General features: G+C 58.9%; 54 protein-coding genes and 5 tRNA genes (1 of these 59 cut by a window edge). 19 read left to right on the top strand and 40 right to left on the bottom strand.

Annotation, left to right across the window (positions count from 1 at the left end):
• Both I2G40_RS03245 and I2G40_RS03240 read right to left on the bottom strand, forming a co-directional pair.
• Positions 1-101, bottom strand: the beginning of a protein-coding gene (locus I2G40_RS03245; protein ID WP_195544156.1) for a pyridoxal phosphate-dependent aminotransferase. It extends 1,063 nt beyond the left edge of the window; only the first 101 of its 1,164 coding nucleotides appear in the window; it begins with the start codon at positions 99-101; its stop codon lies beyond the left edge, outside the window.
• 118 nt (positions 102-219) lie between these two features.
• On the bottom strand, positions 220-2,226 hold the full coding sequence (locus I2G40_RS03240) for an NAD(+) synthase (RefSeq protein ID WP_195544155.1): 2,007 nt from the start codon (positions 2,224-2,226) through the stop codon (positions 220-222).
• 176 nt (positions 2,227-2,402) lie between these two features.
• On the opposite strand from I2G40_RS03240, the gene I2G40_RS03235 reads away from it, so the two are divergent.
• The gene (locus I2G40_RS03235) at positions 2,403-3,347 is read left to right on the top strand and encodes a hypothetical protein (protein ID WP_195544154.1); all 945 of its coding nucleotides are present in this window, start codon (positions 2,403-2,405) and stop codon (positions 3,345-3,347) included.
• Between the two features lie 138 nt (positions 3,348-3,485).
• Positions 3,486-4,751, top strand: a complete 1,266-nt coding sequence (locus I2G40_RS03230; protein WP_195544153.1) for a hypothetical protein — start codon at positions 3,486-3,488, stop codon at positions 4,749-4,751.
• Between the two features lie 214 nt (positions 4,752-4,965).
• On the opposite strand, the gene ettA is transcribed toward I2G40_RS03230, so the two are convergent.
• The 3 genes from ettA to I2G40_RS03215 form a co-directional block, all read right to left on the bottom strand.
• On the bottom strand, positions 4,966-6,645 hold the full coding sequence (gene ettA, locus I2G40_RS03225; RefSeq protein ID WP_055251458.1) for an energy-dependent translational throttle protein EttA: 1,680 nt from the start codon (positions 6,643-6,645) through the stop codon (positions 4,966-4,968).
• Between the two features lie 184 nt (positions 6,646-6,829).
• Positions 6,830-7,534 carry an SdpI family protein gene (locus I2G40_RS03220; RefSeq protein WP_195544152.1) on the bottom strand — a complete coding sequence of 235 codons (705 nt, stop codon included), beginning with the start codon at positions 7,532-7,534 and terminating at the stop codon, positions 6,830-6,832.
• On the bottom strand, positions 7,527-7,805 hold the full coding sequence (locus I2G40_RS03215) for an autorepressor SdpR family transcription factor (RefSeq protein ID WP_195544151.1): 279 nt from the start codon (positions 7,803-7,805) through the stop codon (positions 7,527-7,529). Before I2G40_RS03215 ends, I2G40_RS03220 begins: the two co-directional genes overlap by 8 nt.
• A gap of 179 nt (positions 7,806-7,984) precedes the next feature.
• Between I2G40_RS03215 and I2G40_RS03210 the strand changes: the two genes are divergently transcribed.
• Both I2G40_RS03210 and I2G40_RS03205 read left to right on the top strand, forming a co-directional pair.
• Entirely contained in the window at positions 7,985-8,782 is a 798-nt protein-coding gene (locus I2G40_RS03210) for a tRNA threonylcarbamoyladenosine dehydratase (protein ID WP_195544150.1), read from the top strand.
• Between the two features lie 14 nt (positions 8,783-8,796).
• Positions 8,797-9,579, top strand: coding sequence for a TatD family hydrolase (locus I2G40_RS03205; protein WP_035138846.1), 783 nt, complete (start codon positions 8,797-8,799; stop codon positions 9,577-9,579).
• A 278-nt stretch (positions 9,580-9,857) separates the two neighbouring features.
• Here the strand turns inward: I2G40_RS03205 and I2G40_RS03200 are convergent, their stop codons facing one another.
• From I2G40_RS03200 to I2G40_RS03165, 8 genes are all read right to left on the bottom strand, one after another.
• Positions 9,858-10,721 carry a PfkB family carbohydrate kinase gene (locus tag I2G40_RS03200; RefSeq protein ID WP_035138847.1) on the bottom strand — a complete coding sequence of 288 codons (864 nt, stop codon included), beginning with the start codon at positions 10,719-10,721 and terminating at the stop codon, positions 9,858-9,860.
• 14 nt (positions 10,722-10,735) lie between these two features.
• Positions 10,736-11,704, bottom strand: a complete 969-nt coding sequence (locus tag I2G40_RS03195) for an SIS domain-containing protein (protein ID WP_195544149.1) — start codon at positions 11,702-11,704, stop codon at positions 10,736-10,738.
• A 62-nt stretch (positions 11,705-11,766) separates the two neighbouring features.
• Positions 11,767-12,618 (bottom strand): sugar phosphate isomerase/epimerase family protein, encoded by an 852-nt coding sequence (locus I2G40_RS03190; RefSeq protein WP_117840177.1) that lies wholly within the window; start codon positions 12,616-12,618, stop codon positions 11,767-11,769.
• 1 nt (position 12,619) lies between these two features.
• Complete coding sequence (locus tag I2G40_RS03185) at positions 12,620-14,203, bottom strand: amidohydrolase (protein ID WP_195544148.1); 1,584 nt, start codon at positions 14,201-14,203, stop codon at positions 12,620-12,622.
• Between the two features lie 9 nt (positions 14,204-14,212).
• The gene (locus I2G40_RS03180; protein WP_195544147.1) at positions 14,213-15,676 is read right to left on the bottom strand and encodes a YfcC family protein; all 1,464 of its coding nucleotides are present in this window, start codon (positions 15,674-15,676) and stop codon (positions 14,213-14,215) included.
• A gap of 218 nt (positions 15,677-15,894) precedes the next feature.
• Positions 15,895-16,638, bottom strand: a complete 744-nt coding sequence (locus tag I2G40_RS03175) for a GntR family transcriptional regulator (protein WP_117629749.1) — start codon at positions 16,636-16,638, stop codon at positions 15,895-15,897.
• A 150-nt stretch (positions 16,639-16,788) separates the two neighbouring features.
• The gene (locus I2G40_RS03170; RefSeq protein ID WP_324252562.1) at positions 16,789-17,448 is read right to left on the bottom strand and encodes an HAD family hydrolase; all 660 of its coding nucleotides are present in this window, start codon (positions 17,446-17,448) and stop codon (positions 16,789-16,791) included.
• Positions 17,449-17,511: 63 nt separating this feature from the next.
• Positions 17,512-18,354 (bottom strand): Cof-type HAD-IIB family hydrolase, encoded by an 843-nt coding sequence (locus I2G40_RS03165; RefSeq protein ID WP_195544145.1) that lies wholly within the window; start codon positions 18,352-18,354, stop codon positions 17,512-17,514.
• A gap of 489 nt (positions 18,355-18,843) precedes the next feature.
• Here I2G40_RS03165 and I2G40_RS03160 point away from each other — a divergent pair, with 489 nt between their 5' ends.
• The 3 genes from I2G40_RS03160 (at position 18,844) to I2G40_RS03150 (ending at position 21,712) form a co-directional block, all read left to right on the top strand.
• Positions 18,844-19,734 carry a hypothetical protein gene (locus I2G40_RS03160; RefSeq protein ID WP_195544144.1) on the top strand — a complete coding sequence of 297 codons (891 nt, stop codon included), beginning with the start codon at positions 18,844-18,846 and terminating at the stop codon, positions 19,732-19,734.
• Positions 19,735-19,797: 63 nt separating this feature from the next.
• Entirely contained in the window at positions 19,798-20,415 is a 618-nt protein-coding gene (locus I2G40_RS03155; RefSeq protein WP_022094432.1) for an ATP-dependent Clp protease proteolytic subunit, read from the top strand.
• Positions 20,408-21,712: a VirD4-like conjugal transfer protein, CD1115 family gene (locus I2G40_RS03150; protein WP_117745869.1), complete on the top strand. Its 1,305-nt coding sequence runs from the start codon at positions 20,408-20,410 to the stop codon at positions 21,710-21,712. Before I2G40_RS03155 ends, I2G40_RS03150 begins: the two co-directional genes overlap by 8 nt.
• Positions 21,713-21,853: 141 nt before the next feature.
• Here I2G40_RS03150 and pgi read toward each other — a convergent pair whose 3' ends face one another.
• A complete protein-coding gene (gene pgi / locus I2G40_RS03145; protein ID WP_117770147.1) occupies positions 21,854-23,548 on the bottom strand; it encodes a glucose-6-phosphate isomerase in 1,695 nt (564 codons plus the stop codon).
• Between the two features lie 199 nt (positions 23,549-23,747).
• A complete protein-coding gene (locus I2G40_RS03140) occupies positions 23,748-24,272 on the bottom strand; it encodes an iron-containing alcohol dehydrogenase (protein ID WP_195544143.1) in 525 nt (174 codons plus the stop codon).
• 223 nt (positions 24,273-24,495) lie between these two features.
• Here I2G40_RS03140 and I2G40_RS03135 point away from each other — a divergent pair, with 223 nt between their 5' ends.
• Together I2G40_RS03135 and I2G40_RS03130 are read left to right on the top strand one after the other, a co-directional pair.
• Entirely contained in the window at positions 24,496-26,001 is a 1,506-nt protein-coding gene (locus I2G40_RS03135; RefSeq protein WP_148345626.1) for a Y-family DNA polymerase, read from the top strand.
• A complete protein-coding gene (locus I2G40_RS03130; RefSeq protein WP_227790077.1) occupies positions 25,994-26,419 on the top strand; it encodes a hypothetical protein in 426 nt (141 codons plus the stop codon). The genes I2G40_RS03135 and I2G40_RS03130 overlap by 8 nt, the downstream gene beginning before the upstream one ends.
• Here I2G40_RS03130 and I2G40_RS03125 read toward each other — a convergent pair.
• Together I2G40_RS03125 and I2G40_RS03120 are read right to left on the bottom strand one after the other, a co-directional pair.
• Positions 26,416-28,968: a hypothetical protein gene (locus tag I2G40_RS03125; RefSeq protein WP_195362247.1), complete on the bottom strand. Its 2,553-nt coding sequence runs from the start codon at positions 28,966-28,968 to the stop codon at positions 26,416-26,418. The genes I2G40_RS03130 and I2G40_RS03125 overlap by 4 nt on opposite strands.
• A gap of 272 nt (positions 28,969-29,240) precedes the next feature.
• A complete protein-coding gene (locus tag I2G40_RS03120; RefSeq protein ID WP_006234377.1) occupies positions 29,241-29,624 on the bottom strand; it encodes a heavy-metal-associated domain-containing protein in 384 nt (127 codons plus the stop codon).
• Positions 29,625-29,838: 214 nt separating this feature from the next.
• Between I2G40_RS03120 and I2G40_RS03115 the strand changes: the two genes are divergently transcribed.
• Positions 29,839-30,501: a DUF3793 family protein gene (locus I2G40_RS03115; protein WP_195544142.1), complete on the top strand. Its 663-nt coding sequence runs from the start codon at positions 29,839-29,841 to the stop codon at positions 30,499-30,501.
• 46 nt (positions 30,502-30,547) lie between these two features.
• Positions 30,548-30,967 carry a flavodoxin gene (locus tag I2G40_RS03110; protein WP_195544141.1) on the top strand — a complete coding sequence of 140 codons (420 nt, stop codon included), beginning with the start codon at positions 30,548-30,550 and terminating at the stop codon, positions 30,965-30,967.
• 117 nt (positions 30,968-31,084) lie between these two features.
• Here the strand turns inward: I2G40_RS03110 and I2G40_RS03105 are convergent, their stop codons facing one another.
• From I2G40_RS03105 to I2G40_RS03080, 6 genes are all read right to left on the bottom strand, one after another.
• Positions 31,085-31,837, bottom strand: coding sequence for an amino acid ABC transporter ATP-binding protein (locus I2G40_RS03105; protein WP_006234381.1), 753 nt, complete (start codon positions 31,835-31,837; stop codon positions 31,085-31,087).
• Between the two features lie 12 nt (positions 31,838-31,849).
• Complete coding sequence (locus tag I2G40_RS03100) at positions 31,850-33,211, bottom strand: amino acid ABC transporter permease (RefSeq protein ID WP_229055681.1); 1,362 nt, start codon at positions 33,209-33,211, stop codon at positions 31,850-31,852.
• Between the two features lie 118 nt (positions 33,212-33,329).
• Positions 33,330-34,190, bottom strand: coding sequence for an ABC transporter substrate-binding protein (locus I2G40_RS03095; RefSeq protein WP_148345627.1), 861 nt, complete (start codon positions 34,188-34,190; stop codon positions 33,330-33,332).
• Between the two features lie 147 nt (positions 34,191-34,337).
• Positions 34,338-35,204 (bottom strand): deoxyribonuclease IV, encoded by an 867-nt coding sequence (locus I2G40_RS03090; RefSeq protein WP_195544140.1) that lies wholly within the window; start codon positions 35,202-35,204, stop codon positions 34,338-34,340.
• A gap of 153 nt (positions 35,205-35,357) precedes the next feature.
• Positions 35,358-36,377: a Gfo/Idh/MocA family protein gene (locus tag I2G40_RS03085; RefSeq protein ID WP_324252561.1), complete on the bottom strand. Its 1,020-nt coding sequence runs from the start codon at positions 36,375-36,377 to the stop codon at positions 35,358-35,360.
• A gap of 93 nt (positions 36,378-36,470) precedes the next feature.
• Entirely contained in the window at positions 36,471-37,658 is a 1,188-nt protein-coding gene (locus I2G40_RS03080; protein WP_195544139.1) for an aldo/keto reductase, read from the bottom strand.
• A gap of 325 nt (positions 37,659-37,983) precedes the next feature.
• Between I2G40_RS03080 and I2G40_RS03075 the strand changes: the two genes are divergently transcribed.
• A complete protein-coding gene (locus tag I2G40_RS03075; protein ID WP_229090622.1) occupies positions 37,984-38,898 on the top strand; it encodes a ketopantoate reductase family protein in 915 nt (304 codons plus the stop codon).
• Positions 38,899-39,007: 109 nt separating this feature from the next.
• Here I2G40_RS03075 and I2G40_RS03070 read toward each other — a convergent pair whose 3' ends face one another.
• The 3 genes from I2G40_RS03070 to I2G40_RS03060 form a co-directional block, all read right to left on the bottom strand.
• Positions 39,008-39,214, bottom strand: coding sequence for a hypothetical protein (locus I2G40_RS03070; RefSeq protein WP_161115759.1), 207 nt, complete (start codon positions 39,212-39,214; stop codon positions 39,008-39,010).
• Between the two features lie 189 nt (positions 39,215-39,403).
• Positions 39,404-40,177, bottom strand: coding sequence for a hypothetical protein (locus I2G40_RS03065; RefSeq protein ID WP_195544138.1), 774 nt, complete (start codon positions 40,175-40,177; stop codon positions 39,404-39,406).
• 312 nt (positions 40,178-40,489) lie between these two features.
• Positions 40,490-41,800: an O-acetylhomoserine aminocarboxypropyltransferase/cysteine synthase family protein gene (locus I2G40_RS03060; RefSeq protein ID WP_161115757.1), complete on the bottom strand. Its 1,311-nt coding sequence runs from the start codon at positions 41,798-41,800 to the stop codon at positions 40,490-40,492.
• 273 nt (positions 41,801-42,073) lie between these two features.
• Here I2G40_RS03060 and I2G40_RS03055 point away from each other — a divergent pair, with 273 nt between their 5' ends.
• The 5 genes from I2G40_RS03055 (at position 42,074) to I2G40_RS03035 (ending at position 45,598) form a co-directional block, all read left to right on the top strand.
• Positions 42,074-43,012 (top strand): LysR family transcriptional regulator, encoded by a 939-nt coding sequence (locus I2G40_RS03055; RefSeq protein ID WP_161115756.1) that lies wholly within the window; start codon positions 42,074-42,076, stop codon positions 43,010-43,012.
• A 12-nt stretch (positions 43,013-43,024) separates the two neighbouring features.
• Entirely contained in the window at positions 43,025-43,561 is a 537-nt protein-coding gene (gene rnhA, locus I2G40_RS03050) for a ribonuclease HI (RefSeq protein ID WP_117848769.1), read from the top strand.
• Positions 43,562-43,636: 75 nt separating this feature from the next.
• Positions 43,637-44,743: a Gfo/Idh/MocA family protein gene (locus I2G40_RS03045; RefSeq protein WP_195544137.1), complete on the top strand. Its 1,107-nt coding sequence runs from the start codon at positions 43,637-43,639 to the stop codon at positions 44,741-44,743.
• A 2-nt stretch (positions 44,744-44,745) separates the two neighbouring features.
• Entirely contained in the window at positions 44,746-45,156 is a 411-nt protein-coding gene (locus I2G40_RS03040; RefSeq protein WP_195544136.1) for an acylphosphatase, read from the top strand.
• A 61-nt stretch (positions 45,157-45,217) separates the two neighbouring features.
• Positions 45,218-45,598 carry a Fur family transcriptional regulator gene (locus I2G40_RS03035; RefSeq protein WP_195544135.1) on the top strand — a complete coding sequence of 127 codons (381 nt, stop codon included), beginning with the start codon at positions 45,218-45,220 and terminating at the stop codon, positions 45,596-45,598.
• Between the two features lie 76 nt (positions 45,599-45,674).
• Here I2G40_RS03035 and I2G40_RS03030 read toward each other — a convergent pair whose 3' ends face one another.
• From I2G40_RS03030 to I2G40_RS03020, 3 genes are all read right to left on the bottom strand, one after another.
• Entirely contained in the window at positions 45,675-46,472 is a 798-nt protein-coding gene (locus I2G40_RS03030) for an HAD-IIB family hydrolase (protein ID WP_195544134.1), read from the bottom strand.
• 85 nt (positions 46,473-46,557) lie between these two features.
• Positions 46,558-47,136, bottom strand: coding sequence for an urease accessory protein UreE (locus tag I2G40_RS03025; protein ID WP_195544133.1), 579 nt, complete (start codon positions 47,134-47,136; stop codon positions 46,558-46,560).
• Positions 47,137-47,139: 3 nt separating this feature from the next.
• Positions 47,140-47,568 (bottom strand): FKBP-type peptidyl-prolyl cis-trans isomerase, encoded by a 429-nt coding sequence (locus I2G40_RS03020; protein ID WP_035138874.1) that lies wholly within the window; start codon positions 47,566-47,568, stop codon positions 47,140-47,142.
• 120 nt (positions 47,569-47,688) lie between these two features.
• On the opposite strand from I2G40_RS03020, the gene I2G40_RS03015 reads away from it, so the two are divergent.
• Together I2G40_RS03015 and I2G40_RS03010 are read left to right on the top strand one after the other, a co-directional pair.
• Positions 47,689-48,702, top strand: coding sequence for a dipeptidase (locus tag I2G40_RS03015; RefSeq protein WP_195544132.1), 1,014 nt, complete (start codon positions 47,689-47,691; stop codon positions 48,700-48,702).
• Between the two features lie 74 nt (positions 48,703-48,776).
• A complete protein-coding gene (locus tag I2G40_RS03010) occupies positions 48,777-49,553 on the top strand; it encodes a M48 family metallopeptidase (RefSeq protein WP_195544131.1) in 777 nt (258 codons plus the stop codon).
• 6 nt (positions 49,554-49,559) lie between these two features.
• Here the strand turns inward: I2G40_RS03010 and folB are convergent, their stop codons facing one another.
• From folB to I2G40_RS02955, 11 genes are all read right to left on the bottom strand, one after another.
• Entirely contained in the window at positions 49,560-50,045 is a 486-nt protein-coding gene (gene folB, locus I2G40_RS03005; protein ID WP_118226560.1) for a dihydroneopterin aldolase, read from the bottom strand.
• A 43-nt stretch (positions 50,046-50,088) separates the two neighbouring features.
• The gene (locus tag I2G40_RS03000) at positions 50,089-50,670 is read right to left on the bottom strand and encodes an HD domain-containing protein (protein WP_195544130.1); all 582 of its coding nucleotides are present in this window, start codon (positions 50,668-50,670) and stop codon (positions 50,089-50,091) included.
• A gap of 1 nt (position 50,671) precedes the next feature.
• On the bottom strand, positions 50,672-51,229 hold the full coding sequence (gene folE, locus I2G40_RS02995; protein WP_195544129.1) for a GTP cyclohydrolase I FolE: 558 nt from the start codon (positions 51,227-51,229) through the stop codon (positions 50,672-50,674).
• Between the two features lie 66 nt (positions 51,230-51,295).
• Positions 51,296-51,877, bottom strand: a complete 582-nt coding sequence (gene nrdG / locus I2G40_RS02990; protein WP_035138878.1) for an anaerobic ribonucleoside-triphosphate reductase activating protein — start codon at positions 51,875-51,877, stop codon at positions 51,296-51,298.
• Between the two features lie 426 nt (positions 51,878-52,303).
• Positions 52,304-54,526 carry an anaerobic ribonucleoside-triphosphate reductase gene (gene nrdD / locus I2G40_RS02985; protein WP_195544128.1) on the bottom strand — a complete coding sequence of 741 codons (2,223 nt, stop codon included), beginning with the start codon at positions 54,524-54,526 and terminating at the stop codon, positions 52,304-52,306.
• 633 nt (positions 54,527-55,159) lie between these two features.
• A tRNA-Val gene (locus I2G40_RS02980) sits at positions 55,160-55,234 on the bottom strand.
• A 3-nt stretch (positions 55,235-55,237) separates the two neighbouring features.
• Positions 55,238-55,313: transfer RNA gene (locus I2G40_RS02975), tRNA-Gly, on the bottom strand.
• A gap of 141 nt (positions 55,314-55,454) precedes the next feature.
• Positions 55,455-57,188 carry a glycoside hydrolase family 13 protein gene (locus I2G40_RS02970; RefSeq protein WP_195544127.1) on the bottom strand — a complete coding sequence of 578 codons (1,734 nt, stop codon included), beginning with the start codon at positions 57,186-57,188 and terminating at the stop codon, positions 55,455-55,457.
• A 178-nt stretch (positions 57,189-57,366) separates the two neighbouring features.
• Positions 57,367-57,442, bottom strand: a tRNA-Gly gene (locus I2G40_RS02965).
• A gap of 42 nt (positions 57,443-57,484) precedes the next feature.
• A tRNA-Cys gene (locus tag I2G40_RS02960) sits at positions 57,485-57,558 on the bottom strand.
• A gap of 34 nt (positions 57,559-57,592) precedes the next feature.
• Positions 57,593-57,668 (bottom strand) — tRNA-Gly (locus tag I2G40_RS02955).
• Between the last annotated feature and the right edge of the window lie 3 nt (positions 57,669-57,671).

Raw genomic sequence — 57,671 nt, 5'->3', positions numbered from 1 at the left:
TTGTAAATGGTCTTGCCCTGAGCCTTCAGCGCGAGCAGTTTGTTGTTGAGCGAGGCGAAGACCTCCGCGCCAAAGCGGTCGAGACGCTGCGATGCCTGCATGGTGCCACCTTTCGATATGAAAAACGCGGCGCTCCGACAAGAGCGCCGCGCGATACGGGCCATCAGATTGCAAAAGTGTAACGCTTGCAACCCTCGTATTGGTTCAATTTAGCCAACCTTAGTCAATTGCATTGAGCGCATCGATCTGCGCAAGCCACAGACGCGAGCTGGCGTCACTCGGCATACGCCAATCGCCGCGCGGGCTGAGCGTCACCGAGCCCACCTTGGGACCATCGGGCAGGCAGCTGCGCTTAAACTGCTGAGCAAAGAAGCGACGGTAGAACGTACGCAACCACGTGTGGACGGTCTTGGCGTCGTAGACGCCCTCGAAGCTCTTGAGCGCCATGCGGTAGATCTTGCCCGGCTCAAAGCCAAAACGCAGCAGGTAGTAGAGGAAGTAGTCGTGCAGCTCGTACGGGCCCACCAAATCCTCAGTCTTCTGCGCAATCTCGCCGTCGCCCGTGGGCGGCAGAAGCTCGGGGGACACCGGTGTATCGAGGATGTCGAGCAGCGTCTCGGCAATACGCCCGCCAAAGACATCGGCAGCATAACGCACCAGATGGCGCACAAGCGTCTTGGGCACGCTCGCGTTGACGGCATACATGCTCATGTGGTCGCCGTTATAGGTAGCCCAACCGAGTGCCAGCTCCGACAAGTCGCCCGTGCCGATGACAAAACCGCCAGCCTGGTTGGCCAGATCCATCAGAATCTGCGTACGCTCGCGGGCCTGGCTGTTCTCGTAGGTCACGTCCTGCACGGTCGGATCGTGCTCTATGTCCTTGAAGTGCTGTTCCACAGCCGCGTGGATCGAAACCTCGCGGAAGCTCACACCCAGGTCGTGAGCGAGCGACTCGGCGTTGGACTTAGTGCGATGCGTCGTGCCAAAGCCGGGCATGGACACGGCTGTGATACCGGTGCGCGGCAGCCCCAGTGCATCGAAGGCGCGAACTGTCACGAGCAGTGCCAGCGTGGAGTCCAGGCCGCCCGAAAGACCGATGACTGCAGCCTTGGTACCCGTATGGGCAAGGCGGGTCTTGAGGCCGGCGGTCTGCAGGTCGAGGATGGTCTCGCAACGCTCGGCCAGGTCGCCATGGTCGGCCGGCACAAAGGGCGCACGGGGGAAGACACGGTCGATATCGCAGGCATCGCGCAGGACAGGTTCGTCTGCCAGCACGCCCTCAAACGAAAATTCAACGGTCGTGGCCTCCGGCGCATCGTCCGCGCGCGTCCACGTCGTCGAGCGACGGCGCTCGGCAACCAGACGGTCAAGATCGACATCGGCGACGGCCATATCGCAGGTAAGCAGTTTGGTGGCGGCGAGCTTGGAGCCGTTTTCGTAGGTAAGGTTCTCGCCTGCAAAGACCATATCGGTCGTGGACTCGCCCTCGCTCGCATCCGCATAGGCATAGGCGCAGTACAGGCGCGCACTCTGATTGGAGATGAGACTGCGGCGATAGTCTGCCTTACCGATAATCTCATCCGAGGCCGACGGGTTGAGAATCACCGTCGCACCGGCAAGCGCCATCTCGGTCGAAGGCGGCGCCGGCACCCACAGGTCCTCACAGACCTCAACGCCCAGCACCAGGTCCTCGGCGCCCTCATCACAGCAGCGGTAGACAAGCCCCGAACCCAGCGGAACCGGACCCTGACCGGCAAATTCAACCCACACGGGATCCGCAGGCGCCGGAGCAAACCAGCGGCGCTCGTAGAACTCGCCATAGTTGGGCAGATACTTTTTGGCCGTAAGACCCAAAAGCTCGCCCGCGCAGCACACGGCGGCGCAGTTGTAGATATTCTCGGCAACTGCAACGGGAAGACCGATGGTAAAGACAATCGGCAGCTCACGAGTCTCGTCGAGGATATGTACCAGAGCGGCCTCACAGGCATGCAGCAGCGTGCGGTTATGGAACAGGTCGGCCGCGGTATAGCCGCACAAGTTGAGCTCGGGCAGCACCAGCGCGCGAACGCCGCGCTCGGTAGCCTCGCGAACAGCCGCCAGCGCAACCTCGGCATTGCCTTCGACATCGGCCACGCGAATCTGCGGCGACGCCGCCGCCACACGCAAAAAGCCATCAGACTGAGAAAGGTGAAGATTCATAAGAATGCTCCCGTGCGTAGACGCCATTCACAACAATTAGCAAGCCCTATTGTAGTTCAACCGCCGGGTGCAACCGCATCCCACCAACTTGGTGAGCTATTGATGAGTTGATGGTATCTGTTAAATGTCACGTACGATTCACATCTGGTGGGTACCCTGATGGCTACATGAAACGAAGCAGATTTACACCGGGAGGGTCCCGCATGACAACCAAGTACACCGACGCGCCGCGCACACGCGTCATGACACCGGCCGCGCTCAACAACGGCGTTCACGAAAACCATTCCATCGGACAGACCATGGCCATCGCGCCCAAAAAGGGCCTGTTCGACGACATTTCCATTCCCCAAATCATCGCCGGCGCTGCAGCCGCCGCCACGAGCGTCGCGCTTGCTTCCAAAATCGGTATCGCCGGATCGGTGATCGGCGCCGCCGTGAGCTCGGTCATCACCGTTGTGTCCTCGCAGGTCTACCGCCACTTTATCTCTGCCAGCGCCAAAGCCCTCAAAGGTACGCACGCCGACGTCGACTACCCCGCCGGCGCCTATGAGCCCGTTGAATTTAATGCCGAGGAGCACCTGGGCGGCGCCGCGACTACGCAAGAGATGCGCCAGATTGCGGGGCGCGCGACCACGGCACGCGTCGCTCCCAACAGCCTGCGCGCCAAGGCGGCGGCAGAGCGCAGCCAGACGCAAAAGAAGGTCATCATCTTCTCGATCGCCATCGCCATCGTCGCGGTCATCGCCTGCACCGGTGCCATCCTTATCACCACCGCCGGTGAGGGTCTGGGCGAGCGTCCCGAGCCAATCCTTTCGTCGCGCACGACCGAGCACGACGCGGATAACACCGGTCAATCGCAAAGCCAGCAGGACGACTCGCAGGGCGCCTCCGCATCCACCGACTCGTCCTCGAACACCCCCGATCAGTCGCAGAGCGCTGATTCCTCTGCGAACAGCGGCGGCACGCAATCCAGCACGACCGACTCAAGCCAAACGACTGACGGCTCTCAACCGAGCACAGGCGACCAGACGAGCGGCAATGCATCGGGCACGGGATCTACCGACAATAGCAACACCAACAGCTCGAGCGGAACCGCTTCCGGCACGGCATCAGACAGCTCGAGCCAAGACACGGCATCGGGCAACTAAGCACGTTTGCCCCTCATAGATAACCGACCTGCATAACGGGCGCGAACCGGCAACGGTCGCGCCCGTTTGCCTTGGGCGACGAGATGGCAAGCCCCGCGCGATGGTAAGATGCTTTGGTGTGTAAAGAGGAGATTTGCCATGAGCAAGACAATAGTTAAGCCCACGCTATCGCTGGGCAACCACATCTATCTGTATCGCCTGCTGCGCGACGCGATTGGGTGCGGCAAGCAAACGTTTATGACGCAGGTCGAGGAGGCACTCGCCGCTGGTGACATGGTCGCATATGACCTGGGCTTTGAGTCCACGCGCGAGCTGCTCGAGGAGCTCGACGACTGCATTAAGCTGACTGTCTTTAAGGGCGGTCGCCTGTATGCCACCGTCATCGCCAACGAGGCTTGGGATGCCGCCCTTGCCAAAGGCGAGGACAAGCCCAAAGCTGCCAAGGGCGCCAAGCAGTCCTACAAAAAGAAAAAGCGCGGCGAGAAGGACCTCAAGGCCGTGCGCCCCAAGCACGTTAAGCGTCCCGAGCCCGAAGCCATGGTTGAAGTCGTGCCGGAACCCGAGCCCGAGACAGAGATCGAAGTCGCTATTGAGGTAACGGCAGAAGCCGAAACCGAAATCGCTGCCACGACCGAGCCCGTAGTCATATCCGAGCAGGAAGCCACTGCCGAGCTCAACGAGGCTCCCAAGTCGACAGCCGAAGAAGCCGCTAACCTATCCGAAACGCCTGCGTTCCAAAACAGCGATGTCTTTGGCGACGAGGCTGAGGACAATCAGCCCGAAGAGCCCACAGAACAGGACGCTGCCGAGGCGGCATCGGAGCCCGAGGTACCGCAGCCTGCCATCTCGCTCACGGTCGTCTATGACCCCGAGAACGCCAACGCCGGCATCACCACCATGGCATCCACGCCCATCGAGGCAAAGCCGTCTATCGAGGCGGAGGACGCCCCAGAAGCCGATGCCAAAACCGAGACTGAAGACACATCCGTCTCCGTGGAACCGACAGATTCCGCAGTTAATCCGGAACCGGTGCCTGAGTCTGTACCCGTCATCGAGTCCACATCCGCACCTGTACCGGCTCCGGTCCCCGCGCCCGCAGCACCGACCATCCCTGAGGACTTCCCCGTCGATTTCGCAACCGAGGTCTTCTGCCCCGGCCCGCTTCTGCACCAGTTGTCGACCTATCTCCCCTACGGCGCCGATACCCTCGGCATCGTCGGCGAGTACTACTGGATCGCCCGCGAGCGCGGTACTATCGAGGCCGCGCGAAACCGCGCAAGCTTCCCCCTGCGCTACACGCAGGCCGGCGAGCGCCACGAAGTTACCGTGCGCGTCCGCCGCAACACCACCGGTGGCCTCGGATCCACCTGGGCCATCGATAAAGTCGAAGAACCCGGGCAGTAACGACAAACGGCTCAAATCCAAATCAGGATTTGAGCCGTTTTTATTTGTTGATGTTGCGTAACCAACAGCGAGCGGGCCGCAAGTGCCCCAGGTTGCCGTGAAAGAGGAGCGACGCGTACTTCGATACGCGAGCGACGGCTTGAACGGCAAGATGGGGTGCTTGCGACCCGCGCGGCGTCGAGCAGTTACGCGGTTTGGAAAACCGCGTAACGATCTAGTCGCGCGTCAGCTTACGGTGAATACGATGCGGCTGGGCTGCATCCTCGCCCAGGCGCTCGATGCGGTTGGCCTGATAGGCCTCGAAGTTGCCCTCGAACCAATACCAGTTGCCCGGATTCTCGTCGGTGCCCTCCCACGCCAGAATGTGCGTGGCAACGCGGTCCAGGAACATACGATCGTGGCTAATGACCACCGAGCAGCCCGGGAACTCGAGCAGCGCCGCTTCGAGCGAGGACAGCGTCTCGACGTCGAGGTCGTTCGTGGGCTCGTCGAGGAGCAGCAAGTTGCCGCCCTGCTTGAGCGTAAGCGCCAAGTTCAGACGGTTGCGCTCGCCACCGGAGAGTACGCCAGCGCGCTTCTGCTGGTCCTGGCCCTTAAAGCCAAAGCTCGCCACGTACGCGCGGCTCGGAACCTCGGTCTCGCCGACCATCATGTGGTCTAGGCCGTCCGAGACGACCTCCCATAGGTTCTTATCGGGGTCGATGCCGGAACGGTTCTGGTCGACGTAAGAAATCTTGACGGTCTCGCCCACCTCGAGCTCGCCCGAAGTCAGCGGCTCCAAACCCACGATGGTCTTGAAGAGCGTAGTCTTACCCACACCGTTGGGACCGATGACGCCCACGATGCCGTTACGCGGCAGGGTGAACGAAAGGTCGTCGATGAGCACGCGGCCATCGAACTCTTTGTGCAGATGATGGGCCTCGAGCACCTTGTTGCCCAGACGCGGGCCCACAGGGATGCGAATGTCAGTCCAGTCGAGCTTCTGGCTTGCGCGCGCCTCAGCCTCCATCTCCTCGTAGCGGGCCAGACGGGCCTTGTTCTTGGCCTGACGGGCCTTGGGCGAGCTGCGCACCCACTCGAGCTCGGCCTCCATGCGCTTGGCGAGCTTGGCGTCGCGGTTGCCCTGTGCCTCGATACGGGCGGCCTTGGTCTCCAGATACGTGGAGTAGTTGCCCTTGTAGGGATAAAGGTGACCGCGGTCGACCTCGCAGATCCACTCGGCAACGTTATCCAGGAAGTAGCGATCGTGTGTGACGGCAAGCACCGCGCCCTGGTAGTTGTGCAGGAAGTGCTCGAGCCACAGGATCGACTCGGCGTCCAGGTGGTTCGTGGGCTCGTCGAGCAGCAGCAGGTCGGGAGCCTCGAGCAGCAGCTTGCACAGGGCCACGCGACGGCGCTCGCCGCCAGAGAGCACGTTGACCGGCATGTCGGAATCGGGCAGCTGCAGGGCGTCCATGGCCTGGCCGAGCTTGGAATCGATATCCCAGCCGTCGGCGGCGTCAATCTCGTCCTGGAGCTTTCCCATCTCGGCCATGAGGGCGTCCATGTCGCAGTCCGGATCGCACATCTCCTCGCCGATCTTGTTGAAGCGATCGACCTTGGCGATCATGTCGCCAAACGCCATGCGCACGTTCTCGATGACGGTCTTGTCGTCGTCAAGCGGCGGCTCCTGCTGCAGGATGCCCACGGTGTAGCCGGGGGTAAGCCTGGCATCGCCGTTGGAGACCTCCTCGATGCCGGCCATGATCTTGAGCAGGGTCGACTTGCCCATACCGTTGGGGCCCACGACGCCGATCTTGGCACCGGGGTAGAAGCTCAGGGTCACGTCGTCAAGGATCACCTTGTCGCCATGGGCCTTACGAGCCTGATACATCTGGTAGATAAACTCTGCCATTTGCCTGTTTTATCCTTTCTACCTGCTGTTTCTCTATTCTTGTTTCGCTTTAGTAGAAACGAAATGAGGAAATCAGCTCTGAAACGTAACGAAAAAGGGGCATGGTTGCCCATACCCCCTAATACTACCTGGGAAAAATCCCCCAGAACATACCATGAACTGCGTACGCTAGTTTTCCGCAACCTTAACGAACAGCCCGCTGAGATTTGCGCCACAGCAGATACGAGTAGACGTAGACGGCTCCGACCGAACCAAACGCCAGAACCGCAATCACCGCGGCGACGACTTCATTCGAAAGCACCGCACCTGCCACGCCCATCGCAATCAGGCCAACACCCAGCACCATAAAGCAGGCACCGCCAAAGCGCTGCGTACGGCGCCAGTTCTCGGGATCGGCAAGCGCCCAAGGCGTCTTGATACCGAGCGTATAGTTCTGCTTCACACGCGGCAAGTAGTTGCCTACGCCGATGAACAGCAAACCGATAGCACCGGAAATCAGCACGTTGACCGAACCGACCGCCGGCACCACGCCCCAGACCGTAAGCTCTCCCAGCCAGCTTACGGCACACATGAACAAGGTAAAGGCGATTACGAAGCCCTGATAGAACTTGCCCGAGGTTCGATATGCCTCACCTTTGGGATCGATGCGCGGCACCACGCGGAACATTGCGAGAAGCGCCAGCGGCAACGCGCCGAGCGCCGATGCCATCCAGCTAGGACCCCAACCGTCGACAGCGTCGTTCGCGCCCCAGTGCGTGGGAATCTGCGCAGGCAAGCTCGGCATCACCCAGAGATGCGCGGCAACATTAATAGCGCAGACCACAACAAGCATGGCCCACGCGCGCGACGATACCCCCGTGGCGTGAATGCCCTTGTTTTCGTTATTCATCCTTATCACCTTCCGTGTTTGTAAAGCCCATAAACCAACCGATCAAGTCCTGCATGACGGTGGTGTTTAAGCTGTAAACGATGTTTTGGCCATGACGTTCGTCGGTCACCAACCCGGCGTTTTTGAGCGTCGCCAAATGATGGCTCAATGACGGCTTGCTGATGTCAAAATGCTCGGCAAGCTCCCCAGCCGTGCGATTGCCCTCGCGCAGCAGTTCCAAAATGTGACGCCGTGTAGGATCGGTCAGCGCCTTAAAACCCTCTCCCGGCATAAGACCTCCTCTCATCATCTCTCATGACGTGCACACTATACTCAATATTTAGATGTTTGTCTAACTATCAAATCGCAATGCTTCAAACCACATCAAAGCAAACGCCATCGCAACCTATGGGCGATTACCTATAATGGCGATAGCTAAAACACGACCTGCTTCCCCATCGGAGGATATTAATGACCGAAACCACAGCCGCAACTCCCATCGAGACACGCGACACCAAGCTCGAGATCATCATGGGCCGCGAGGCACTCGACAAACTCGCCGCCGCCACGGTGCTGGTGCTCGGCTGCGGAGGTGTGGGCTCCAATTGCTGCGAGGCACTTGCCCGCGGCGGCATTGGTCATTTCGTCATTCTGGATAAGGACATCATCGCGCCCAGCAATATCAATCGCCAGGCCATCGCCTTTCAAAGCACCATCGGCAAGTGCAAGGTCGATGTTATGGAAGCCATGATCCACGACATCAATCCAGCCGCTACCGTCATCAAGCGCACCGAATACCTGTTGAGCGACAATATCGACGAATTTTTCGCGCGCGTTTTGGAGCAGACGGACGGCAAGCTCGACTACGTCGTCGACGCCATCGACACCATCTCGGCCAAGCTCACCATTGCCAAATATGCTCAGGACCACGACATTCGTTTGGTTAGCTCCATGGGCGGGGCCAACAAGCTCCATCCCGAGTGCCTCCGCTTTGCCGACATTTTCGATACGGTACGTGACCCCATGAGCCGCATCATGCGCAAAGAATGCAAGAAGCGCGGAATCAAGAGCCTGCATGTACTGTTTAGCTGCGAGGAATCGGTTAAGACACAGCCCCGCGACCCTTCCAACATCCACGAGCGCACCGAGCTGGGAACCGCCAGCTTTATGCCGCCCATCATGGGCCAGATGATTGCCGGCGAGGTTATCCGCCAGATCAGCGGCCGCGGCACTGAGCGCGTACGCTCCGATGGCCAACGTCTGGACTAGCGGAGCGCACCGAGATGGAGCCCCGGTTATTTGATGCACACTGCCATCTTGATTTAATGGCTCACCCGGACGCCGTTGCCGATGAGGCGACGGCGCTGGGCTTGGGTCTATTTGACTGCGGCGTCAATCCGCGCGACTTTTCGGCCGCAAACGAGCGCGCCTGTCGCCAACCAGGCATCATCGCCGGCGTTGGGCTTCACCCCTGGTGGCTCGCCGATGGCCACTGCGGTTTTGTCGAAGTCAATCTGCTTTGCGAAGTTGCTGCCCAAGAACGCTACATCGGCGAAGTCGGACTCGACTTTTCCGCGCGCTTTGCTGGAAGTGAGCCGCTACAAATACAGGCACTTAACCGGCTCTGCGATGCGCTCGTGCAGCATCCTCTTACCGGGCGCGTGATATCAATTCACGCCGTTCGTTCGGCAGGAGCCGTACTGGACGTCCTCGAATCGCATGGACTACTCATCCCAAACCCCGACTCCCCCGTTATCATCTTCCACTGGTTTAGCGGTACTTCGGACGAACTCGTCCGCGCGCGTAATGCGGGCTGTTATTTTTCCGTCAACGAACGCATGCTCGCATCTAAACGAGGACGCGAATACGTACGACAAATTCCACTCGATCGTTTACTGCTCGAGACCGATGCACCAGCGGAGGCAAACGCAGAAATAAGCGCACAGTCACTCATCAGATCGCTCGAAAGCGCCTCAGAACACGTCGCCTCGCTCAAAAAATGCGACGCAAAGCATATTGAGTCGGCGGTTTTAGCGAATGCACACTCTGTTTTTAGCCTTCGCTAACCCCTGTGGTCAAAAAACGTCAAATATGAGTACTGCTAGCGAAATGGATACATTACCCTGAGCTTTCCGACCACCAGAATAATCTACGATTGTCCATTAACTAACACTTTTACAGTCACTCATCCTGCATTTTCGCAATCTTAAACCCCTCCAAACGCTCAAATCACGTCTGAAGGGGTCGATTTTGCTGCGACTAAATTAGTCACAGTACTCATATTTGGCTTTTTTGACCACCGAGTCACGGGAAGGCACCAATACAGCTCCCCGGGACAGCTCGGCTATTCGACGATTGGTGCTCCGTGGCCCCAAGAACCTTCCATGCCGCACACGGTCGAGGCAAACCCGGCAGCAAAGTCGAGCGCGCGCTCGATGGCCTCGGCGCCATCCTCACCACGCTTGGCGGAATCGAGATAGCACATCAAAAACGAGGTGAGGAACGAGTCGCCCGCCCCCATGGTGTCCTTCATGTCCGTTACCGGTTTAGCCAGCTGGCGGTAATAACGCTCGCCGTCGTAAGCAATGCAGCCCTCGGCGCCCGCCGTAGCCGACACAAAACGCGGACCCAGGCCCTTCACCCATGCCAGACGCTCGCGAATCTCGTCCTCACTCGCGGCATCCGCCGCACTAAAGAAAGCGAAATCGACGTAGGGCGCAATCTGCTCGTAGTACTCGTCGGTGGAGTCATCCGAAAAGTCAAAAGAGACCGTGACGCCCGCAGCCTTCAGCTTGGGCAGCTCGCGCTCGGTAAAGCAATAGTTGCCCGAATGAACCACATCGAACTGCTTCATGTACGAAAGGTCAAAGCGATCGAGGACATAGCGCGCATCGCCACGGATACCGCCCTCGTTGGAGCCAAGGAAGACACGGTCACCGTCAACGACGGTCACGCGAGCCGCTCCGTTCTCGCCAATCATCTGCTCGCACTTGTCAAGCTCGATACCTTCATCCTCGAGGCTTGCAATGACATGCTCGGCAGCGGCGTCATTGCCAAAAATGCCCATGTATGCGGAGCGTGCGGCACCGCATTTCTTGGCATAAACGGCGAAGTTCACCGCATTGCCGCCGGGATACATGGTGTGGATATGCTCGTAGCGATCGACGACGTTGTCGCCAAATCCGAGCGCGTTAACGTTAAATGCCATGGCCTTTGCCCCTTCTAGTACTCGACAACACCCATATAGCGACGGAAATCGGGATCGTGATCAAACACCTTGCCGCGTGCAGCACGCAGCTCGCAGTTCATGGCGTAGAACAGCACCGGGTCCAGATAGGCACGGACGCTCGCCGGCACGGCTTCCATACCGTACTCCTTGGCATCGAGCACCATCAGCGTATCGGTATGCGTCTTAAGGAACGCCAGGGCGCGCTCGTCCATAGCACGGCACTCGCTGGAGCCCATCTGCAGGAAGTAAAAAACGCCATCCTGAGTAGCCTCGAAGGGGCCGTGGAAGTACTCGGCAGAGTGGATGTAGCTACAGTGCTGCCACTGCATCTCCATAAGAGAGCAGATAGCGAAACCGTAGGTCTGGCTAAAGTTGGGACCGCTGCCCAGAATGTAGAAGAACTCGTGCTCCTGGCAAAGCTTGGCAAAGCGATCGCCCAGCTCGGCATTTACCTTCTCGCGTGCCGGGGGAAGAATCTTATCCATCTCGGCGATACCGGCATACATATCGGCAAGATCGGCGTAGCCCTCCTGCTGATCGAGCAGCTCGGCCGCAAGCGACAGCGAAATGCCAGCGGGGACCTCGGCCTGCGGCACGCCCTCGCCCCACGGGTAGACCCACGTGGTCCACTTGCCGGAGTCGATCTTGGATCCAGCGTTGTCGGTCTGGGCGATCACCGTAGCGCCGGCAGCAAGGGCAATCTCGCAGTCCTCGACGACCTCGGGGGTGTTGCCACTGTGGCTACAAGCGATGACCAGGGACTTCTCGCCCAGACGACGCGGACGCATGATATCGAACTCGCGAGCCGTATAGATATACGAAGTGAAGGTGGTTGCCTCGCGCTGCAGAAGCTCATGAGCCGGGATCAAATCGATCATGGAGCCACCGCAAGCAATCCAGTAGACGCTGTCGAACTTGCCCTTCTCGGCAATTGCCTCTTTGATCAGATCGTGTGCGTTCATATCCAGTTCCTTTCTTATTTGGCCCGCAATCAATGACGTTGGTTGCGTGGCCGATGGTTGTTTTAGTCAATCAGATATTTCTCGAATGCGGCCATGTTCTTGGCATCCGCCGCCGCCGGATCATCGTAGTAACGACCGTCCGTGATTTCCTGGCCCAGCATGCCGTCGAAACCATGGGCGTTGAGCGTGGCGACGAAGGCGTCCATATCGTGCTTGCCATCGCCCCACACCAGATGGCCATACGGGTCACCGTCGATAAAGTGCATCTCGTGAATTGCCCCATCACCAAAGGCGGCAAACCAGTCCTCGAGCGTCTCGCCTGCAACGCCCATCGCGGTTGTATCAACCATGGGCTGTAAGTACGGGCTCGCGACCTCGTCAATCATGCGCTTCGCATCGGAAACCGTCGTCACAAGGTTGCTCTCCTCGGGACGCAGGCTTTCCATCGTAAGCACCAGACCGTGCTCGCCGGCATACTCCGCCAGAATGGACAAGTGCTCGCGGCTGCGCTTCCAGGCTTCCTCGCGGTCCTCGTCCCAGTCGCCCCAGCCCGAGTTGACGGACATACGGTCGCACCCAAGTACCTCGGCAAGCTCAATGCCGTGCTTAAAGTACGCCAGGCTGCGCTGTTCATGCAGCGGTTTGCGTGCGCAGTACTGCCAAGGATAGACAACATTCTCGGGGCACAGAGTACGATACCTAAGCCCACGGTCTGCAGCCTTTTTCGCCAGGACCTCAGCCTCAAAGTAGCCCGTGTGGTCGAGCGTCACATGCGGCTCCGCACACCACAGCTCAATGGACTCAAAGCCCAAGCGCTGCTGCACATCAAGGAAGTAATCGAGCGACCACATGATGTAGTGGATATTCATGCCCGCAATCTGCTCGCGGCGCAGCGTCGGTTTGGATTCAGGCATCTTATGCCTCCTTATTTCGATCGAACACGATTTGTCCGTCCGACATCGTCATGTCAACCGCAAGATCACGTGCGTCGCGATAATCGAGGTCGAACACATCCCGATCGAGCACGCAGATATCGGCAAGCTTGCCAACCTCAAGCGTACCCAGCTCGTCTTCGCGCATCAGGTCGTACGCGCCCCCGGCAGTCCAAGCGCACAAGAGCTCGACAAGCGTCAGCGTGTTGACCTCATTCACGGGCAGTCCGTCGTCGAAGTATCCGCCGCACGCACTGTAGATTGACTCGCCCAAGCTCGGAATCAACAGCGGCAAATCCGTGCCACAGCACACTGTGCATCCGGAATCTTCCATGCCGCGGCGATTCCAGCTGTGCAAAAGTCGCGTCTCGCCAATTTGTCGACGCATCATCGACAGGCAATCCTCGCGCCGGTCCAGCGTCAGAATCTGCGGATAGACCTCGCAAATTCCACCTAACTTGCCAAACTTGACAAGATCGGTCGGGTCAGAGTTCTCGAGATCGGTAATCGCATGGCGACGAAGCATCCGTCCATGCTCGTCTCGAGGCAGCGAGGCATAGAGCGCCACGGTGCGACGAACGGCGCCATCGCCCTGGCAATGCAAGGAATATCGGAAGCCGTCAGCATCAATTGCACGCAGCTCGTTCTCAATCAGATCCCACTCTGGCTCCTCGACGACCGTCTTGCCGGCAGCGCCCGCATCGGCCGAGTCCTCATAGGGGTCTATCATCTCGGCAAGCCCCGCCCATACGCCGCGGTCGGTCATACGGTTGAAGCCAGAAAAACGAACGAACGGTCCCCGGAAGCGCTCTCGCGCCTCGCGGGCATATGCCAGATTTGCACCGGCGCCCACCGGCTGCGACATCATAGAGACGCGAACCGTCAGCTCACCAGATTCCTCACGGCGAGCCATTTCGTCGGCAAAGCCGTAGTAGTCATCAAACGCCATTTCCTTGATGGCGGTAACGCCGCGCTCGTTAAGCATGCTCATGTAGTCCGAATACCCGGCACGCACCTCGGGCAGCGCGAGGAAATCGCTCATCATGCGCCAGATCTTCTCGGCATAGCACGCCTGGGGTGTAAAGCCGTATCGCGCACTGGCGGCAGCATTGAGAACGCAGGTCTCCGCACCCGATGTAAAGCAGACGACGGGGATATCGCCAAAACAATCGTCAAACACAGCTGCCGTATTTGCGTTCTCGGCATCCGATGCCAACGTTTCGGGTAGGTTGTGGCCAAAAGCCGCCGCGCAATCCGGATGATCTTCTTTCCATGTACGCAAGAGCGACACGGCCTCTTTGGCATCAGCGATGCCGGACAGATCAGACCCCAACGTCCGCAGCGCCCAGCCTGTATAGAAGGTATGTACATCGATCAGGCCGGGCATGACGGTGCGGTCGCCCAGGTCAACTACCTCGTCCGCCTGGGTCAAATACGAAGCTACCTCACACTTGGTGCCAACAGCCTCAATTCGATTGCCACGGACCGCTACGAAACCTTCAAACGGCAGGTCCCCCGTACCGGTAAAGACGCTCTTAGACGTCAGGACCGTCAAACGATCAGACATCACAACCACCTACACCGGAAGCATGCCAGAGATTGCCGTTACAATCACGCCAAAGACGACCATGAAAATGAAGAACTTCCAAATGGTCTTCCACCATTGGCCAAACGAAATCCTAGCCACGGCAAGACCGGCGACCGTCATGCCCGCCACGGGGCTGATGGTGTTGATGGTCTGGTTGGCAAACTGGAGCGCGGTGACGGCTGCCTCGGGATTGAGGCCCATGAGCTCGGTCAGGGGGCCCATAACGGGCATGGTGAGCGCCGCCAGGCCAGAACTCGAGGGAACCAGCAAAGAGAGCAGGCCAAGGACGATATACATAAACGTGGTGTAGACGGCGGCGGGTGCGCCGGCGAGCGCGGTAGCGAGCGCCTGGAGGATGGTGTCGATGATCATGCCGCCCTCGGCGATGACCAGAATACCGCGAGCGATACCGATAACGATGGCAGCGTACGCAAAGTCGGCGAGACCCTTAACGAACTCCTCTGCGATTGTCTGCTGGTCAAGACCGCCCAGGATACCGGCAAGCAAGCCCATGCCAAGGAACACGGCGGAAATCTCATTCATGTACCAGCCCTGGGTAACAAGACCCCAGACGATAATGCCCATACCGCAAGCAAAATCGATGAGCACGAGCTTCTGACGGATAGTGAACTCTTCCTCGATGGAGGCATCGGTCACGGAAAACTCAATACGCTTGAGCTTATCGTCCTCGTACACAATGGACGACTCGGGGTTTTTCTTGACGCGCATGGCGTAGCGCATGGCCCATGCGATACCGACGGCAGTGAAGATAACCCAAGAAACGGCGCGCAGCCACAGTTGCGGATTACCCTCGATGCCAATGATGCCTTGGGCGATCAAAACATTAAACGGGTCGATGGTCGAAGCACAATATCCCAGGTTAGGACCAAGGAAGCAGATGATGAATGCCGTCATCGAGTCATAACCGATACCCATCATGATGGGAATGAAGATGGCATAGAACGGCAGGGCTTCCTCAGACATACCAAACGTAGTGCCGCAAATGGACAGCAATGTCATCGTGATGGGAATGATGAGGATGTCCTTGTTCTTGAGCTTTTTAATCACACGGCTCATGCCGGCATTCAAAGCGTTGGTCTTGGTGATGATCGCGAACGATCCGCCAATCAATAAGACGAACGCAACGACGTCGGCAGCCTCCTGGATGCCCTTGGTGGGCGCTTGCAGAACCGCGAAGATATCCTGGCCCAGATTGATGGTCTCGCCGGCCTCGGAATCGGTGTAGTTCTTATCGACCTGTTCATAGGTTCCAGCAACGGCGACTTCACGCTCGCCCGCCGCTGTCGAAATCGTCTTGCGCTGATACTGACCAGAGGGAACGATCCAAGTCAGGACCGCAAAGACAACGATCAGCAAGAACATGATCGTATAGACATGCGGTAATTTGAACTTAAAACGTCTGTTTGTCTTCTTCGCCTTCGTATCTGACATAGATACCTCCAAAGAACTCGAGACTGCATCGTATCTCGCTTCAACGTTTGCACAATGCAAACGTTCTATGACGTTCCATAGATTACCAGCAGCTTTTTCCTTCATCAAGATAATTTCAAACTGATTGCCGCAACGCGGTTGAACGGTTGCGTTTGCGCCGTGAACGGTATGGAAACGCCCGGTGAGATGATCCACCGGGTGTTTCCATTCGCAATGTCCTAGATGTCAAAAACGTAGCGAGACCCAACGATCCGCTGACGACCGATGATAAACGGCCGCCGCTGCTCATCGAAAAAGAAGGCTTCCATATAAAACAAGGGCTCGCCAACGGGAACTGCCAACAGTCGAGCGACCTCGGGCGACGCGCACGCGATCTCGAGCGTGCACGGGTCGGTAAACGCGGGCGTGCGGCCCGTCCGGTTGCGCACGAACTCAAAAATGGATTGGTTAGATAGAGGTGCCGTTGATAGATAGGCGTTGTCCTCGTAAACATATATGTTGTTCTCGAGCATGACAGGGACGCCATCGGCAGTGCGCACGCGCTCAACGCAAATCAAGTCAGTTCCAACGGGAACACCAAAGAACTGTGCTTCGGTGGAATCCGCCGGCAGTATCTTTCTCGAAATGACACACGCCCCCGGTTCCATTCCGTTAACGCGACATGCGTCCGAAAAACTCTGGACGTCATCCTTCTGGCGAATCTTGCGCTTAAGCTTGGGGGCATTGACAAACGTGCCTTTCCCCTGCCGCTTCGTTAGATAGCCCTGCTGGACGAGCTCCTCAATAGCGCGTCGCACGGTAACGCGGCCAACTTTATAGCTCTCAGCCAATTCGAATTCGTTGGGTATCCGCGCGCCCGCCTTGTAGGCGCCGGAGTTGATTTCGTTTTTGATGATATCAATAACCTGTTGGTACAGCGGTATCGCTGCTTTACCGTCAGTTGGCCCTTCAGTCGGTGGCATATACCCTCTCCCAGCACAATTAATTCTAAAACGGGCTTAAGGGCATTCAACAAGCCCTTAAGCCCGCATTAGCTTAAAGTATGCTAGGTGTCGCACCAAAATGTTGGCTATTTACTCATCAGACCCGAAAAACGCGCAACTACCGCGCTCCTAAGAAAGCGTGAGCAGCTCCGGCAGCTGGTCGATAATCTTGTCCGCGGCATCCTGGCTAAAGCCAAAGCGCTCCTCGCGCTTGGCAATGACTGTCAGGCCGGCTCGCTTGCCGGCAGTGATGCCAGGCACCGAATCCTCGACGCAGCAGCAGCGATTCGCGGGCAGCCCCAGCAGGTCCAGCGCATGCAGGTAGATGTCGGGCTCGGGCTTGCTCTCCTTAAACTGCTCGCCGCTCACCACATACTCAAAGGCATCCGACAGCCCGCATGCGTTGAGCACTTCCTCGATGCTATCCATGGGAGACGAGCTGGCAAGCGCCACGCGAACGCCACGGCGCGGCAGCTCTCGAATCGTATCCACGGCGCCTGGGTTAATCAAAGCCTGATAGTCGCGCGGACGCTTATGCGCCCACTCGTTCCAACGGGCCAACGCTTCCTCGCCAGTGAAATGCCCCTTACCGGCGCGCTCAAACCAATCGACCAGCATATGCAGGAAGAACTGGTGCGAAGTACCGACCTGCCCATTCAACTCCTCTTGAGTCAGGTTAAGCCCAAGCTCCTTGGCAAACGCGGCAGTCTCGCCCAGGTAGTAATACTCGGTATCGACAATCACGCCGTCCATGTCAAAGATAACGGCGTCGAACGGAAATGCGGACACGGCACCCTCCCTAACAAAAGGGCGCCCGCAAGCGGACGCCCGAGCCATGCACTATCGGCGATTCTAACCCAGCAGCTTATCCAGCGCCACCGCAATGCCGTCTTCGTTATTATTGGCGGTCACCATCTGGGCTACAGCCTTGACCTCATCGACGGCGTTGCCCATGGCAACACCGGTGCCGGCCCACTCAATCATGGACTTGTCGTTCTGGCCGTCGCCAAACGAGACGACCTCGCTGGCATCGATGCCGAGCTTGGGCAGGGCACCCTCGAGCGCGCGGGCCTTGTCGATACCAGGCGCCGTGTACTCAAAGTACCAGTCGGCCGTAAACATGCCCGAAAGCGTCTGGGTAAAGGGCGCATACATCTCCTCGTAATGCGCCTGCAGGTAGGCCGGATCGCCTGCCGTCAGCAGCTTGTCTACGGGATAAGTGTCCACGACCTCATGCAAGCTCTCGACCTCGCGGATCTTAAGGTCGCAGGCATCGCGCTCGTATTTGACGATATTCTTCTGCGAGCCGTCCGGCAGTGTAATCATGCAGCGATACGAGTCCTCTACATGCAGGTCGCGCCCGAGCGAGATCATGGGGATCACATCATAGTTTTGCAGGTGATCAATCAGACGGTGCAGTTCGTCAGCTGGCATGGCCTGGTCAAAAAGGACCTCATCGGTCTGAGCGTCGACAACATGCGCGCCATTGAAAGCGACTAGCAGACCGTCATGGTTTTGGAGGTCGAGCTCCTGTGCCAGAGCATGTAGCCCCCATGCGGGACGACCCGAAGCCAAGATGAGCTTAATGCCCGACTCCTGCGCCGCGAGCAGCTTTTCGCGCGTACGCGGGCTGATCACCTTCTGATCGTTGGTGAGCGTACCATCGATATCCATTGCGATGGCTTTAATTGCCATATGTGCCTCCTTGCATCGTTTTTATCGCGCACTATCTTATCCGAGCCGGGGCACGTTCGCACGGCGCGCGTATGACGGTTGCAAAACCACCCCATTTGAAACAAAGACAAAAAAGTACTTGCAAAGACGCGTTCCGACATATAAGTTGATAAAAGACCGCCGTTGCGGTTTTAAGTAGATCGAGCATATGAAGTTTGAGTTTTAGCGTGTAAGAGAAGGAAGATCGGCAAAGTACAACCCCAAACGCAATGACAACTTAATGAGGTAACTGCCACATGTGAGGCACCCAGGGCATTGCTGTCTCGATTTTGAGCACGATGCCTTCCGCCTTGCATGGGCCGTTCCATCCCGCCCCTGCAGCAACTGCCTCACGGGCTCATTGAAAACCGCATAGCACCCCAACGTCAGCACATCACCCACGGCAAGCACATCACTCACGACAACCAACACATCAACAAACAGCACGAACATCAACCGATTGGAGAAGCTATGACAAACCACCACGCTGAAGACGGCGATAAGAAAAGCATTCTGGATGCCCGCATTGAGCGAGCATATGCAAACGAATATGACGCCGCCTTTGCCGCCGCGACCATCAAGAACTACGCGTCGCTACCGCTCGCGACGATCTTGGCCGATCACCCTCAACTGCTGAAGCGCTGCACAAAGATCATGGGCGACCCCGACATTCGCAAGCTGACAGACCCCTATGCCCCAAAACGCGACAACGATTCGCACATTCTTACCGTAGGCTGCCTAGCCCATATGCTTACGGCGCTCGACACGAAACTCAAGCTCGAATGGGAACCCGACGAGCGTCATGAACTCGAAAGCAAGCGGAACACCCTGCGCACCGCACTGTTCCTTCCGTTGGACGGCCTCAAGCGCTGCAACGTCGAGCTCAATTCACAGGCGCGGCAAAAGCCCGGGACCACGGGGCAGAAAACTCCTAGACCCCATGTGGCCATCGTCGACCGCAACCGATATAACCGCATGACCGCGCACTTTTCTGCCGAGGGAGCAGCCATAAGGACGCTGATCGACCTGCTGTGCCTCCTGAGCATCAACGAACTATTTGAGGGCTATCTCGCCCTTGTTCCCGCGACGGCACCCAAGTCGGTAGCAAAGATCATCGAGACCTGCAGACGCCAGTTTGAGCGCCATCGCAATGGCAGCGAGATGAACGCCAGCATCGCGCAGTACTACGCGGCTCATTACAAAAATGACGGATGTGCCCCTATCGAGCATCAGCTGCGGCTCGCCTACACCACGCCCGTCGCAACGCTCCATCGCTTTGGAGCCCTTGGCGCTTGCGAGCCGCACGAACAGGCAGCCTGCCCCACAACCGAGCTCGATCTCAGGCTCGGACGAACCCTGTAGCCCGCCAGCCCCTCCGCGGGCAACAATCCTATTCCACAACACAACCAACAGAAAGGAGTCCTCATGGACACCAATCATTCCCCCATCATCAGCCCCCTCACCATGCGTGAATCCGCCCGAGGTATCACGCTCACCAGCATTTACGATGAGATGCTCGCCCGTCGCGAGCTCTCCGTCATGGGAAACATCGAAACCCCGATGGCCCACGACCTATGCCAGCAGATTCGTCTGCTCGATGCCACCGACCCCAGCCGCCCCATCACCATATTTGTCGCCAGCGCCGGCGGAAGCGTGCGATCGGGTCTTGCGATCTATGACGCCATGCGCCTCGCATCGTGCCCCATCCGCACCGTCTGCCTGGAATTCGCCGCGTCCATGGGCGCCGTGATCTTTATGGGCGGCGACGATCGCCGTATGGCGCCCCATGCAGAGCTCATGATTCATGACCCGCTGATCCCCCAGGGGGCAGGCGGCTCGGCACTTGCGTTGCAGGAAACCAGCCGGCGTCTCATGCAGACCCGCAAGACCCTCACGCAAATCCTCTCGGACCGCAGCGGCCTCACGCCCAAGCGCATCCAGTCCCTCACTGCAAAAGACACCTACCTTTCGGCCGAGCGCGCCGTCGAGCTCGGCTTTGCCCACGAAATTCTCTCGACCACCAAGGAGGTCGCCCATGTCTAACCTCGCCAGCCGCCTCGCCGCATCTGAGTCCGCATCGTCCACCATCCTCGCCAAGGATCGAACGCTCTCCTGCGACACCCGCCAAACGGGACTCAACAACAACGCACTTGTGATCGGCCCCTCGGGAGCCGGCAAGACCCGAAACGTCCTCAAGCCCAACCTGCTGCAAATGAACGCAAGCTACATCGTGCTCGACACCAAAGGCACGCTCTGTCGCGAAGTGGGACCCGTGCTGGCAGCCCACGGTTACCGCGTGCAATGCCTCAACTTCGCCGACCTCAACACCGTCCCGGCCCTTGCGCCCGGCATCGAGCGCTGCGGCTACAACCCCCTGAGGCACATTCGCCGCAAGGCGGACGGCAGGCCCAACCAGCAGGACATCCTCTCGGTGGCAAAGGCCATCTGCCCCATCGAGGACAACAACCAGCCTTTTTGGGATCATGCGGCGGCAAACCTGCTGTCGTGTCTTATCGCCTACGTCACCGAACAGCTACCCGCCGACGAGCAGACGATCAGCTCGGTCATCAAGCTGATCGAGCACCTGCAGGACGGTGCCACAGGTCGATTGTTTGACGACCTGATCACGACCGACCCCCAAAGCTATGCCCTCTCGCTATGGCGGCGCTACGCCATTACGCAAAATGCCGAGCGCATGCACGCGAGCATCGTCGGCATCCTTGCCGAAAAGGTCATGTGTCTGGGATTCGACGGTGCGGCACAGCTCTATCGTGAGTGCCATCAGGTGGACTTCGCTTCCATGGGACACACCCCCTGCGCCCTGTTTGTAACCGTGAGCGATATTGACCGCAATCTCGATCCGCTGACCGGCCTCTTTATTTCGCAGGCGTTTATGGGCCTCATTCGTGAGGCCGATAGGCAGCCCGACGGCAGCCTGCCCGTGCCCGTGCGCTTTATGCTCGATGACTTCGCAAATCTGCAGATCCCCCAGATCGACAACGTGCTCTCGATTATCCGAAGCCGCAACATCTGGGCAACGCTGCTGCTGCAGTCGACCAACCAGCTCGATGCGCTCTATGGCGAGGCACGCGCACGCTCCATCATGGGCAACTGCGACACGCATCTGGTGCTGGCGTTCCAGGATCCCGAGAGTGCCCGGGTGTTTTCAGACCGCGCCGACGCGCTGCCCAGCACGCTCATGGCGACGCCAATCGATCGCTCGTGGCTCTTTGTACGCGGTCGCACTCCCGAACAGGTCGAGCGCTTTAGGCTCGAAGACCATCCGCTCTACGGGGAGCTGCCCGAGGCGCAGCGAGGCCATGCGGAGGCCGAAATCTAGGCGCAGGGTTCTCGCAGCGCGCGGCGCCCCGGCGATGTTCCACAAAGGCCGTGCACCCCGGGACCACGGCAAAGCAAAGGGGCCCGCATCCGATAGGATACGGGCCCCTGACTATAAGGCGCGATGCGTTAACAGCAGCGACTACTTGCGGTGAGCGCGGTAGAACTCGATGAGCGCCTGGGTCGAAGCGTCCTGCTCGGCCTTGGCAGCGTCGTCGTGGAAGGCCGGGGTGATCTGCTTGGCAAGCTGCTTGCCCAGCTCGACGCCCCACTGGTCGTAGGAGTCGATGCCCCAGACCGTGCCCTCGACAAACGTAATGTGCTCGTACAGGGCGATGAGCTCGCCGAGCGCGAACGGGGTCAACGTGTCGCCGAAGATCGAGGTCGTCGGGCGGTTGCCCTCAAAGCAGCGGGCCGGGACGATCTGCTCGGGCGTGCCCTCGGCGCGCACCTCGTCGGCCGTCTTGCCAAAGGCGAGCGCCTTGGTCTGGGCCAGGAAGTTGCCCAGGAACAGCTCGTGCACGTCCTGACCGCTGTCGGTCGCAGGGTTGGCAGTGTTGGCGAAAGCGATAAAGTCGGCCGGAACCACCACAGTGCCCTGGTGCAGCAGCTGGTAGAAGGCGTGCTGGCCGTTGGTGCCGGGCTCGCCCCAGAAGATCTCACCGGTATCGGAGGTCACGGCGCTGCCGTCCCAGCGGACGTGCTTGCCGTTGGACTCCATGGTGAGCTGCTGCAGGTAGGCCGGGAAACGGTGCAGGTACTGGCAGTACGGCAGCACGGCGTGGCTCTTGGAACCGAAGAAGTTGACGTACCAGACGTTGAGCAGGCCCATCAGCGCGACGGCATTGTTCTCGAGCGGCGTGTTGCAGAAGTACTCGTCGATGGCGTGGAAGCCCTCGAGGAACTGTTGGAAGCGCTCGGGGCCGAGCACGACGATCAGCGACAGGCCCACGGCGGAGTCAACGGAATAGCGGCCGCCAACCCAGCTCCAGAAACCGAAGGCGTTGGCGGGGTCGATACCGAAGGCCTCGACCTTCTCGAGTGCGGTGGAGACGGCGACGAAGTGCTTTGCCACGGCCTCGGCGTTCTGCTCATCGGAGCCGTCGATGGCGCCCTGAGCCTTGAGCTGCTCGAGCATCCAGGTCTTGACTTCGCGGGCGTTGGTGAGGGTCTCGAGCGTGGTGAAGGTCTTGGAGACGATGATCACGAGCGTGGTCTCGGGATCCAGGCCCTTGAGCTTCTCGGCCTGATCGTTGGGATCGATGTTGGAGATGTAGCGGCAGTCGATACCGGCGTCGGCATAGGGACGCAGGGCCTCGTAGGCCATGACCGGGCCCAGATCGGAGCCGCCGATGCCGATGGACACCAGGTGCTCGATCTTCTTGCCGGTAACGCCCTTCCACTCACCGGAGCGCACGCGCTCGGCGAAGGCATACATGCGATCGAGGACCTCGTGCACGTCGGCGACGACGTCCTGGCCGTCGACGATGAGCTGGCCCTTCTCGCTTGCCGGGCGGCGCAGCGCGGTGTGCAGGACAGCGCGGTCCTCGGTGGTGTTGATGTGCTCGCCAGAGAACATGGCGTCGCGGCGCTCCTCGAGCTTCACCTCGCGAGCAAGATCGCACAGCAGCTTGACGGTCTCATCGGTCACCAGGTTCTTCGACAGATCGAAGTGCAGGTCACCGGCGTCAAAGCTCAGCTTGTTCACGCGGTCGGCGTCAGCAGCGAACCAGGCCTTGAGGTCGATACCTTCGGCCTCGAGCTTCTCCTGATGGGCCTCGAGTGCCTTCCAAGCGGCAGTCGACGTAGCATCGATAGGTGCGGCAACAGTTGCCATAGAGTCCTCCTCAGCATACGGGCGCACGCCTCCATGCGCCCGGACATTCAGATGCCACTATTCTAGCGCAGGTCAAGACTACAATCAGCGAGCGTTGCCAATCGGCCCCCAAACGGCAACCGATCAAAAAGAGACAGGCTTATTTTGGCAGGTCAAACGCTTTACCAACCAAAAATAACCCATCCCTTTATGGCAAATATTAGGCCACGGCGCAGACGCTACCGAGCAACTCACGCAGAGGAGACCCGATGCCCTCCAGCAGTTCGGGCGCGATAATGGCAAAAACGGGAACCTCGCCGGTGCCCACGACAGCAGGCACCTTGCCCTCCGAGACAATGCATCCATAAGGGACAAAACCATCTTCGCCGGCATCGAGCGCCGCCATGCGACGCGCGAGTTCGCGCGCAAAGCCGGCAGCATCGGCATCGCCGATCGCCAGGACAAAGTCCACGCCTTCGTCGGTCGCCAGGGCCACGGCTTCGTCGACCAGTTCGTCTCCCCCGTCGCCCTCAAACGAGCCGCAGCGGAAAAGCACACGCTCGAGTAGGGCTCGAGCGAGCGAACCAAGTGCCGCCGAGACAAGCTCATCGCGCGTATGCTTGTCACCGCCCAACACGACCAGTGCCTTGGCGCCAGCGTAGTGGGCAACCAATCGCCCGCACCAGCGAGCCACATCCCCATCCGCAACCAAGCGCGTCGGCATACCAAACCCATAATTGACCATCTTTCCCACAACCCTTCCGTGCGCATAGGCGGTATCAATCGTTAGGCTCATGCTACGAAGCAAGGTTTTCCGAGCTGTTTCGCACTCTTTAGAGCTGCGTTAAAACCCGATGCAGTTGCACGACTATACCTGGCAAAAAGGAACAGGTTTTGACGATGTCCGGACGAGCGGGTATTATCGAACAGATATTCGATAAGAACATGTGTTTGATGGAGGGACACGGATGGCGCACGAGCAGCACACCTATATCTGCATCGACCTCAAGACGTTTTATGCCAGCGTCGAGTGCGTCGACCGTGGGCTCGATCCGCTCACCACCAACCTAGTCGTTGCCGACGAATCGCGCGGACGCACGACCATCTGCCTCGCCATCACGCAGGCCATGAAGGACTTAGGTATTCACAACCGCTGCCGCCTATTCGAGATTCCCGACGGCATCGACTACATCAAGGCCGTACCGCGCATGCAGCACTACATGGAGGTGTCGGCGCAGATCTACGGTATCTACCTGGAATACGTCAGTCCGCAAGACGTTCACGTCTACTCAATTGACGAGTGCTTTATCGACGTGACACCCTATCTGGACCTCTATCACACCGATGCGGAAGGCTTCGCCTGCATGTTGCGCGACGAGGTCCTGGCGCGCACCGGCATCACGGCGACGGTCGGCATCGGCCCCAACCTATTCCAGGCCAAAGTTGCACTCGATATCACCGCCAAGCACGTACCCAGCCGCATCGGCATACTCGACGATGAGACCTTTCGCAAGGAAATCTGGCCCCATCGTCCCATCACCGATATCTGGGGCATCGGCCCCGGCGTGGCAGCACGACTCGAAAAATACGGCGTCTACGATCTGATGGGCGTCGCGGCGCTCGACGAAAACCTGCTTTACGACGAGCTCGGCGTCAATGCCGAGTATCTCATCGACCACGCCTTCGGACGCGAGCCGACAACCATCGCCGATATCCAAGCCTATCGCCCGCAAGCAACTTCGACCACCACAGGACAGGTGCTCTCGAAGGGCTATGCCTACGAGCAGGCCTACACCGTCTTGCGCGAGATGGTCGACAACGCCGTGTTGGACTTGATCGATAAGCACGTGGTCTGCGACAGCATCTCGCTCTTTGTGGGCTACGCGAGCGAGCGCGCCGACATACGCAGGCTTGATGCCAGCGGTACTGCACAATATGTGGACGGATGCGGACACCTGCGCTCGAGTACGTCGAGCATCGAACCCACCGCAACCGCCGGCCCCGAGCTCGCGCCCCGTGCTCCCAAGCCCGTCCAGCGCGATGACGAACGGCGCCGCCTGGTGCGCGAAGCGCAGGCAATCGATGGCATCTTTGTGGGAGAGCATGGTGGCAAACCGCGTGGTGGCTATGCCGCGCTCTTTGCGCACTCCAACGCCTCGCGCAAGCTGCCCGAGCGTACCAATTCGTTTAAGAAGATCATGGGCTATTTCGATGAGCTCTGGGCGCAGACTGTCGATCCCAAACGACCGGTCAAGCGCATCAACCTGGGCTTTAGCAATCTTGTGCCCGAGGAATTTGCCACCATCGATCTGTTCAGCGATATCGAGGCCGATGAGCGCGAGCGCGACCTGGCGCGCGCCGTCCTGGCCGTGAAAGGCAAGTACGGCAAGAACGCGCTCGTCAAGGGATTAAGCTTTACCGCCGGCGCCACCGCGCGCGAGCGCAACGATCAAGTTGGAGGACACCGTGCCTAAACCCAAACAACAGCCCATGCGCCCGCCGACCGCCTTCGAGCGCCTGGCGGACCCCGAGGGCAGACGCCGCGCAGCCGACCCCAACCTCACTGCCAACGGTGCCGTGCGCGCCAACCGCGCCGCACAGTTTATGCCCTTTGCCGCCCTCACGGGATACTACGAACTCGTGCGCAAGCAGGAAATCACCGTCGAGCAAAAACGTGAGCTCACGGAAGAAAAAGCCCTCGAGCTTTCGCAAAAGCTCGAGGGCCTCAAACGCGGCGACTTGGTGCGCGTCACCTATTACGATACGTACGGCTATCGTAGCCGCACGGGCATTCTCGACGAAGCGTTACCCGCATTCAAGCTGCTCAAACTCAGGGATATCGCCATCAACTTCGACGATATCCAGGACATTGAGCTACGCGGACGAGCCTAGCGACGAGAACGCTTGCGCAAGACGAGAGCAATGCCAAGCACTGCGGCAGCTGCAACCAGCAATCCCAAGACCAGCGTGAGGGTCGAGTCGCCAGCGCGAGGCAGCGAGCCGTCCTTCGGAGTCTTCTTAGCGGTCGTCGTGACGGTGGTCGTGGTGCTGCTCGACTGGTCGTTGCCACCCGTCTGGCTGCCGCCAGGCTGATCGCCGCCACCCGGCTGCGAAGGATCGGTGGGTTCCGTCGGATCCGGAGTACCGGGATCAACCGGATTCTCCGAATTCTCCTTGCGCTGGATCCAGACCTGGCAACCATAGAACGGGTTGGCGGTACCAAGGCACAGACCCTGGTTGGTCACCGCAAAGGTGCGCAGACCATGGTTATACGGATCGTTAAAGCCATTGGTCGTCAGCGTCGTAAAGTTCACGCCGTCCTCGGTCACATACATATCAAAGCCGCGCTCGGCATCGCGCAGGTAACACATGCACGTAAGGACACTCTGCAACTTCTTGAGGTTCTCCTCGCTCAGCAGCTTATCGAGCGCATCCTGAATATCGCTCGGCAGCTCGGTGCCATAGGCATCCTCGTACTGCTGCTTAAGGCTCTCATAGCTATCGAGCATGTCCTGATACTGGTCGGCAAAGGACTTGAAGTACGCGATCTCGCCATCGATCTTCTGGACATAAGCGGCGTCGTCCTCAAAGTCCTGGGACATCGTCGCGGCCTGATCGCAAAGACCGCCCGCGGCATCCTCCAGCGCATCGCTCAGATCGCCAAAGCCCTTAGCAACCTCGGTCTTCTCGTCATCGACATCGACGGCCTTGTTTGAATCATCAACCTCAGCAGCTTCGTTCGAATCATCGACCTCGACGGCCTCGTTTGAATCATCGTCCGCAAGCGTGTTCACGGGAACGATGGGGTCGTCAGGCGATTTCTTGTCGAGCAGGTGATTGAGCAGGTCCCTAAGGCGCTGAACCTGAGAGTCCCACTCCTCGGGCGTCATATCGATAATGTCGCCATTGGAGAACTGGCCGATCGGCTCAAGCAGGCTCGCGGTATCAAAGGTACCGATATACAGCTTGCCGTCGAACTTCTGCATGCGCCAAATGTACTGGTTCTCGTTTCGGCCAAAGCCCGAAGTCAGGCCGGAAATACCGCCCTCGGGGAACATGTCGGTGCGATCGCCAACGACGAGCTCCATGTTCTCGTCCTTGTCCATGCGATAGATGTTAACCGACTGCTCAAGATTGGCATTCACAAACGAGCAGTCAACGCCACCCATGCTGCTCTTGCCGCCCTCTTCGGTGTTGGATTTGTTGAACAGGATGCGCTCGAGGGCAATCTCCTCGTCGTTGTATTCACCGATATAGAGGTAGTCGTTGTAGACGATGAGGTTGGCAGCGCCAGAACGGGTACGGGCAGGATCGATGCCAAAGCAGTACTTTGCACCGTCCGTCTTCTGATCGCCGACAATGGGAGTCCACGAATAGCTGCCGTCGGCATTCTTGTCGCCACGGACCATGGCAAACGACTGCATGGAATTATCATCGGGAGCGTTCTCGGGCGTACCGGTGCAGATGGTCGCATAGAGATGGCCATTGTACGAGACCATATCCCAAATGGCGCCGCCGTAGATGCTGTCCTGATAGCGAATCGCCGGATAGCCAAACAGCGTCTCCGAGTTGGCAATCTCGGTGAAGCTGTCCTGGCCCTTCGAGGGGTCAGACGACGTCAGGATTGTCGACACAAAATTACCGTTCGCGTCTTTACCCACATTACTGATGACGAGCTGGCCATCATGGACGCACATGCCGCGGATACCGGTAGAAATGCCCTGCTTGTAGGCAGCACCGTAATCCTGCATGCTCGAAAGGCCCTGATAGACAACTTTGTACTCATCCGTCTTAGGATCGATCTCGTATACAGCAGGCAGGCCGCCTTTGCCGTCATTGGTCCTGACGCTGCCGCAGAAATAGAGCTTACCCTTATAGCTCACGGCATTGCGGAACAAAGGAGCGACGCCGTTGAGCGATTCAGAGAGTAGCAGCTTGGTCTCACCGGTCTTGGTATTGATCTTGACCAAGATGCCGCCGCTGTCCTTGTCGGCCGTGCCGTCCTCCTTCTGCTGTCCATAGAAGAAGGTACCGTTAAACATGGCCTCCAGCGTCAGGCGCATGGTTTCGACATCAAAGGAATCGCCCAGCGTGCTGTTCATGAGCGTCAGCGTGTTGCCCATCGCCGCATAGCAGGTGCCCACATAAAGCCAGTCACCATAGCTCGCAGCCGCCCAAGTGTAGCTCTGGCCGCGATCGCCTTCGTTGTTGGCCGTATTACCATCGGCGCCCGGAACGGCAACGGCACCGTTACCCTGGTAGTCGACGATGCCATCCGGCTGCGACGTTCCTACCGTAGGATGCGAGAGCTTCTCAAAGGAATACCCATTTCCCGCATTGTAGGTAACGGCACCCGATGCGTCTTCGGCGTGCGCCGGCAGCGGCGATACCAAGATAGCGGCAAGCGCTGCCACCAAGCCAAGTGTTCCCACTCGTCTCATAAGGTTATAGCCTCCCCTGTCCTAAAGCCCAGTTTTAGCATTCTTCATTTCTGTCCACGGTTAATTGCAATCTGAGCACAGCAATAATCAGTGTATAAATATACACCTGTAATTTTTTGGACGGGTTCATAGATGCTCGATTGGTAGCGAATTCCGCGCAAACCGTCACCAAACTCCACTTTTGCCGCATCTAAAGGTTATTTTTGCGCAAATTTTTGGATGCCGATAGTCACAATGGGCAGGAGGCTGGTACCCACCGGAGAGGGCAACGCCTACATTTTCATAACGTAATAGCCCGCACCCCTCACTGCCGTCTCGAGTGTGTCGCGATCAACCGGGCGCTTCGAGCGCACGCGTGCCGTGTGGTCCGCGTACGTTACCGTAGCCCACACGCCATCAAGCGCATTGAGGGCATTCGTCACATTCCGGGCGCAGCCGTCGCAACTCATGCCGCCGATAAGGAGTTCCTCACGATAGGGGTAGTGGGACTCGTCGGTGTCTGCCACCACAACCTTTTTGGCCTTCTTGCCGCTCGCACCATCGCTGCAGCAACTCTTCCCGTGTGTCGAAGCGGCAATGCGACGCAGTCCAAAAAACATGCCGACGGCAATGACGGTCAGCACGATGAGATTCGCAGGGTTGAGCAAGTCACTCATGCGTTCCCCTTTCAGTAGCACTATCTAGATACCCCCATGGGGTGTCCCCATCTTAACCCAAAATCATGTCCGTTCGGTCAATTAGTTTTCCTCTTCAAACTTTTTTGTTGACCATGGCTTACTTTCGTGTATAAGTTTTCCTAGGCTAACAGTTAGATCCGTAAGGAGCGACGCGACTCGAACCATAGACATCCCAACGTTTCAGGCAGTAGTCGTGCGCAACTGCTCCCCCACGCTCGCGGGCATCAAGCCGGCATCGCTCTTTACCTATCCAGGCACCTACGCCCACGGGGACGGCTCGACCGCAACAGAAACCATCGCAGAACGCCGAGCACGCCTGCTCAACGTTATCGCCCAGTGCAACCGCGAGCTTGACCCGCTTGGCATCCACCTGAGTGTTTTGGTCTGGCGGCCCTGCGGAGCGCTCGTGTACGTGTACCGAGCCAAAAGCCTCACCACCTATTTCGCGGACCCTCGCGCCAAAACGGCGCTCGCCTCGGAAGGCTACGACACGAGAGACCTTTCGACATGCCTTGTGCATTTGGCATCACGCATCACGCTCGCGAGTAATAACGTCGCGGAATGCGCCTGTAGCCAGACTCGATGCGCACTACCCCAGCAAGCTAGCTGCAGCAACGACTGCACCTGCGAGTTTCCGCACGAAATAGGCTACTTCCTAGGATATCCCTACGACGACGTGCACGAGTTTATCGTCCAGCGCGGCGAGAACTATAAGGTCTTTGGGGCCTGGAAGGTCTACGCAAATGTCGAGCAGGCACTTGCGACGTTTGATGCCTACCGCGCCTGCACCCAATACTTCACCTTTGTCTATCAGCAGGGCTACAGCTTGGCGCAACTTGCCCAGGCAACCCGATAGAACATAGAAGCCGTGGCAACCTGCCGCACAACTGAAAGGACTCAACATGAGCAAGATCGCCGTCGTCTACTGGAGCGGCACGGGCAACACCGAGGCCATGGCAAACCTCGTTGCCGAAGGTGCAACCGATGCCGGCGCCGAGGCAGAGGTCATCTCCTGCGCCGACTTCTCCGCAGACAAGGCCGCTGGCTATGACGCTATCGCCTTCGGCTGCCCCGCCATGGGTTCCGAGGAGCTTGAATATGATGAGTTCCAGCCCATGTGGGATGAGGTCAAGGAGACCCTCGGCGACAAGAAGGTCGTCCTCTTTGGCTCCTATTCGTGGGCCGAGGGCGAGTGGATGGACAACTGGAAGGCCGACGCCGACGATGCCGGCGTCAACGTCGTGGACTCCACCATCTGCTACGACGTGCCCGACGACGAGGGCGAGACCGCTTGCAAGGCCCTCGGAGCCGAGCTCGCGTAACGAACCCAGGGCTTCCAAAAGAGCCTGCATCAAAGCACATCCCCATCCCTACAAAAGAGCGGGGGCTGGATTCAAGTCCAGCCCCCGCTCTTTTGTAACGGCAGTTACATCAACCGGCTACGAGATATTGCCCAAGAACGCCTTGGTGCGCTCGCTCTTGGGGTGGTCGAAGACCTCGCTCGGCGTACCCTCTTCCACAATGACGCCGCCGTCCATAAAGACGACGCGGTCGGCGACATCGCGGGCAAAGCCCATCTCGTGCGTCACGACGATCATGGTCATACCGTCGTGCGCCAGGTCGCGCATGACGCCCAGAACGTCGCGCACGAGCTCAGGGTCGAGCGCCGAGGTGGCCTCGTCAAAGAGCATCACGTGCGGGTTCATCGACAGGGCGCGGGCGATGGCCACGCGCTGCTGCTGGCCGCCCGAGAGCTGGCTCGGCATAAAGTCGATGCGCTCGGCCAGACCGACCTTGGTCAGCTCCTCGACGGCGATCTTCTCGGCCTCTTCCTTGCTGCGCTTGAGCACCTTTTGCTGCGCAAGCATGACGTTCTTTTTGACCGACAGGTGCGGGAACAGGTTGAACTGCTGAAACACCATGCCCAGGTGCGTGCGCACTTTGTTGAGGTCGACGCCCTTGGCACACACATCCACGCCCTCGACGACAATCGAGCCGCTCGTGGGATGCTCCAGGCGATTGATGCAGCGAAGCATCGTCGACTTGCCCGAGCCTGAGGGGCCCAAGACCACAACGACCTCACCCTTGTGCACATCCAGATCGATATCGCGCAGGACCACGTTGTCCCCAAAGGCCTTCTGGAGGTTCTTGATGCTGACGACGACCTCGTTCGAGTTATTGGTTTCGCTCATGATAGGACCTCCTTACAGACCGGCGATGTGATCGGCGGGCGTCGCGACAACCTGTCCGGCGCTCTTGGCGGGACGCTTCTTCTTGGTCTCGGCCGTGCCCAAAAGCCTCGCCTCAAGACCGCTCACCAAGCGAGCGAGCGGCAGGGTGATGACCAGATAGAACAGGGCGGCAACCACGTACGGTGTAATGGAGCCCGTCGTGGCCACGATGGTACGGGCGTTCATGACGATCTCGACCACACCCACGGCGGCAAGCAGCGACGTATCCTTGTAAAGCAAGATAAACTCGCTGGTCAGCGTAGGCAAAACATTACGGAACGTCTGCGGAATCATGACATAGAGCAGCGTCTGGAACGCGTTCATGCCCAGCGAACGCGCAGCCTCGTTTTGGCCCTTGGGGATCGATTGAATACCGGCACGGAAGATCTCGCATAGGTACGCAGACGAGTTCATGGCCATGACGATAACGCCAAGCACGTAGTCATCAACCTTGACGCCGGCCAACGGCAGACCGAAGAACGCGATATAGATCTGCAGGAACGCCGGCGTACCGCGGATGATATTCACATAGATGCCGGCGAGGCAGCGCAGGATGCGCGACTTGGAGATGCGCATGAGCGACAAGGCAAAGCCAAAGGGAATTGCCAGCGGAAACGCCACAAGCACGATCGAGAGCGACATAAGGAAGCCCTTAAAGACGATCGGCAGGCTTTGGACCAAAATGACTGGGTTTAAGAACAGGCGCAGGAACATATTGGAGTTCCAGGCCTCGACCCACGGCTGCTCCTTAAGATCGGCCAGGAAGTTATCGAATGCCGTCACGCCCTTGATCTCCACCGACGGAATCTTGGAGATCTTCTTGGTCGAGCCATCGGCCAAAGTGCAGGTGCCGCTAAAGGCCTCATCGCCGCCCTCGACGGGGAAGGTCACGCCGTAAACCTCGACACGGAAAAAGCCGCCGGCAGGCGCCGTCTCGCCAAAGTCGATCTTGAGCGTCTGGCCGTCAGCCTTGCACGTGGGCTTCATGGGCGTACGATCCATGAGGTCCTCGCCCGAGAGCATCGTCAATCGCGTGTCATCGGTACCAAACGTCGTGCCGTCGACAAACGTCAGCGAAAGACCGCTCAGCTCCTCGTCGGCATCGGCCTGGACCTCCCAGGTAATGCGCGTCTCGGTACCGCCGACCACAGCGCTGCCCGAACCAGTGTTGGGTCGGGCGGTAATCTTTGCGGTCTCAAGCGCCTGGGCGGTCGTGGGCGCATATGCCCCTGCGCACACCAGCGCGAGCGCCACGGCCATGGCGCAGGCTAGCTTTTGGAGCAAGGCGGGCAGTGGAAAACGCTGCTCCGCGGCCCCTTTGTTCAGTCGAGACAAGGTGGCTCCTATCGTAGAAGTTGCCGGCAAAACGAGACGGAAATACTCTCCGTCAAGAGAAGCGCAAAGGCCCTCTCCGCCAAAACGGAAAGGGCCCGCGAGCAATCAAGTAGCTATTTTACTTGATGTTGTACTTAGCCATGAGGGCGTCAATGGTACCGTCGTCGGTCAGGTCCTTGATGGCCTGGTTGATGTCTTCCTTGAGCTTGGTGTTACCCTGGTTGATGGCGATGGCGTACTCCTCGCCGGTGCTGATCTGCTTAATGGTCTGGCAGGTGTTGAACTGCTCGGCGGTCAGCTGGCTGGCAACGGAGCGGTTGGTGACTACGGCGTCGCCCTTATCGGACTGCAGGGCGCTGAAGCACTCGGTAGCGTCCTTGTAGGGGACGATCTTGGCCTTGGGGAAGTTCTCCTGGGCAAAAGACTCGGCGGTCGAGCCAGACTGAACGATGATGGTAGCGTCGGCGTTGTTGAGCTTCTCGCTGTAGTTGTCGGCCGTGATGTCGGTGTTATCGACCTTGGTCACGATAGCCTGATCGTCCATGTAGTAGGAATCGGAGAAAGTGACTTCCTTCTCACGCTCGGGCGTGTCGGTGATAGCCGCGATGGAGACGTCGTACTTGGCGCCCGAAGCGACACCCGGAACCAGCGTGTCAAAGTCATTGTTGACGTACTCGACATCCAGGCCCAGCTTGTCACCGATAGCCTTGATGAGCTCAAGGTCAAAGCCCTGGTAGTCGCCGTTGTCATCCTTGTACTCAAACGGCGCGTACTCGGCAGAGGTGCCGACGGTCAGCGTGCCGTCCTTGACGAGCGCGTACTCCTTGGAGCCGTCGACCTTCTCGACCTTAGCGTCGTCAGAGCTGCTGGAACCGGCATCAGAACCAGAGGTGGCGTTGGACGAACCGCAGCCCGTCAGAGCAAGGGCGAGCGCCATAGCACCCGTGGCGGCAAATGCGCCAAGCTTCTTCAGCTTCATAATCAGTCTCCTTCCGGTGACCTCGTTTGATTCAGAGGTCTGCAAAAACTGTTGGCTATTATGCACCCGGAATTACGAATCTGCAATGAGAAAACTGATTGAAACAAACCCATAACGTGAATGGAATACTCTACTTTGTGACAGTCATTACTGCTGCAATGACCTTAATAGTCTAATTTCAGCTGCATAACCTGCAAGTTCGTTCGGAGTCTCCAAAATAAACGGCAGCGAACGCAAGTGGCCATTCGATACAATATTCTGCATAACCTGCATACCTCCACCAAATTCCTCGCTGCCAAGGTATCCCTTGCCGATGCACTCGTGACGATCTTTATGGGCGCCACAAGAGTTCTTCGAATCGTTGATGTGTACGGCATGCAAGCGATCGATACCCACCACGCGGTCGAACTCGTCGAGTACGCCGTCCAGATCATGGATGATGTCGTAGCCGGCATCGCTCACATGGCAGGTGTCTAGGCAAACGCCCAGCTTGGCCGACAGCTCGGGGCGTTTGCCGGCAACACCCTCAATGATGAGCGCCAGTTCCTCAAAGCTGCGGCCCACCTCGGTGCCCTTGCCCGACATGGTCTCGAGCAGCACCGTCGTCTGCTGGCCCTCAAACATCACCTGACACAGGGCGTCGACAATCATCTGAATGCCGGCGTCGGAGCCCTGCCCCACATGCGCACCGGGATGGAAGTTGTAGTAGTTGCCGGGCAGCGCCTCCATGCGCCGCAGGTCCTCTGCCATAGCCTCCAAGGCGAACTCGCGCGCCCGCTCTTTGGCAGAACAGGGGTTGTAGGTATACGGGGCATGCGCCACCAGCGGTCCAAAGTCGTTTTGCGACATAAGCTCGCGCAGAGCCGCCACGTCATCCATGTCAAGTTCTTTTGCCTTGCCACCGCGCGGGTTGCGCGTAAAGAACGCAAAGGTATTGGCGCCAATGGACAACGCCGTCTCCCCCATTGCCCGATAGCCCTTCGTCGTCGAAAGATGACACCCGATCGTCAGCATCTCCAGCTCCCTCCTCATCAGTTGCGGTGAAATACGGTCTATTGGTGCCCTATTTTGGCGCAAACAGACCGTATTCCACCGCAAGTTATAAAAGGGGCATCAGGGGCAAAGGCCTCCAAGGCATTCCAGGCGCTGGCGCCATGCCCCCACGCACTAAAGTTTAAAGCGAATCGCATCGATAATGCGCGCGCAGCGCTGCGTGGCGGCAAGGGGCATGACGGGACTCTCGAGTTTCCCCGCCCGGATGAGCTGGGTCGCATGCTGGATTTCGCCGTAGAAATCATCGATCTCAAACGGGGCATTTATTTCGAGCGTTCGACCGTCGGAATACTTCACATGGGCGAGCTCGGGGCGATGGAGACGCTCGATTTCCAACGAGCCTCGCTCACAGACAATCGTTAAGCGGCTTTCATATGTTGCTTTGCCGTCGCACACCATATGAATGGGTATACCGCCGACGCTCATACGGATCTCGTCGGCCCAATCGACGCGGCCGCCTGATACGTCACGCCAGCGAACTTCACGGGATGAAACCTCGCACGCGCCCGCGAGCAAATCCTCAAACCAACCGACCGCATAGCAGCCCATGTCATATAGACAGCCGCCCTGCAACGAATCAAGCAGATAGCCCGAAGGAGGCTCGCCGTAATCGAGCTTTTGCACGCTTTCAATCGAGACAATACGGCCAAGCTCACCCGACGCAAGCAAGTCCTTCACGCGAGTGCGCATCGGGCAAAACCGATTCTTCATCGCCTCCATAAACAGCACGCCGCGCTCACGAGAGGTGGAGGCAATCGAGAGAGCCTCTTCCTCACTCAAAACGGCCGGCTTTTCGCACAGCACGGCCTTTCCGGCGCGCAGCGCGCGACAGGCCCAACGCGTATGCATGCCATGCGGAAGAGCCAAGTAGATTGCATCGACATTGGAATCGGCAAGCAGCGCGTCATACGCCGCGTCGCCGCTATCGTCGGCGGAGGCATAGCCGTGAGCGCTATCGATCGAAAACGCCCTGCAAAACTCCTCAACATGCGAAGGAGTGCGACCGGCGGCAGCCACAAGCCGTGCCCCGTCCACCTCCTTGAGCGACGATGCAAATCGATGCGAAATGCGCCCAGCGCCCAAAACGCCCCAACGAACCTCACGCAAATCATCACATGAATCCCGATGGCCCACGACAGCCCCCTTCAGTTGCGGTGGAATAGCTCCTGTTTGGCCCCTATTCTGCCGCAAACAGGAACTATTCCACCGCAAGTTATAAAAGGGGCATTAGGAGCGCGTTTTGCAAAAGGCTTTAAGCGCGGCCGTTACGGGGCCAGGCTGGAAACGTCGGCGCACATCGTCGAGACGCTCGGGAATATCGATGTGCTGCGGGCAGTGACGTGCGCATTTACCGCACTTGACACAATTGCTCACCAGCTTGGGCTCGCTCGTGCGCACCGCGCTCGCCGTAAAGTATTGAGACAGCCCCGTAAACCAGCTGTGCGCGTAGCTCGCGTTGTAAGCGGCAAAGCAGCCGGGAATGTTAATACCCTTGGGACATGGCATGCAGTAGCCGCATCCCGTGCAGGGCACACGGTTCGATTTCTCAAACTCCATCAACACGCGCGCAATCGTGTCGAGCTGGTTGGCCGTCATCGAATTCGGCAACGCGAGGTCTGCCAGTGACGAATTCTCGTCCACTTGCGCGGTATCGGTCATACCAGAAAGCAACATGGTCACCTGGGGATGATTCCACACCCACGAGAGCCCCCAAGCGGCAGGCGTATGCAAATGCCGATCGCATGCACCATCGAGAACAGCGCGCGCCCGCGGAGGCAATTTGCCTGCCAAGCGTCCGCCCAAAAGCGGCTCCATCACAAACACCGCGAGACCTCGCTCGGCGGCGGCCATGAGCCCCGCCGTTCCCGCCTGATATCGCTCTCCAGCGTAGTTGTACTGGATCTGGCAAAAGTCCCACACATACGCATCGAGCATCGTGAGGAAGTCCGCCGCACTGCCGTGGTACGAAAAACCGATCTGGCGAATGCGCCCCGAAGCCTTTTGGCGCGCAATCCAGTCCTCGATGCCCAACGCCACCACACGTTCCCACTGGGCGGGCGAGGTAATGTTGTGCATGAGGTAATAGTCGATATGGTCGGTCCGCAGGCGGCGCAATTGCTCATCGAAGAACCGGTCGAAATCCTCCGCACACTTGCACGAAGCATGCGGCAACTTGGTCGCCAGCAACACCCGGTCACGCAGCCCCAATCGTTCAAGCGAAGCGCCCATGCACGCCTCGTTGCCGGGATAGAGATAGGCCGTGTCCAGGTAGTTAATCCCCTGCTCCACCGCACGGGAGATGATAGCGTCGGCGGTCTTCGCATCGGGGTGTCCCGGCGCACCGGGAAACCTCATGCAGCCCAGACCCAGAGCGGATATTCGGTTACCACTTTTGGGGTCAACACGGTATTGCACGGCCCCTCCCTTCGCCATCAGCGCCCCGGCAAGGCGAAACACAATGGTCACGCAGCCGAATCATCGTGGAATCGCAATCGAGAACGTATCGTAACGCAGCAGAAATCGAGCCGTCACGGCACCGCTTTAACATCAGCAAAAAGCCCGATGAAAGGAGCCGGGCATGACCACGCGCATGTCTTTGCGGTCTGCCCTGCAGCGTAGCGTCCAGGCAAACGTTTCTTTTTTATAACAGCCGCCCCGCGCACCCACCAATCACCCTGGCAGCATACAATCCATCAGGCGCCCCTTACGCGGGCGCCTTTTACATGGAGAGATGATTCACATGCAGATCAACAAGGTCGCTTTTATCGGCAAGGGCGGCGTCGGCCTGCTCTACGGCAGCATGATTGCCAGGGCCCTCGGCAATGACGCCGTCGAATACGTTATGGATGACACCCGTTTTGAGCGTCACGCGGGCGATGCGCTCACTGTCAACGGCAAGCCCTGCGATCTCACGTCCGTCCGCGCCAGCGAGGCGACGCCCGCCGATCTGGTCATCCTGACAGTCAAGACCACCGGTCTCGACCAAGCACTCAAGACTATGGAGCGCGTCGTGGGACCCAACACGCTCATCGCCTCGCTATGCAACGGCATTACGAGCGAGCAAAAGATTGCCGAACGCTTTGGCTGGGAGCATACCGTTCTTGGTATCTGCCAGGGCATGGACGCCGTGTTCCTCAACGGCGCGCTCACCTTTACCAATGCGGGCGAGATCCGCTTTGGCGCGGCGGCCGGCACGGACCCCGCGACCGTCGCCGCTATCGACGAGCTCTATACGCGCTGCGGCATCGCCCATACCGTCGAGAGCGACATTGCGCACCGCATGTGGGCCAAACTCATGCTCAACGACGGCATCAACCAGACCTGCATGGCCTACGGCGGGACCTACGGAAGCGCCACGGAGCCGGGCTCCGAGCAGCGCCGCTGTTTTGTCTCCGCCATGCGCGAGACGCTTGCGGTTGCCAACGCCGAGGACGTTGAGCTGACCGAGGCAGATCTGACGCAAATGGTGCACCTCATCGAGGGAATCGACCCCGCCGGTATGCCCTCGATGGCTCAAGACCGCATCGCAAGGCGCAAAACCGAGGTTGATGAGTTCGCGGGCACCATCTGCCGCCTCGCAGCCAAACACGATATCCAGGCACCGCAAAACGAGTGGCTCTATCGGCGCATCCGCGATATCGAGAAAAGCTGGTAGCGCCGACGCGCCGCATTCAACAGCCTTAACAGCAAAACCGCCGCAAGGGAACCTTTCCCCTGCGGCGGCCTTCATCTTCGTCTATGACCGGCGGCCGATCTCACAACAGTTAGCGTTGCGACCCCGGCACCTCGTCCTCATCGTCGCGGCAAAGAACCACGCCTGCGCTTCCCAGCAGCGTGGCCGCGATCAGCGCGCCGACCACAATAGAGGCAGCCCCACAAGACCCCTGCACACCTGCGACGAGCGCGGCCGTAGGACCAAGGCAACCAAGCGTCAATGCAATGGCGGCAACGGCGATATCTCGAGCGTTCACAAGACCACTTCCTCCACGAGAAAGACCTTATTTCTCATGAACTAGTGTGCCCCGCATCCATACGCCCAGCGTACCGCCACGGTAAGGGCTCTGTTAACTCGAACGCACATAAAGAACGGGCGGCTTTACGTTGCCTAAAAGCTCAGTAAAGACGCCCGCCCATCATGTGCCTATTTTGCTTATGGCAGATTACCAACCGGTGTAGTAGTCGGTGGTTCCGGCAGCGCAGCCGGAGTCATAGACCTTGCAATCACCCTTGGAGCCCGTAAAGGTCGAGCCCTGGGCCATATCGCCCGCGGCAACAACGTAATAGCCGTCGGAATCGCGCCAGAAGCCCTCAGAATCCTGAGTCCATTCGCCCGTGCGATAGTGATAAAGCACATTGCTGCTGTAATAGGTCTCGCGGCGCCCGTTGTAGTTATTGACACCCGCAGAGCGCGTCAGGCCCGATCCGTTCGCGTAGGACGCGGCAGACGCGTAAGGCGGAGTATAACCGGCGTTGTAGTACGAAGCCTGGGCGGCCTCGGCAGCTTCCGCCTCGACGGCAGCCTCGAGCGCTTCGCACTTGGCATCCTCAAGCGCAGCGCGCAGCTCATCGAGCTCGGTCGACTTGGCGTCGACCTCCCCCATCGTCAACAGGCTACCCGCACCGTCGATGCAACCCTGCAGCACAGCGCGCTCGTCATCGGTGGCATAGTCGCCATACATATTCATGATGATCTGAGCGCGCATCTCCAGGGAATCGCGCTTGGCCTCCATCGAGGCGTTCCACTCCTGCATGGAACCATAACCATCGCCACGATAGTCAACGGGCTGCACCAGCGTCGTCTCGGACGGAGTAGATCCAACCGTATCGGACAGTGTTGCGGCGTGGGCATCAGTTGCACCGGCGCCCGCCAAAAGTGCCACGGTCAGAGCGGCGGAAAGGGCGGCGGTTTTCGGTTTTCGTGAATCAATCCTCATGTAGCTGGAAACCTCCGTAGTGCGTTTTTGCTGCGTTTGAGCTGCGTGTGATTCGATCGCGCTGCATAGTACCCCGAGCAAATCGCGACCTGCGGTTTTACTTAAAAGGCGCACGTCAATTGCGTAAAACTCACATCCTCTCAACAGGAGTTTTCCACAACTCGAATGCATAAAGCGTGTCAAAAACCCTGTTTTTGCACCCTCTCTATGCAAATAAGGCGCCTGTGCAACCATTGTTCGCACAGGCGCCTTGAGCAGGCATTTTATGCAGTTATACCTATCGAGTCGCAAGGGGTCCTTGCACAAGTCGCCTTACTCGTCCAGCGCGGCGAAGGCCTGCTTCAGATCCCAAATGATATCCTCGGCGTTCTCGGTACCGATGGAAAGACGGATCGTGGAGGGCGTGATGTTCTGCTCGGCGAGCTCCTCGGCAGAGAGCTGGGAGTGCGTGGTGGTAGCCGGGTGCACGACGAGCGACTTGACGTCGGCCACGTTGGCGAGCAGCGAGAACACCTGCAGATGATCGATGAACTTCCAAGCTGCCTCCTGGCCACCCTTAATCTCAAAGGTAAAGATCGAGGCACCGCCACGGGGGAAGTACTTCTGATAGAGCTCGTGATCGGGGTGCTCAGGCAGGCTCGGGTGGTTCACCTTGGCGACGTGGCTGTCACCAGCCAGGAACTCAACGACCTTCTTGGTGTTCTCGACATGACGGTCAACGCGCAGCGACAGAGTCTCGGTGCCCTGGAGCAGGACCCAGGCGTTGAACGGACTGATGCAAGCGCCCTCGTCACGCAGCAGGATAGCGCGGACATAGGTTGCAAAGGCGGCGGGACCGGCAGCCTCGGCAAACGAGACACCGTGGTAGGAGGGGTTGGGCTCAGCAATCTGGGCGTACTTTCCGCTCGCCTTCCAATCGAAGTTACCGCCGTCGACGATCACACCGCCCAGCGAGGTGCCGTGGCCGCCGATGAACTTGGTTGCGGAGTGGACGACGATATTGGCACCATGCTCCAGCGGACGGAGCAGATACGGGGTGCCGAAGGTGTTGTCGACGACAACCGGCAGACCGTGCTTCTTGGCGATCTCGGAGATGGCGTCGATGTTGGGGATGTCGGAGTTGGGGTTGCCGAGCGTCTCGAGATAGATGACCGTGGTGTTGTCCTTGATGGCACCCTCGACCTCTTCAAGGTTATGGGCATCGACAAACGTGGTCTCGACGCCAAACTGGGAGAGCGTATGCTCCAGCAAGTTGTAGGAGCCACCGTAGATGGTCTTCTGAGCCACCACGTGGTCACCGGCCTGGGCAAGAGCCTGCAGGGTATAGGTGATGGCAGCAGCACCGGAGGCGACGGCAAGACCTGCCACGCCACCCTCGAGGGCGGCGATACGGTCCTCGAAGACGCCCTGGGTGGAGTTGGTCAGACGGCCGTAGATGTTACCGGCGTCGGCAAGACCAAAGCGGTCGGCGGCGTGCTGGGAGTTGCGGAACACATAGCTCGTGGTCTGGTAGATAGGCACGGCGCGGGAGTCGGATGCAGGATCGGCGCTCTCCTGGCCAACGTGCAGCTGCAGGGTATCGAAACCAAAGGTGTGCTCGGGGTTGTTGATAAACTGGCTCATGATGATCTCCTTGATCGAACAAAAGTAATAAGAGTAAGAGAAGTGAGTCGCTGTCTCCTGATCACGCCGACGGGCGCAAACAGGAGCCCGGCATTCGTCTTGGTAAGCAATTCATATGCGGGCCTCCTTTCGCATCCCGGTTCCGTAGTTGGCTTAATTACCTACCGTCTTTGTGTGTTTTGAATAGTACGAGCATTGTTTTCCTCGGTCAATCACTTTAAAGCGCTAACCTGTTATCGGTTTTATAGATAACACTCGAAAGGACGGGCGCCGATGACCCTCCAACAGCTTCGCTTTTTGATCGCCGTGGCAGAGTCCGGTTCGATCAACGCCGCAGCCCAGCGCCTCTATACGGCACAGTCCAATATCTCCAATGCCGTCAAAAGCCTGGAGCAGGAGCTTCATATCGAAATCTTTACGCGCTCCAGCCGCGGTGTTGCACTCACCAACGACGGCACCGAGCTTTTGGGTTATGCACGCCAGGTCGTAGAGCAGGCCGACATGCTCGAGGCCCGCTACGAGGACGGCGGTACCCCGCAAGCCCGCCTCGCCATTTCCGCCCAACACTACGCCTTTTCGGTCGAGGCCTTTGTCAACGTAGTCGAGCGCTGCCGCGACAGCAAGTTCGAGTTCATCATGCGCGAGACCACCACAGCGCAGATTATCGACGACGTGCGCGCGTTTCGCAGCGATATCGGCATCCTCTATCTGGATGACTTTAATACCCGTGTCTTGCAGAAGGCCTTTACCGATGCCCGAGCGAGCTTTCATCCCCTCTTTGATGCAAAAGTCCACGTGTTCGTCAGCGAACGCCACCCGCTCGCACGCCGTTCGCAGCTGTCCCTTGCCGACCTCACGCCCTATACGCGCTACAGCTTTGAGCAAGGCACCTCGAACTCCTTCTATTACGCCGAGGAACCGTTTAGCTATATTCCCTGCAACCGCAATATCCGCGTATCCGACCGCGGGACGCTCACCAACCTGCTTATCACCTCGAACGGCTATGCGCTGTCGACCGGCGTACTCTCCAGCGAAATGCAGTGGGGCATGGCCTCGATCCCCCTGGCAGACGCCCCGACGATGCATGTGGGCTACATCATGCATGACGACCGCAAGCCCTCTCCCCTCTTGCAGCAATACCTCGACGAGCTCAACCGCATCATCCATGCCAACCAACTGTCGGAAGACGGGGTAGAAATCGTAGATTGCTAGCCCCCGGCGGGCATGGCGCTACAATGGTCACTCACGCGAAACGTACCCAACGAAAGGAACCATGTGAAGGTCATCATCTATACCGACGGCTCGGCCCGATCAAATCCGGGACGCGGCGGCTACGGCGCCGTGCTCAAATACACCAACCCCGCCGGCAAGACCTTCACCTCTGAGCTTTCGCGCGGCTACGCCAAGACCACCAACAACCGCATGGAGCTCATGGCCGTTATCGTGGCACTCGAGGCGCTCAACCGCCCCTGCGAGGTCGAAGTTCATTCCGACTCGCAGTACGTCGTCAACGCCTTTAACAAGCACTGGATTGACGGCTGGAAAAAGCGCGGATGGAAGACCGCCAACAAGCAGCCTGTCAAGAACCGCGATCTGTGGGAGCGCCTGCTCACCGCAAAGAGCAAGCACAAAGTGGAGTTCATCTGGGTTAAGGGCCACGCCGGCCACGAGCTCAACGAGCGCTGTGACGAGCTTGCCACCACGGCGGCCGACGGCAGCAACCTCGATATCGACACCGGCTTTAACGAGAGCGACCTGTAACGGCGTTTTCGCACGCTATTTCCTGCCCCCTCGCGCTACACTCATCCTATAAACCGAACGGCACGAGGGGGATACATGCTGCGTATAGCGACCATCGGCACATCCATGATTACCGACGACTTTATCCAGGTCGTCAACGCCAACGACCAAGCCGCGTTTGTGGGCACGCTCTCGCGCGATGCAGATCGCGGCGCCGCCTTCACCACTAAGCACGGCGGCGAGCGTAACTTCACCGCGCTTGACGAGCTTGCGTCCGCTGCCGACGTCGACGCCGTCTACATCGGCAGCCCCAATGCGCTCCACTACGAGCAGGCGCTCGCCTGTATCGCCGGCGGCAAGCACGTTATCGTCGAAAAGCCCTTTTGTGCCACCGAGGCGCAGGCGCTCGAGGTCTTTCGTGCAGCCGAGGCGGCGGGCGTCGTAGCCCTCGAGGCCATGCGCCCGCTCCATGACCCCGCTTTCCACGCCGTCGAGGACGCCCTGGGCGAGATTGTGCCCATCCGCCGCGCCTCATTGCGCTTTGGCAAATATTCCTCGCGCTACAACGAGGTTCTCGCGGGGCGCGCCACCAATATCTTCGACTGCCACATGGCCTCGGGCTCCCTCATGGACATCGGCGTCTATACCGTCGAGCCCATGGTCGAGATCTTCGGCATGCCCTCCGGTCTCACCAGCATGACCACGCTGCTCGACCCCTCAACGCAAGAGCTCACCCATGGCCCCATCGACGGCTGCGGCTCCATTCTCGCCAACTATGGCGGAGGCCGCATCTCTGTCGAACTTGCGCATTCAAAGATCACCAACGATCTGCTGCCCTCGCAAATCGAAGGCGAGCGCGGCACCATCCAGATTGACCACCTGTCGACGCCCCGCAACGTACGCATCGACTATCGCGGTGACGTCGTGCGCGGATCGGCGACCGAGGCGCCGCGCGAGCAAGGCAACAACGGACGCGCGCTCGACCTTCCCAAGTCAAGCAACACCATGGAATACGAGCTCGCGGACTTTATCACCGCCATCGACGGCGTTCATCACGTTAAAGATGAGATTTGGGAAACGCCGACAGGACGCCACGAACTCGGACACTACCGCGATGTCACGCTCGTGTCGCTGCGTATCATGGATGCCGTGCGCCAGCAGGCGGGCATCGCCTTCCCCGCCGACTCTAACAAGCAGGCATAGCGATGGGTTTTTTCGACAAGCTTTTCTCGGGCGTCGCCGTCGGCAGCCGCGAACCCCAAAAGCCTTCTGGCGTCGAGCTCGAGCTGCGCCGTAGGCTCACCGTGCTCGCAAGCGACGAGGTCGCTCAGGACGCCCCGCAGCGCTATTTCCTGCGGTGGGAGGGGCAGGTCCAGGGCGTCGGTTTCCGCTTTACCAACACCAACCTCGCGCAGGCACGCGCACTCACCGGCTGGGTGCGTAACATGGAAGACGGCTCGGTTGAGATGGAGCTACAGGGCACGCCGGCAAACATCGTGTCTCAGCTCGAGGCGCTTCATGCCTCCTACGAGCGCATGGGGACACGTTTTCGCCTTGTAGACGCCCAGACTCGCACCCCGCTTGCCAACGAGGATGGTTTTAGTCCTCATTATTAGTATTGTGTGCTAAATACGGTATCATTTACCTACGACCGTTGATAGAAAAGAGGCGAGGCGCATGGCGGTGCAAAGAAGGAATACCAGGCAGCGAAAGCTGGTTCTTGACGCCGTGCGCCAAAGCTATAACCATCCCACCGCCGATGAAATCTACAACGCCGTGCGCGAACAGGATGACAAGATCAGTCGCGGCACGGTCTACCGCAACCTCAACCTCTTGGCCGATGCCGGCGAGATCCTCTCCATCAAGACACCGGGCGGGAGCCGTTTCGATCGCACCACCGAACCGCATGCGCATGTCATCTGTACCTCGTGCAGCCGCGTCGTCGATGTAGCGCTCCCCTTCGATACCGAGCTCGATACCGAGGTATCCGAGCTAATTGGATGGGACGTCACCTCGCACTACACCATCTTTGAAGGACTCTGCCCCGACTGTCGGTAGCCTTAGGGGCATGCCCGCAAATCTACTTGCCCATCTGCTACAGCAAACAGCACATTTCTAGGCATGTCCCAAATATTTACTCGGCGAGCAGGCGATGCAGTTCTTCTTCGACCGTGCGCACGTAGCGGACGCGGTCGTTGATGCCACGCATAGAGGGATTGCAGCTCTCCATGAGATAAGGATGGCCTACGACGTTGAGCATGTCGCGGTCGTTTTCGTTATCGCCAAACGCCATCATCTCATCGGGCGAAATCCCCAGGGCACGACCGTAATCGGCAAGCGCGGAGCCCTTGCCCGAACCAAAACCGATAAAGTCCGTCCATTCGGTTCCCGACGTCATCACGTCGACACGGTCGCTAAAGAGGCGCTCGAAATAATCCAGGGCCGCCGGCTGATCCACCTCAGGCGTCTGGAAGGCAATCTTAATGACGTCCTCGTCGATGTCCTCGGGACGGTCGACAACCGCCACATCGCAGTGGACCTCATAGCGCAAATGGTCGACGAACGCATCGTTGCCGCTCATGGTGTAGAGGTGCCCCTCACACGAAAGGGTCACGTCGGCATGGGGATACGCAACCACGGCATTCGCGATATCCATAGCAAGGCTGCGCTCCATGGAACGCTTGACAACGGCACGCCCCTCGCTCATCACCAGAGCTCCGTTTTCGCATACATAGGCGAGCTCATCGGCCACCGGGGCAAACAGGTAGCGCAAGCTCGCATATTGACGGCCACTCGCCGGCATAAACACAATGCCGCGACGATGCAGCTCGTCGATGAGCTCAAAGGCCTCGGAACGCGGCTCGCGCTCCCCCGGATGCAGCAACGTGCCGTCCAAATCGCATGCAATCAGCTTGATTCCCTCAAGACCCATACGCTTTCCCCCCCAAAGCACCTCATCAACAGCAAGACGGACTTTGAATAGTTGCCTCTCAAAGTCCGTCTTGCTCATACGCACGTTAACCGCGCGCCTTCTTTACGATCGTAAAGTCTGGAGCCATACTCACAACGGCATCCGCCGCACTCGACGCAAAGCGCCGGCCCGCATCGAGTTCACGGGTAACCACCGAGAGCCGAACACCCTCGACGCCTCGGAGCATGCGGCCCAAAACAGGCTGCACCGGCGTATACATGCGCACGGTATGCTCGTCCGAATCGCCTCGGAAAAGCGGCGCGTGCATATTGCCAATCTCCCAGCATGTATGCGCGAGCGCAATCGGGTCCATGCGGTCGACTTCGACCAAATAGACCTCGGCGCTGCGCAGGCGCACGACAACCGCCACGGGCACCATGCCCGAACGGTCGATGGCGAGCACGTCGCCGTCGGCAAGACGACCGCCGTCGGCAGCATCCAGCCGAACATCGACCGTGCGCCCCAGCTCCGTCACGCCCACAAACGCGTACACATCAGCCTGGTCCCAATCGAGCAGCAGCTCGTCAACTTCAAAGACGCCGCCCAACTTCCGGCGAAGCAGGAGTTCATAGGACGGATCGTTGAGATTTCCCAAGCATGTCGTCGAAACCAAGCGTTCAGGCATACTCTAACCCTCGACCTCAACAAGCTCGATATCAAAGTTGAGATCCTTGCCGGCAAGCTCGTGGTTGGCGTCGAGCGTCACGGCCTCGGGCGTCACGTCGATGACCACGGCGGGGACGGGCATGCCGCTCGGCGTGGACAGGAAGAGCTTCATGCCCTTCTCGATCTGCTCGATGTTGGGAACCTGTTCGGCCGGGAAGGTCAGAACCATCTCGGGATTGTGCTCGCCGTAGGCATCGGCAGCAGGAATGTGCACGGTCTTCTTCTCGCCCACCTGCATGTCGACCACGGCGGCGTCGAAGCCCTTGATCATCTGGCCGGCGCCGCAGGTGAACTCCAGCGGCTCGCCGCGATCGTAGGAGCTATCGAACTGCGTGCCGTCGTCGAGCGTGCCGCGATAATGGGTCTTGACCTTCTTGCCCTGGTTGGACATGGTAACCTCCGTGATAAGGGCGGCGCACAACGCGGGCCGCCATGAACATATGGCGCTAACTATACCCTAGTCATACAATTCAATGACAGTTTGCAAAGAAACGCTGCAACCGGAGGAACCATGGCATACCCCGTATTTGACCTACACTGCGACACCGCCGACCGCATCGGCTGGGCCACGCTCGATCTCGACCTGCGCTTTACCGCCGGCACCGACGGCTATTTCCCCGGCGACGAGACGCATCCGCAAGATTTCGACCTCATCGAGGGCAACGCCTGCGCCATCTCGCTCGCAAAGATCGGCAACACGCCGTGGGCACAGTGCTTCGCCACGTTTGTCCCCGACGAGATTCCCACCGCCCACGCCGCGCGCTTCCAGGCGCAAATCATGGCGCACATGAGCGGCCAGGCCATGCTCAACCACGACCGCATGGTCAACGTACGCAGCACCGCTGACATTCGCCCTGCGCTCAAAGACGGCAAGGTCGCTTGCATCCACACCATCGAAAACGCCACGTTCTTTGCCGAGGACCCCGCGCTGATCGAGGTGCTCAAGAGCTTGGGCGTACTCATGTCATCACTCAGCTGGAACGCGCAGGGACCGCTCGCGAGCGGACACGATACCCACGCCGGCCTCACCGCCGCCGGCATCGAGGCGCTTGCGCAGATGGAGCACGCCGGCATGGTACTCGACGTCTCCCACCTCAACGATGAGTGCTTTGACGAGGTTGTCGCCCACGCCACGCGTCCCTTCGTCGCCAGCCACTCCAACTCCCGCACCGTCTGCAGCGTCAAGCGCAACCTCACCGACGACCAGTTCCGCGCCATTCGCGACATGGGCGGTATCGTCGGCCTCAACTACTGCAGCGAGTTCCTATCCAACGACGCAACCGACAAGACCGCCGCAGACGTCACCTTCGACCAGCTGGCGGCACATATCGAGCACTGGCTCGACCTGGGCGGCGAGGACGTCATCGCGCTCGGCGGCGACTGGGACGGTGCCACGGTGCCCGCTTTCCTCTCCGATGCCAGCATGATGCCCGAGTTCCAGAACATGCTTTCCAAGCATTTTGGCAAGACCGTGATGCAGAAGCTCTGTAGCGACAACGCGCTTGCCTTCTTTGAGCGTTATTAATTTCACATCCCTTGAGCGGGCCGGCATGCCGAACGGTCGACATGCCGGCCCGTCCCCAATCTGAAGGACCGCTTTTGACGCAGCAATTTACGATTTCCATATCCCGACCGGATGGGACGCCCATCTCCGTCGTCGTTACCAAAAAGCGCGTCAAAAACTTCAACCTACGCGTCACATCAAGCGGTGAGGTCCACGCCAGCGCACCGCTCGGCGCCAGCCGCGAGCGCATCGAGGCATTTGTGAAGCGCAACAGCACCTGGATTGTCAGCCGACTTGCCAAGCGCGAGCAACATCAGGCGACGGCGCGAGAGCCGCTCAGCACCTCGTCCGTCATTGCACTTTGGGGCAAGCCCATCACGGTACAGGATGCACTCGATCACAACTTTGCATCACCCGCGCCGCGGCCCAAGCAGGCCACCTTCGCAAGCTTTATGGGTACCGACGAATCGGACGAAGGCCCACAGGCCAAGCGGCGCGCAATCCTCGACGGCCTAACGTCCGACGAGCTCCAGACCCGCATCGACCAGCTCTATGCATCCGAGGTCACCACGGCGCTGCGCGATATGGTGCGCACATACGAAATCGCAATGGGTGTCGCCGTTTCCCGCGTTTCCGTACGCAGCATGAAAACGCGTTGGGGCTCATGCACACCCAAATCCGGCGCCGTTCGCATCGCACGCGAACTTGCCGCTTATCCCATCGAGTGTCTCGACATGGTTGTCGCCCACGAGCTCGTCCACTTGCTCGAGCCAAGCCACAATCAGCGGTTTCACGCCCTGCTCGACAGGTACTGCCCCAACAATAGAGCGCTGTCGCAGCGGCTCAAGCAGCCACCCATAGAGACGTATTAGAACCGGTTAGCGCACGCGCTCGATCTCGACGCCGCAGCTTGCCAGGGGAAGACCGACGGGCGCCCAAGGCTTATCGAGCTTAACACGCACGCCAAGCAGCAAGGGGTAACGACGCAGCAGCATCTGGGCCACACCCTCGGCTGCCGCCTCGATGAGTTTAAACGTATGCTCGCGCAGATAGCCATCGACATCGTGGCACACCGAGCCGTAGTCAATCGAGGCGTCCAGGTTATCGTGCTCCCCCGCTGCACGCAGGTCGGCATAGAGCACCAAGGACACGATGAACTTCTGGCCCAGCGCGTTCTCTTCGGGATACACGCCGTGGTTGGCAAAGACCTCGAGACCGTCGATAGTAATGCGATCGGCATGGCGCAGATCGTCATAGCTCACGTGGGGCACCGCCGTTGCGGTGGATATTTCGCCCCTTCCACGGCGTGCGAGCTCGGCACCTTCAGTCTTGGTTGCATTCTCGGGCAGTTTTTTGTTACTCATCGCGATCGTCTCCTTCGTTTAGAACCCCGACCGCGCAAACTAACTACACGCGAATCGACAGGTTCTTTTTATCATCGCTCCAGTTGCAAGCATTGCGCGCGGGGCATGCAAAGCAGGCGCGCGACGCTTTGTCGGCTGCATAGAGCAAACGCTCAAGCGGTTGGCTGTTCACGCGCAGCTTTCGATGGCCCAGAATGGCCGTCTTAATGGCTGCGGCATCGGCCGGCTCAAACGCCACGTCATCAGGCATGCCGCCGAGAATTGCATCAGCGACGCGTTCGCTTGCAACATCATGGGATATACCCGATTCATACTGTTCATCTTTGCCGATATCGTGAAGAAGTGCCGTGGCGTAGATGACCTCGCGGTCAAACTCGAGATCTTCCTCGAGATTCTTAATCCACATAATGCGAGCGACATCGAGCAGATGGTCGATACCGTGGCGGCAGAAGATGCGCCCCGATTCCAGCTGAGCAATGTTGCCCAGGTGGCGCCGGAACAGGCCGTTGGCACAGATGTAATCGATACGAGGCATAACGCCAAAAGGCGCCAGGCCCGAAGCCATGAAGCCGCGACGCGGCGTCCCCCCATCGGTCTTCGATGTAAAGTCATTGACGACCCTCATGCTAACGGCCCAGCATCCTAAAGAACCGCTCCTCGAGCGACGGATCGGTCTCAAAGACGCCGCGGCGAGCGAGCGTCACGGTCTTGGTGCCAGGCTTTTGCACGCCGCGCATGGTCATGCACATATGCTCAGCCTCCATGAGCACAATCGCTCCCTGGGGAGCGAGATACTCCATGAGGGCATCGGCAACCTGTGCGCACAGCTGCTCCTGCAGCTGCAGACGACGGGCGTAGACCTCAACCGTGCGGGCAAGCTTAGAGAGCCCTGCGACACGGCCGTTGGGGATATAACCAATGGCGGCCTTGCCATAAAACGGCAGCAGATGATGTTCGCACAGCGAGTAGAACGTGATGTCGCGCTCGATAACCAAATCGTTCGAAGCGACGGCAAAGGTTTTGGACAGGTGCTCCTCGGCACTCTGGTCCATACCGCCGGCGATCTCACCATACATACGGGCAACGCGCGCCGGGGTCTCCAGCAGGCCCTCACGAGTTGGGTCCTCGCCTATGCCCTCAAGCAACAGCTTAATGGCGGCCTCGACTTTTTCCTGATCGATCATCTGGGCCTCACTTTTCCGATTTTGCGTTCGCGCTATGGTACCACGCCCTTTGGCATCGGCCACAAGCTACATAGTATGGGTCGAATAGACTGGATCGTCCCGCCAAAGTTCAACCGCATCACAAAGCGCAACACCCTCGCGCTCAGCACGGTCGCGCGTAGCGTTCATATCGATCACACGCTGGTTACTCGAGCCTCTAAAACGCAATGAGATATCGTACAGATCCTGAACAAACGGGCCGTCCACCAACATGTCGAGGCGGGCCAGGATACGGTTCGTCACCTCGGTATGATGACGGCCACCCGGCATAAGCTCCTCGAGCACGTCGCCGGTAAAGCACCAAATGGTCTTGCCCGACCCCGCGGGATAGGCCGCACGCACGCGTTCGATAAAGTCAACAAGCCCCACCTGATTCTCGGGCTCCATAGGCTCGCCGCCCAGAATCGTCAGACCATCGATAAAGGGGTGGTCGAGGCTCTCGATAATCTTGTCCTCGACGGCACGATCGAACGGCTCACCCGCAGCAAAGTCCCACGCGACAGAGTTAAAGCAATTCTTGCACCCACGACGGCACCCGCTCACAAACAGAGAAGTACGAACGCCTTCTCCATCAGCAATGTCGAAATACTTAATGTTCGCGTAGTTCATAGGTAACTCTCCCGGGAGGCCGGGACATATCATCCCGTCCTCAAACATTCTCGGCCTTCGGCCTGCGAAACTGCGGGCGGGACGATATGTCCCGGCCTCATGCAAAGGGTAACTCAATGAACGAAGCGAACATCGAGTATAGGGTTCGAGGTCCAATAAAAACTTTGTTGCAGCTCAACCGCCATTGCAAATCAATCGCTGCTGCAGCTCGAATTATTTCCGCTAAAAACTTCGAGGAGTGAGCAGACCGCGAGCTACATCTCAGCTACGTCAACTTGGCCGCCCCGTAGCGAGGCCCCGGACCTTTGCTCGATATGAGTTCCGCACGAACAGGAGGCGCCAGTGGCGCCTCCGTCGTGAGCCAGGACTGTCCGAAATAGCGAGTAAAGGTCCGGGGCCTCGCTACGGGGCGGCCTGGGATGGTTATTAGAGATGCAGCACGCGGTCGCGGATCTCCTCGGTTCGACCCTGGTTCCAGAACTGGGTACCGATGTAGCCGCACGTACGACGGGCGACGTTCATCTTCTCCTGGTCACGATTGCCACAGTTGGGGCACTCCCACACCAGCTTGCCGTCATCCTCGACAATCTTGATCTCACCGTCGTAGCCGCACACCTGGCAGTAATCGCTCTTGGTGTTGAGCTCGGCGTACATGATGTTGTCGTAGATGTACTGCATCACGCGGATGACAGCCTTGAGGTTGTCCTGCATGTTGGGAACCTCGACGTAGGAGATTGCACCGCCCGGCGAAAGCTGCTGGAACATACCCTCGAATTTGAGCTTGTCGAATGCGTCGATCTCCTCGGACACGTGGACGTGGTAGCTGTTGGTGATGTAGCCCTTGTCCGTCACGCCCGGGATGATGCCAAAACGACGCTGCAGGCACTTGGCGAACTTGTAGGTCGTCGACTCAAGCGGGGTACCGTACAGCGAGAAGTCAATATCGCTTTCGGCCTTCCACTCCGCGCACTTGTCGTTCATGCGCTGCATGACGGCCATGGCAAAGGGCGTGCCCTCCTTCTCGGTGTGGCTGTGGCCCGTCATGTACTTGACGCACTCATACAGGCCGGCATAACCCAGACTAATGGTGGAGTAACCGCCCACGAGCAGCTTGTCGATCGTCTCGCCCTTCTTCAGGCGGGCGAGGGCACCGTACTGCCAAAGAATCGGCGCGGCATCCGAAAGCGTACCCATCAGACGCTTATGACGGCACAGCAGGGCGCGGTGGCATAGCTCAAGGCGCTCGTCGAAGATCTTCCAGAACTTGTCCATGTCCTGATGCGAGCTCAGCGCGACATCAGGCAGGTTAATGGTCACAACGCCCTGGTTAAAGCGGCCATAGTACTTAGGCTTGGTCGGGTCATAGTTCAGCGCGTTGGCGACATTGTTAAAGCCGTTGCCCGAACGGTCGGGCGTCAGGAAGCTGCGGCAGCCCATGCAGGTATAGCAGTCGCCGTTGCCCGCGGTCTCGCCCTTCGACAGCTTGAGCTCGCGCATCTTCTTCTCGGAGATGTAGTCGGGCACCATGCGCTTGGCGGTGCACTTAGCGGCCAGCTGGGTCAGGTAGAAGTACGGGGAATTCTCGTGAACGTTATCGTCCTCGAGCACATAGATGAGCTTGGGGAATGCCGGGGTAATCCATACGCCGGCCTCGTTCTTAACGCCCTCGTAGCGCTGGCGAAGCGTCTCCTCCACGATCATGGCAAGGTCGTGCTTCTCCTGAGGCGTACGGGCCTCGTTAAGATACATAAAGACCGTCACGAACGGCGCCTGGCCGTTGGTGGTCATAAGAGTTACGACCTGATACTGAATCGTCTGAACGCCGCGACGGATCTCGTCACGCAGGCGGTCCTCAACAACCTCGCGGACCTTTTCGGGAGATGCGGAAACGCCGAGCTCCTCGAGCTCGCGGGCGACCTCGCCGCGAATCTTCTGACGGCTCACCTCAACAAACGGAGCAAGATGGGTCAGCGAAATCGACTGGCCGCCGTACTGGGAGGAAGCAACCTGAGCGATAATCTGCGTCGCGATGTTGCAGGCGGTCGAGAAGCTGTGCGGCTTCTCGATCAGCGTGCCCGAGATAACGGTGCCGTTCTGGAGCATGTCCTCCAGGTTCACCAGGTCGCAGTTGTGCATGTGCTGAGCAAAGTAATCCGAATCATGGAAGTGGATCAGGCCCTCATTATGGGCGTCCACGATCTCCTGGGGCAGCAGCACGCGCTGGGTCAGGTCCTTGGAAATCTCGCCGGCCATATAGTCGCGCTGAACGGAGTTGACGGTCGGGTTCTTGTTGGAGTTCTCCTGCTTGACCTCTTCGTTATTGCACTCAATCAACGACAGGATCTTGTCATCGGTCGTGTTCTTCTGGCGCTTCAGGCTCTGAACATAGCGATAGATGATGTAGTGGCGGGCAACCTCGTAGCAGTCGAGACGCATGATCTCGTCCTCGACCAAATCCTGGATCTCCTCGACCGAAACGGTGTGGCCCGCGTTCTCGCATGCCTCGGCGACGTTTTGCGCCGCATAAACCACCTGGCGGTCGGTTAGACGAGAACTCTCCTCGACCTCCAAGTTGGCGGCGCGGATGGCATTGACGATCTTATCGATGTCAAAGACAACCTCGGTGCCGCTGCGCTTGATGATCTTCATCCTCTTGCCTCTTTCGCGTCGTAGCCTCATTGCGCTTCAGAGCCAAACGATGCCCGGCAGGGCTTGCCCCTGTCTTGCGGCGCCGTCGCGCAATCTGTGTTCTCGATAAACCATAAGCCTCCATGCGGACATTCCCTAGAGCCAATCAAGCGGCTCAAGGACACGTTCGAAAGAGGCAATTAAGGTCTTCGTTCTCTGTCCGCCATCTATCATACGACAAAGACACATCTATATCCTGTATTCTTTTTTTAGTTCAAACACAACATATAGTGTTTCAGCAGGTCAAAGCAATTGGTCATTTTCCAGACGCATTAATTATGAGGGGTTCTTGGCAAGTCGGTAAAACGTTACCAACACGGCTACCTGCATGGCAGTTATAAAACCCCCTTAGTCAAGCCGCTGACAAATCCTACCAAAACCAAGCCGTTCACGCCAAAAGAATCCAAAAGATTATGCTTGACCAACATGTTGCGGTCACGATCGGCCAGGACGTATGCAATCTGCCGGCACCTCTACGGGATGCGAAGACCATCGCGTACAGACCTTGGATCAATATTTGGTGGCTTATTTGGCGGCGTGCTTGGTGGCAAAACAAAACAGCCCAGAGGACATAGCCTCTGAGCTGCGAACATTTGGTGGGCGTTAGAAGATTTGAACTTCTGACCTCTTCCGTGTCAGGGAAGCGCTCTCCCCCTGAGCTAAACGCCCAAATGGAGCGGACAACGGGGCTCGAACCCGCGACCCCAACCTTGGCAAGGTTGTGCTCTACCAACTGAGCCATGTCCGCTTACGAGGATTAATCTTACGTGATGCCCGCATCCTATGCAAGAACTTTTTTTGAAAAGTTTTGCAACGCCCTCGCGAACCTCGCGAAGACATCAGCCGCCACGGAAGGTGTAGGCAAACGCAAACTCGCCGCAAGAGGCCCTTACATCTCACCGAGCATGATCCAGGCAGAGCTGTCCTGCGCGAGCCTGCCGTCTGCAAGCGGTGATGAGGTGAGCAGGACCCTGCCCGCCGGCAACTCCACGGGTGCTGCACCGAAGTTCGTCACACACGCCCAGCCGTTGTCGCGGCGATAGGCGATGACGCCGCCCTCGGCGCCCTCGGCGCCATCCGCAAGACCGGTGCGCCCGTCAAGATCGAGCCACGCAAGATCGTTGGCGCACCCGCGCAGCTTGCGCCGCAGCCAGAGGGCGTCACGATAGAGCGCAAGCATCGATGTCGGGTCCGCTTCTTCCCTATCGACAGCGTAATCGGAAAACCATGCAGGTTGCGGCAGATGGGGCGCCGCATCGGCGTCCGCCGGCGAAAACCCAAACGATCCGCCCTGCGCGGGATCGTCCGCCGCCACCCACGGCAGGGGCACACGACAGCCGTCGCGCCCCTTCTCACGCTTCGGTCCGTGCGTATTGGTCGCAGTGGGATCTTCGAGTGCATCCCACGGAATATCAGCCACCTCAAAAAGGCCGAGCTCCTCACCCTGATACACGTATGCCGAGCCCGGAAGCGCCAGCTCAAGCAAAAGGGCCGCCCGCGCGCGGCGCTCGCCGAGTCCACGGTCCTCATCATAAGACGACCCGTCGCGCAAGAGCCAGTCGAGCGCAATCTGGTGGTAGCGCGTCGCCTTGATTTGCGGCAGGGCATAGCGTGTCGCCACGCGCGGCACGTCGTGGTTGGAGAGTACCCAGGTCGAGGCGGAATCGGATTCGACGGCTGCCTTCAAGCCCTTCTCGATTGCAGTGTGCATGTCATCATAGGTCCAAGTGTCCTTGGCAAACTCAAAGTTGAATGTCTGGCCAAGCTCGCTGGGACGCGCGTAGAGATACTGGCGCTCGGGCAGCACCCACGCCTCGGCAACGGCGCTGCGTGGCGGATTATAGCGGTCGAACACGCGGCGCCACTCTCGATAGATCTCGTGGACCTCGTTGCGGTCCCACAGCGGATGGGTGCCGTCGTCAACCATGTCATCGCCCTCGGCGAGATGCCACCGGTCGAGGTCATCGCGGTCGAGATCCTTGGCGAGACCCTGCGCCACATCAATGCGAAAGCCGTCGACGCCTCGATCGCTCCAAAACGCCAGGACGTCGCAAAAGAGCGCGTGAACCTCAGGGCATGACCAGTCAAAGTCCGGCTGCTCGGGCGTAAACATGTGCAGATACCACTGACCGTCCGCAACACGCGTCCATGCGGGGCCGCCAAAGTTGGCATTCCAATTGGTGGGAGGCAGCTCGCCATGCTCGCCGCGACCATCGCGGAAGATATAACGGGCGCGCTCGGGCGATCCGGGGCCGGCGGCAAGAGCGGCTTTGAACCAGGGGTGCTGGCTGGATGAATGGTTGGGCACGATGTCGACGATGACCTTGATGCCGCGCGCGTGAGCCGCAGCGATCATATCATCGAAGTCGTCAAGCGAGCCGAGACGTGGATCGACATCGCAGTAGTCCGCCACATCATAGCCACCATCGACAAGAGGCGATGGGTAAAACGGGCTCAGCCAGATGGCCTCGATACCCAGCCGCTCAAGATAGTCCATCTGCTGGGTAATGCCCGCGATATCGCCCAGACCCGAACCAGTCGAATCCTTAAACGAGCGCGGGTAGATCTGATAGATCGCGGCATCGGACATCCATGAGCGCGAAGAAGACTTTTCTGTAGCCACGGGGCGTATCTCCCTTGCAACGAGGTTATGCGAGATGCCCACGATGATACGCCCAAAGCGCACATTCGCAGCAAACAACGCCACAGCCACGCCCCAAAACGCTCGCTCCCTCTCGGGTTCGAGCCCATGCGATGGGTACAAAAAAGCCCGGCTACCGTGGTAGTCGGGCTGCTGCGTTTGGAGCGGACAACGGGGCTCGAACCCGCGACCCCAACCTTGGCAAGGTTGTGCTCTACCAACTGAGCCATGTCCGCATATGTAAAACAAAACGGGCGCCGGAGCGCCCGGATGTTGCCTGGAGGCGAAGCCCGGATTCGAACCGGGGGTAAAGGCTTTGCAGGCCTCTGCCTTACCACTTGGCCACTTCGCCGAAAAAGGACCGCCTAAACGGTCCGGAAATGCAATGGAGCGGACAACGGGGCTCGAACCCGCGACCCCAACCTTGGCAAGGTTGTGCTCTACCAACTGAGCCATGTCCGCTTG

Source organism: Collinsella aerofaciens, assembly GCF_015558785.1.
In the GTDB taxonomy this organism is placed as follows: Bacteria; Actinomycetota; Coriobacteriia; order Coriobacteriales; family Coriobacteriaceae; genus Collinsella; species Collinsella aerofaciens_P.
This window is presented reverse-complemented; position numbering and strand designations above follow the sequence as displayed.

Coding starts and splice junctions, on each gene's coding strand:
- I2G40_RS03240 (WP_195544155.1), bottom strand. CDS start 2,226: ATGGCGTCTACGCACGGGAGCATTCTTATGAATCTTCACCTTTCTCAG.
- I2G40_RS03235 (WP_195544154.1), top strand. CDS start 2,403: ATGACAACCAAGTACACCGACGCGCCGCGCACACGCGTCATGACACCG.
- I2G40_RS03230 (WP_195544153.1), top strand. CDS start 3,486: ATGAGCAAGACAATAGTTAAGCCCACGCTATCGCTGGGCAACCACATC.
- ettA (WP_055251458.1), bottom strand. CDS start 6,645: ATGGCAGAGTTTATCTACCAGATGTATCAGGCTCGTAAGGCCCATGGC.
- I2G40_RS03220 (WP_195544152.1), bottom strand. CDS start 7,534: ATGAATAACGAAAACAAGGGCATTCACGCCACGGGGGTATCGTCGCGC.
- I2G40_RS03215 (WP_195544151.1), bottom strand. CDS start 7,805: ATGCCGGGAGAGGGTTTTAAGGCGCTGACCGATCCTACACGGCGTCAC.
- I2G40_RS03210 (WP_195544150.1), top strand. CDS start 7,985: ATGACCGAAACCACAGCCGCAACTCCCATCGAGACACGCGACACCAAG.
- I2G40_RS03205 (WP_035138846.1), top strand. CDS start 8,797: ATGGAGCCCCGGTTATTTGATGCACACTGCCATCTTGATTTAATGGCT.
- I2G40_RS03200 (WP_035138847.1), bottom strand. CDS start 10,721: ATGGCATTTAACGTTAACGCGCTCGGATTTGGCGACAACGTCGTCGAT.
- I2G40_RS03195 (WP_195544149.1), bottom strand. CDS start 11,704: ATGAACGCACACGATCTGATCAAAGAGGCAATTGCCGAGAAGGGCAAG.
- I2G40_RS03190 (WP_117840177.1), bottom strand. CDS start 12,618: ATGCCTGAATCCAAACCGACGCTGCGCCGCGAGCAGATTGCGGGCATG.
- I2G40_RS03185 (WP_195544148.1), bottom strand. CDS start 14,203: ATGTCTGATCGTTTGACGGTCCTGACGTCTAAGAGCGTCTTTACCGGT.
- I2G40_RS03180 (WP_195544147.1), bottom strand. CDS start 15,676: ATGTCAGATACGAAGGCGAAGAAGACAAACAGACGTTTTAAGTTCAAA.
- I2G40_RS03175 (WP_117629749.1), bottom strand. CDS start 16,638: ATGCCACCGACTGAAGGGCCAACTGACGGTAAAGCAGCGATACCGCTG.
- I2G40_RS03165 (WP_195544145.1), bottom strand. CDS start 18,354: ATGGCAATTAAAGCCATCGCAATGGATATCGATGGTACGCTCACCAAC.
- I2G40_RS03160 (WP_195544144.1), top strand. CDS start 18,844: ATGACAAACCACCACGCTGAAGACGGCGATAAGAAAAGCATTCTGGAT.
- I2G40_RS03155 (WP_022094432.1), top strand. CDS start 19,798: ATGGACACCAATCATTCCCCCATCATCAGCCCCCTCACCATGCGTGAA.
- I2G40_RS03150 (WP_117745869.1), top strand. CDS start 20,408: ATGTCTAACCTCGCCAGCCGCCTCGCCGCATCTGAGTCCGCATCGTCC.
- pgi (WP_117770147.1), bottom strand. CDS start 23,548: ATGGCAACTGTTGCCGCACCTATCGATGCTACGTCGACTGCCGCTTGG.
- I2G40_RS03140 (WP_195544143.1), bottom strand. CDS start 24,272: ATGGTCAATTATGGGTTTGGTATGCCGACGCGCTTGGTTGCGGATGGG.
- I2G40_RS03135 (WP_148345626.1), top strand. CDS start 24,496: ATGGCGCACGAGCAGCACACCTATATCTGCATCGACCTCAAGACGTTT.
- I2G40_RS03125 (WP_195362247.1), bottom strand. CDS start 28,968: ATGAGACGAGTGGGAACACTTGGCTTGGTGGCAGCGCTTGCCGCTATC.
- I2G40_RS03120 (WP_006234377.1), bottom strand. CDS start 29,624: ATGAGTGACTTGCTCAACCCTGCGAATCTCATCGTGCTGACCGTCATT.
- I2G40_RS03110 (WP_195544141.1), top strand. CDS start 30,548: ATGAGCAAGATCGCCGTCGTCTACTGGAGCGGCACGGGCAACACCGAG.
- I2G40_RS03105 (WP_006234381.1), bottom strand. CDS start 31,837: ATGAGCGAAACCAATAACTCGAACGAGGTCGTCGTCAGCATCAAGAAC.
- I2G40_RS03095 (WP_148345627.1), bottom strand. CDS start 34,190: ATGAAGCTGAAGAAGCTTGGCGCATTTGCCGCCACGGGTGCTATGGCG.
- I2G40_RS03090 (WP_195544140.1), bottom strand. CDS start 35,204: ATGCTGACGATCGGGTGTCATCTTTCGACGACGAAGGGCTATCGGGCA.
- I2G40_RS03075 (WP_229090622.1), top strand. CDS start 37,984: ATGCAGATCAACAAGGTCGCTTTTATCGGCAAGGGCGGCGTCGGCCTG.
- I2G40_RS03065 (WP_195544138.1), bottom strand. CDS start 40,177: ATGAGGATTGATTCACGAAAACCGAAAACCGCCGCCCTTTCCGCCGCT.
- I2G40_RS03060 (WP_161115757.1), bottom strand. CDS start 41,800: ATGAGCCAGTTTATCAACAACCCCGAGCACACCTTTGGTTTCGATACC.
- I2G40_RS03055 (WP_161115756.1), top strand. CDS start 42,074: ATGACCCTCCAACAGCTTCGCTTTTTGATCGCCGTGGCAGAGTCCGGT.
- rnhA (WP_117848769.1), top strand. CDS start 43,025: ATGGCGCTACAATGGTCACTCACGCGAAACGTACCCAACGAAAGGAAC.
- I2G40_RS03045 (WP_195544137.1), top strand. CDS start 43,637: ATGCTGCGTATAGCGACCATCGGCACATCCATGATTACCGACGACTTT.
- I2G40_RS03040 (WP_195544136.1), top strand. CDS start 44,746: ATGGGTTTTTTCGACAAGCTTTTCTCGGGCGTCGCCGTCGGCAGCCGC.
- I2G40_RS03035 (WP_195544135.1), top strand. CDS start 45,218: ATGGCGGTGCAAAGAAGGAATACCAGGCAGCGAAAGCTGGTTCTTGAC.
- I2G40_RS03030 (WP_195544134.1), bottom strand. CDS start 46,472: ATGGGTCTTGAGGGAATCAAGCTGATTGCATGCGATTTGGACGGCACG.
- I2G40_RS03025 (WP_195544133.1), bottom strand. CDS start 47,136: ATGCCTGAACGCTTGGTTTCGACGACATGCTTGGGAAATCTCAACGAT.
- I2G40_RS03020 (WP_035138874.1), bottom strand. CDS start 47,568: ATGTCCAACCAGGGCAAGAAGGTCAAGACCCATTATCGCGGCACGCTC.
- I2G40_RS03015 (WP_195544132.1), top strand. CDS start 47,689: ATGGCATACCCCGTATTTGACCTACACTGCGACACCGCCGACCGCATC.
- folB (WP_118226560.1), bottom strand. CDS start 50,045: ATGAGTAACAAAAAACTGCCCGAGAATGCAACCAAGACTGAAGGTGCC.
- I2G40_RS03000 (WP_195544130.1), bottom strand. CDS start 50,670: ATGAGGGTCGTCAATGACTTTACATCGAAGACCGATGGGGGGACGCCG.
- folE (WP_195544129.1), bottom strand. CDS start 51,229: ATGATCGATCAGGAAAAAGTCGAGGCCGCCATTAAGCTGTTGCTTGAG.
- nrdG (WP_035138878.1), bottom strand. CDS start 51,877: ATGAACTACGCGAACATTAAGTATTTCGACATTGCTGATGGAGAAGGC.
- nrdD (WP_195544128.1), bottom strand. CDS start 54,526: ATGAAGATCATCAAGCGCAGCGGCACCGAGGTTGTCTTTGACATCGAT.